The sequence below is a fragment of the Citrobacter sp. Colony219 genome (genome assembly GCF_019382635.1).
GTDB classification, from domain to species: domain Bacteria; phylum Pseudomonadota; class Gammaproteobacteria; order Enterobacterales; family Enterobacteriaceae; genus Citrobacter; species Citrobacter youngae.
The window spans coordinates 1,607,791-1,661,263 of the sequence record NZ_CP080033.1 but is presented as its reverse complement, the minus strand read 5'-3'; the positions used below and the strand labels follow the sequence as shown (position 1 = coordinate 1,661,263).

Below are 53,473 nucleotides of genomic sequence, written 5' to 3'. Positions count from 1 at the left end.
AAAGCAGCGAGCAGGCGCTGGCAGATAAGCAGCGTGGTGAACTGACCCGTGCGTTTTGCGACGTGGTGGATGCGATCATTGCTGGCGGTGGTATGGTCGGCGGTCTGGGCGAGCGCTACACCCGCGTGGCGGCGGCGCATTCTGTTCACAATGGCCTGACCGTCCTCCCACAAACAGAGAAGTTTTTACATGGCACTAAAGTGGCGTACGGCATCCTGGTGCAGAGTGCGTTGCTGGGACAAGATGCTGTGCTGGCGCAGTTAATTACCGCCTATCAGCGCTTCAACCTGCCAACCCGATTAGCTCAACTGGACGTGGATATCAATAATCGCGCAGAAATCGACAAAGTGATTGCGCACACCCTGCGCCCGGTGGAGTCCATTCACGCCCTGCCGGTAACGTTAACGTCGGAGACACTGCGCGCAGCATTCGAAAAGGTAGAGTCGTTTACGGTATGACTATGGTGCAGGTTGCCTGATGGCGGCTTCGCCTTTTCAGGCCTACGGTCAAAGCATTGTTGTAGGCCGGATAAGCGTTAACGCCATCCGGCAAAAAATCAACAGCACTTCGCGCCACCTTTGCCCCCATAGCGCGCATCCTGGCGCTCGCGGAAAAATTCTTCGTAGGTCATCGGCGTCTGATCCGGGTGTGTGACTCGCATATGCTCAACATAGTTGTCGTAATCCGGCACACCGATCATTAACCGGGCGGTTTGGCCTAAATACTTTCCGGCTTTAGAGAGCGTTTCAAACATAGTGGTTTCCTGTCGTACAAACGCCCTCCCCGTTCAGGAGAGGGCTCATTGGTTAAGAGAATATTAGTGCGCGCCTTTCGCCTGCGCCACGATCTCTTCGACATTCTCAGGCATCGGTTCGTACGGCGTTTCTTTCGACGTAGGTTTATCTTCTTTCAACGCTGCCAGTGCAGTTTTGATAGAGAACAGACCCAGCACCACCACGACCACCATGAAGAAAATGGTAAGCCCCGCATCAAGGCGGTTGTTAAATACCAGTTGCGTCAGCTGCGACTGGGTGTACTGCGCCGGAATGTTACCGCTGTCGATCATCGCTTGGAATTTGTTGGCGATAGCCAGGAAGCCGATTTTTGCATCCGGGCTAAACGCTTTCTGCCAGCCAGCGGTCAGGGTACAAATCAGCAGCCAGGCGGTTGGCACCAGCGCCACCCATGCGTAGCGCTGGCGTTTCATCTTGAATAGCACCACCGCACAGAGCATCAACGCCATACCGGCCAGCATCTGGTTGGCGATACCAAACAGCGGCCACAGGGTGTTAATACCGCCCAGTGGATCCACCACGCCCTGGTGCAGGAAGTAACCCCAGGCCAGTACGCACAGCGCCGTCGCCAACAGGTTCGCTGGCAGCGAATCGGTACGTTTCAGCCCTGGTGACACCACGCCCAGCAGATCCTGCAGCATAAAGCGCGCGGCGCGCGTACCGGCGTCTACTGCCGTCAGAATAAACAGGGCTTCAAACAGAATGGCGAAGTGATACCAGAATGCCACATCCATCATGCCACCCAGCGCACCGTGCAGAATATACGCCATGCCCACCGCCAGCGTCGGCGCGCCGCCTGCGCGGGAGATAATGGATTGTTCGCCGACATCGTTCGCGATCTGATGCAGCGTATCAGGCGTGATAACAAAGCCCCAGCTGCTCACGACCTGTGCCGCTGACGCAACCACATCGGTGGTTCCGGCAGGTGCCAGTACCGCCATCGGGCTGTTCATCGCAAAGTAGACGCCCGGATCGATAACACAGGCCGCTACCAGCGCCATAATGGCGACAAAGGATTCCATCAGCATCCCGCCATAGCCGATAAAACAGGCCTGACCTTCATTCGCCAGCATCTTCGGCGTGGTGCCGGAGGCAATCAGCGCGTGGAAACCAGAGACTGCGCCGCAGGCGATGGTAATAAACAGGAACGGGAACAGGTTACCGCTCCAGACCGGGCCGGTACCGTCAACAAACTTGGTCAACGCAGGCATGGTCAGCGTCGGGCGCATGATCAGGATCCCTACCGCCAGACCCACAATGGTGCCGATTTTCAGGAAGGTAGAAAGGTAATCGCGCGGTGCCAGCAGCAGCCAGACCGGCAGCACGGCAGCCACGAAACCGTAGCCCACCAGCATCCAGGTCAGCTGTACACCGGTAAAGTCAAAATAAGGGGCCCAGGTAGGACTCTCCGCCACCCAGCCACCGGAAATAATGGCAAATACCAGGAACACCAGACCGATGACCGACACTTCGCCAATGCGACCCGGGCGCAGATAGCGCAGGTAAATCCCCATAAAAATCGCCAGCGGGATAGTGAACGCTACGGTGTAAGTTCCCCACGGGCTGTGGGTTAGCGCTTTCACGACAATCATCGCCAGTACCGCGAGGATAATCACCATGATCATAAAACAGGCCACCAGCGCAATGACGCCTGCCGTTGGGCCCATCTCTTCTTTCACCAGTTCGCCAAGGGAACGACCATCGCGACGGGTAGAAACAAACAGCACCATAAAGTCCTGCACCGCGCCGGCCAGCACTACCCCGGCGAGCAGCCAGATCATCCCTGGCAGATAGCCCATTTGCGCCGCCAGCACCGGTCCAACTAACGGACCCGCTCCGGCAATCGCTGCAAAATGGTGACCAAACAGTACTTTTTTATCGGTGGGAACATAGTCCAGACCGTCGTTATGACGCACGGCTGGCGTCATACGCGTCGGGTCCAGCGCCAGTACATTTTTCGCGATGTACAGGCCATAGAAACGGTAAGCGATAAGGTAGACACAGACCGACGCCACGACTATCCACAACGCGTTGATCTGTTCACCACGGTTTAATGCGATATAGCCGAGGGCAAATGCTCCCATTACGGAGAGCACTGTCCAGACGAGGTACTTCCCTGATTTGTTCATAGTTGTTATCCGTTGTCCGATCCAGAGAGATGTTACATTTTGTTTCTATAACATCTTTTCTGAATTTAACAACCTGACAACCATACAAACCCGAAGTATCACTGAGTATTTACATTGCATTGTTAACTGGATCACTTCATTTACCTGTTAACCCTGCAATTTCATTTTACTTTGCCGGGTGACTTCACCCCATCACCGCCGTGCCTAAACGGCAGGTGCAGCAGCGCCGCCCCTGTTCATCAAAGATGACGATTTCCCAGCTTTGATTCTGTCGCCCAAGATACAACGGCTGGCACACACCGCGCACTTTCCCCTGCGATACTGCGCGGTGATGCGTGGCGTTCAACTCAGTTCCCACCACACACTGCCCGTCTCGAGTCATCAGATAACCCGCCATTGACCCCAACGTTTCCGCCAGAGCCGCCGACGCGCCGCCGTGCAGCAAACCAAACGGCTGATGCGTACGCTCATCCACCGGCATTTCGGCTTCCAGCACATCATCACTCAGTCGGGTATAAACCATACCCAGAAGCGCCACCATGGTGTTCTGACTGGTGGCATTCAGTTCATCCAACGTTAAATGACGTTTCCAGATCATCGTCATGCCCCCAGCGTGGAGCCGCCGTCCACCACAATATCCTGCAACGTAATGTGGCTGGCCAGATCGGAGGCGAGGAATAAAATCGTGTTGGCGATCTCCTGCGGCCGGGCGATTTTCCCCAACGGAATGCCGAGCTTAAACTGCTCGCCAAACCCTCGAATACGCTGCTGTTCCGCATCATCACTGACCCACAACGTACGCTGCATGTCGGTATCGGTCGAGCCTGGCGAAACCACATTGCAGCGCACGCCGCTGCCCGCCAGTTCAAGTCCCACGGTTAGCGCCAGGCTTTTCAGCGCGGCTTTTGACGCCCCATAAGCACTCATGCCGATACGCGGCGTGTGCGCCGCATCCGATGCGACGGTGACAATTGCCCCGCCCCGCTGGCGACGAAACTGCGCCATCGTCTGCTGAAACAAATTGAATGCTCCGCCCACGTTGACGGCAAAGGTTTGCTGCCAGTCCTCCACGCTCAGCGCGTCGGTTGGTCCCATACGCAGGATCCCTGCGGCGTTCACCAGTATGTCGAGACGCCCAGTATTCGCCAGCAAACGCTCGCATACCTGCGCCACCTGCTGCGCGTTCGCCACGTCCATCACCTCAGTGGCAAAGGGATACTCTGCCAGCGCGAACTCGCGGTCGAAGCCCGTAACCTGTGCCCCGGCGTCAACAAACGCCAGCGCCGTGGTGTAGCCAATGCCTTTTCCCGCGCCGGTTATCCAGACGGTTTTCCCTGTGAAGTCAAATCCGGCCATCACTTCACCTCGCGGGAGAGCAGCGTCCACCAGGCGTCAATGGTCGGTTTTTTCGCCAGCATCACAAAGTCGATATCGCCATGCACTTTCCGCCAACGGGCCGCCAGCGCCATCATACGTACTGAGTCCAGACCGTAATCGATTAAGTTTTCGTCATCCATTGGCTCTTCAAACTCATCGAGTAACGGCAGAATCACGCTGCGCAGCGCATCTTTACTGTCCGGAACAGACGTCGGCAGTAACTCCTGGGTCATCACCACGCGACCGGAACGCCCCGCCACGTATTTCAGCGACATCAGGTGTTCATCACGGCTAAAGTCCGCCAGCGCATCTGCGACCATAAACGGCTTAATATCACGCATGAAGGCATCAGTCGCGGTGGTCATGCAGCCAATATGCGCATACACGCCGGTGATGATCAGCTGGTTACGTCCAGTGTCTCTTAGCATCTGCTCCAGCGGTGAACGATGAAACGCGCTGTAACGCCATTTAACCAGAATGGTATCCGCTTCGTCCGGTGCCAGCGCATCGACGATTTTTTGCTGTTCAGGCGAGCGCGTCAGGCCGGGTCCCCACATATCGTTCAACAACGCACGGTCTTCATCGCTTTGTTCTTTCGGCTGCGCAGTGTAATAGACCGGAATATTATGTGCTTTACAGTACTGACGCAGCGCGGCGATGTTGGCCACTACCTGTTCCATCATCGGGCAGTTCTCGCCCCAAAAGCCGATAAAATAGTCCTGCATGTCGTGGATTAGCAGCGCGGCGCGTTCTGGTTCAAATGCCCAGTCAACTTTATTTGCCGGAACATCAAGCGCCGTTGGCAGCGCATAAGCCTGCAGTTTAGGGATTGCCATTTCTTCTTCTCCTTCAGGCCGGTGAACGTGATGCCAGCCACTGACGTAATTGTTTTTTATCCACTTTGCCTACCGGGGTCAGCGGCAATGACTCAACGCACTCGACACGGTCCGGCAATTTGAATTCCGCCACGCCCTGTTCGCGCAGAAAACGACGCACCTGTACCGCGCGCAGCGGCTCTTTCACCACCAGGCAGGCGCAGCTTTTCTCGCCCATCAGTTCGTCATCCACACTGACCAATGCCGCATGAATCACCGCCGGATGGCGCAGTAACAAGTTTTCGATTTCTTCGGCAGCGATCTTCTCCCCGCCGCGGTTAATCTGATCTTTCTCGCGCCCCTGCACGGTGATGTAACCATCCCGATCGATGGCGATCAGATCACCAGAGCAATAGAATCCGTTAGCATCAAACGCGCTGGCATTGTGTTCAGGGCTATTGAAGTAACCCCGGAAGGTGTACGGGCCACGCGTCATCAGGCGTCCGGTCTCGCCCTGTGGTAAAGGATTACCGTCAGCGTCTGCCACCCAAACCTCATCGTCAGGGCACATCGGACGGCCCTGGGTATTGATGATGCGCTCGGGACTGTCGTCCAGACGGGTGTAGTTCACCAGCCCTTCCGCCATACCGAAGACCTGCTGCAACTGGCAGCCTATTTCCGCCGGAATGCGAGCGGCAAGCGAAGCCGAAAGCCGCGCGCCTCCCACCTGCAACAGTTTCAGCGAAGCCAGTTGTGCGTTACTGCCCCACTCCTGAATTGCCTGCAGCCACAGACTCACCGCTGGCGGTACCAACGCCGTAACGTTTACCTGATGCTGTTCAATCAACGGAAAGCACAACGTCGCGCTCGGGTCTGCCGCCAGCACCACTGTTCCACCCGCGAGGAAAACGCCCAGCGCGCCAGGCGAACTCATGGCGTAGTTATGCGCCGCTGGAATAGCGCACAGATAGCGCGTTTCTCCAGTGAAATGGCAAATCTCGTTGCTGCGGCGCACGCTGTAGTAGTAATCATTGTGGGTACGCGGGATCAGCTTTGGCGTCCCGGTCGTGCCGCCGGAAAGCTGGAAATACGCCACTTCATCGGCAGGCGATGGCGTGGCGGTAAACGCCGTTGCGGGTTGGCTTATAGCCGTTTGCAGATTGTGTTCGCCGTCATCATTGAGCAACTGGACCACGCGCACTGAATTGTGTTCGGCAACAAAGGTATTCAGAAACTCGTCGTCACTGAATAACGCATGCTGGCGATCGGCAATCAGTAACGCCGGTTTAATTTGCGCTGCGTAGGCGTTGAGTTCGTTACGCTGATGGCTAAACAGTGCCAATACGGGAGCCACGCCCAGTTTGAGCAGTGCGAAGAAAGTGATATACAGCTCAGCCACGTTGCCTAACTGCACCAGTGCGGTCTCGCCGGATTTGATCCCCTGACAACGCAGGCTACAGGCAAGATTATCCGTCGCCTGATTTAACTGGCGGTAGCTAAGATGGCGTTCCCCGTCAATCACCGCCGTCTGGTCGCAATCGGCGTGGCGGGTCAGAATGTCGGTCAGCGGCAAATCCTGCCAGTAGCCTTTTTCACGGTAGCGGCGGGCAAACTCTTCCGGCCAACGGGTGAAAGGAATACTCATTATTGCTCCTTAGAGCCTGTCGATAAGGCCTGAATAGCCTGGTAGACCAGGCGCTTAATGCAGTCCAAAAACATTCAACATGGTGGATAGCTTGGCACCTGTTTCACGCCACTCCGCAATCGGTGACGAGGCGGGCACAATGCCGGCTCCGGCGAAAAAACATACCTGATTACGCAGCAGTTTCGCACAGCGGATCGTCACGACCCATTCGCCGTTGCCCTGCGAATCACACCAGCCAACAATGCCGCCGAAAAGTTCGCGATCGAACGGCTCCAGTTCGGCGATAAGTTTACGTGCGACCTGATGCGGGAAGCCACTTAGCGCCGGTGTTGGATGCAGCAGACAAGCCAGCGTCAGTGCGTTTTCCTGGGCATTGGCTTTACCTTCAAACGGGGTACCGAGATGCCAGAGCGTGGGCGTGGTGACCAGTTGCGGAGACGAAGGAAGTTGCAACTCACTGCTGCGATCACGCAGAACCGCTTTCATCGCCTGGGTGACCAGTTCGTGTTCATGGCGATCTTTCTCGGAAGCTAACAGACGGATCCCAGCCTCCCGGTCCAGAACATCGTCCGGTTGGCGACGCGCAGATCCCGCCAACGGCAGCGAACTGAAATGGTCGCCTTCTTTGCGTAACAGCAATTCCGGGCTGGCGCCGATCAGTACACCGCCATCGTCGATGGGCACATGGAAGTTGTAGCTTGCCGGGTTTTGCGCTACCAGCCGCTCCAGCAGCGCACCACTGTCGATATTGGCGTCGGCGGTCACATCAATCAGGCGAGACAGCACCACTTTGTCGACTTCCGGGGTTGCCGTCAGCGCCGCTGCTCTGGCGACCATATCTTCGAAAAAATCCTGCTCAGGAATCGATTTACGCTCAACGACATTCAGCGACTGATGGGCAGTAAAGTAACGTGCTGATTGCTGCTTTGCCGTGCGTGAGAAGCTTTGCCATGATTTAGGAATAAACAGCGACGAGGGCTGGCGGGTGTCAAAGGGAATGGCCCCTACCATAATGGGGTTTGCGATGCCCTGCGATTTGGCCTGCGCAAACAGTGCGTGCATTTTCTGTTGGAAAGGGCTGTCTGGTGAATCACCATCAATTGCCGGTTCCGCATAGCGGGCGAAGCATCCTGACGTCGTAAAACTACGATACGGCGACATAAAGAAAAAACTGTCGGGAGCGAGAGTTGCCATAGTCTGCGTTTTTTCCTCGGCCAGTGACGTGTCCATATCATCCTCCATAAAATGATAAAGGCTTTAATAATGATTATCATTTATATTTTCGGTCGCTAACCTAAAAGCAAAGCGTCAGTATGTCAACTCTTGTGGTAACACAATGTGCGACTTAGGCTTGCATCCCTGACGCGTAACAATGAAAATGAGAAGCATTAACCACATTGATAACAGGAAGCTTATTTGTGAGATTTTCCGCGTTTTACCGCACTGCGCTGTTACTGGTTGGACTCGTTATTTCAGGAATTTCTTTAAGCCATGCCGCTGACTGGCCACGCCAGGTTACCGACAGCCGCGGCACGCACACGCTGGAACATAAGCCACTGCGCATTGTGTCCACCAGCGTCACGCTCACCGGTTCTCTGCTCGCTATTGATGCGCCTATCATTGCCAGCGGTGCCACGACACCGAATAACCGTATTGGTGATGCTCAGGGCTTTTTACGCCAGTGGAGCGACGTCGCCAAAGAACGCAAACTGAGCCGCCTGTATATTGGCGAGCCGAGCGCCGAAGCCGTTGCAGCACAAATGCCGGATCTGATTCTGGTCAGCGCCACCGGGGGAGATTCCGCGCTTGCACTGTACGATCAACTGTCCACCATAGCCCCTACGCTTATCATTAATTACGACGACAAAAGCTGGCAGTCACTGCTGACACAATTAGGTGAAATCACCGGGCAGGAGCAACAGGCAGCGGCGCGTATTGCTGAGTTTGATAAGCAACTGCTCGCGGTAAAGCAACGTATCACCCTGCCGCCACAGCCAGTCAGTGCGCTGGTGTATACCGCAGCCGCACACAGCGCCAACCTGTGGACGCCGGAGTCCGCGCAAGGCAAGCTGATGGAACAGCTCGGTTTCACGCTGGCACCACTACCTGCCGGACTACATACCAGCCAGAGCCAGGGTAAACGTCACGATATTATCCAGCTTGGTGGTGAAAACCTGGCGGCGGGTCTGAATGGCGAAGCGCTGTTCCTGTTTGCAGGCGACAGCAAAGATGCCGATGCGATTTACGCTAATCCACTGCTGGCGCATCTGCCTGCTGTGCAAAACAGACGCGTCTATGCGCTGGGCACGGAAACCTTCCGTCTCGACTACTACAGCGCAACGCTGCTGCTGCAACGTCTGTCGGCTCTGTTTTAATGGTCAGTGCCGGATGCGGCTAACGCCTTATCCGGCCTACAATCCGTAGAGCATAACGCGATCAGACATTCACGGGAACTTGCCGGAATCGGCGCACTTCTCCCAACAACAGCAGCAGTAAAAGACCGACAATCACCAACCCAAACCCACTGACGCTTGCCGAGGCCGCAGGCGTCATCATCGCCCCCAGCCCCCCTAACAGCGCCGCGCCAATCGCATCGCCGGTGACGTTCTGTGCGGTCCACAAACCGTTAATTCGCCCGAGCATCGCTTCCGGCGTCTGCGTCTGTAACAGGGTGTACTGCAACAAAGAACTGACCGCACTCAGCCAGCCAAACAGCGCCAGACAAACCACACCAAGCTGCCAGACCGGCATCAAGCCAAACAGACCGATAGCCAGGAAAGAGGCCACAGTTGATGCCAGCATAATCAGACCCGGACGCACGCTGTGTGCCAGTTGCCCACTGGTTAAAGCCCCGATGGCCGCGCCCAGTGGAATAGCCGCATACAGTAACCCAATCTGTGCGCTCGACATCTGCCAGTTTATCGCCAGTGCCGGATACAGCACGCGCACGGCGCTCGCCATGGTTAACAGACCGCCAAGCAGCGCAATGCCGCCAATCAGCGGGCTGGCAAGCAGAAAGCGAAATGCTGCCAGCAGCGATTTCAGAGGATGCTCGCGCGGCTGCGGCGGAGGCGGTAACGCGGGAAGGCTCAACAACGGCAACAAGGTAATAAATGTACCCGCCGCCGCCAGGCCGTAGTTCCAGGCCACGCCACCGGTCGCCAGCAACACCCCACCAAGCATTGGCGAAATCACCGATCCCAGACGCACAGTCAGCATGGTAATCGCCCCGGCCTGCATCAGATTTTCACGCCCGACCAGCGCCGGCGTCGCCGCCAGCAACGCAGTGACACCCAGCGAGGCGAAAAAGCCATCCCATAAACCAAGAACATAGATAGCCAGCAACGACGGTTCGGGCAGCAGCGCGTTCAGACACAGGCCAATAAAACCGATCCCACAGGTTCCGCGAGCCAGCAGGATCACCTTTTTGCGCTCATAGCGATCGGCCAGTACGCCGCCCACCATCAGACCAATAAACATGGCGCTCCCGGTCAGCGTAACCGACAAACCGACCTGCCAGGTCGACTGCGTCATCATCTGGATCTGTACCGGGACCGCAACCCCCAATAGCCCCAGAGAGACAATGGAAATAAAACGGGCGAGGAAGACGGCGCGAAATGCAGGATGGGTCTTTAACAGGCTGAGATTAAGCAGCCAGGATTGTCGATTCATTACAGAGCCTTACCAGGTACTTTTTCAATATCCATTCAATGGCTGCACATGCTAACATATCCAAATAAGATCGATAACGATAATTACTATCATTATCAGGGAAGTTGATATGTCATGCTCTATTTCCGTGACACGCGCCTTCGCCGTGCCCGGACTGTTGTTACTACTTGTTCTCACCACGGCATTAAGTCTGGTTATTGGCGCAAAGTCGCTGCCCACCTCCGTGGTATTTGATGCGCTCACCGGCAGTTGTCAAAGCGCCGATTGCACCATCGTGCTGGACGCGCGACTCCCGCGTACGCTGGCAGGGCTCCTCGCAGGTGGTGCACTGGGCCTGGCGGGTGCGCTGATGCAAACGCTCACGCGAAACCCTCTCGCCGATCCCGGTATTCTGGGCGTCAACTCTGGTGCCAGCTTTGCTATTGTGCTGGGGGCCGCACTGTTCGGCTTCTCCTCTGCGCAAGAACAACTGCTGATGGCTTTTGCCGGTGCGCTGGTCGCATCGCTGATCGTGGCATTTACCGGCAGTCAGGGCGGCGGGCAGCTCAGCCCGGTACGTCTGACATTGGCCGGTGTTGCGCTGGGTGCTGTTCTGGAAGGATTATCCACAGGCATCGCCCTGCTCAACCCGGACGTCTACGACCAGTTGCGTTTCTGGCAAGCTGGTTCACTGGATATCCGCAGCCTGCAGACGCTGAAAGTCGTGCTGGTGCCGGTCCTGATTGCCGGTGCTGTCGCGCTGTTCCTCAGCCGTGCTCTGAATAGCCTCAGTCTGGGAAGCGACACCGCAACGGCGTTGGGGAGCAAAGTTGCGCGTACCCAGTTTATTGGCCTGTTGGTGATTACCGTACTGTGCGGAAGTGCGACCGCCATCGTCGGCCCTATCGCCTTTATCGGCCTGATGATGCCGCATATGGCACGCTGGCTGGTGGGCGCAGATCATCGCTGGTCGCTGCCCGTCACTCTGCTGGCCACCCCTTCTCTGCTGTTGATTGCCGATATCATCGGTCGTCTGATTGTGCCCGGCGAGCTGCGCGTCTCGGTCGTCAGCGCGTTTATCGGCGCGCCGGTGCTTATCTTTCTGGTACGCCGTAAATCGCGCGGGGGTGGCGCATGATGCATCTCTCCCGTCGCCTGATTGTCAGTTGTCTGCTGCTGGTCGTCGGTTGCCTGGCCGTTGGATTGTGGAGCCTGCGTAGCGGTGCCGTTATGCTCGAGACCCCGCAAATTATTGCCGCCCTGTTCGGTGATGCACCGCGTAGCATTACGCTGGTGGTGACCGAGTGGCGATTACCACGCGTGTTGATGGCGCTGCTGATTGGCGCGGCGCTGGGCGTTAGCGGCGCGATATTCCAGTCATTGATGCGTAACCCGCTGGGTAGCCCGGACGTGATGGGCTTCAATACCGGTGCCTGGAGCGGCGTACTGGTGGCAATGGTGCTGTTTGGTCAGCATCTTACCGCCATCGCGCTGGCGGCAATGCTCGGTGGGATCCTGACTTCTCTGGTGGTCTGGGCGCTGGCCTGGCGCAACGGCATCGACACCTTCCGGCTGATCATCATCGGGATCGGCATTCGCGCTATGCTGGTAGCCTTCAACACCTGGCTGCTGCTGAAGGCGTCCTTAGAAACCGCGCTGACCGCCGGGCTGTGGAACGCCGGATCGCTCAACGGTCTGACCTGGGCGAAGACCTGGCCTTCTGCGCCGCTAATTATCGTGATGCTGGGGTGCGCCGCGCTGTTGGTACGCCGCCTGCGTTTACTGGAAATGGGTGATGACAGCGCCTGTGCGCTTGGAGTCAGCGTAGAGCGTTCACGTTTAATGATGATGCTGGTCGCCGTTGTGCTGACCGCCGCCGCCACCGCACTGGCAGGACCTATCTCGTTTATTGCCCTGGTTGCCCCACACATCGCGCGTCGGCTTAGCGGCACGGCACGTTGGGGATTAACGCAGTCGGCGCTGTGCGGCGCCCTGCTACTGCTGATGGCGGATTTATGCGCTCAGCAGCTATTTATGCCTTATCAGCTTCCGGTTGGCGTTGTCACCGTAAGCCTCGGCGGTATTTACCTTATCGTCTTGTTAATTCAGGAGTCCCGCAAAAAATGACCGAATCAGTAGCCCGTTTGCGTGGCGACCAGTTAACGCTGGGTTATGGCAAGTTTACCGTGGCAGAAAACCTTAATGTCTCGATCCCCGATGGTCACTTCACTGCCATTATTGGCCCCAACGGTTGTGGAAAATCCACGCTGCTACGTACATTGAGTCGTCTGATGACGCCCGCGCACGGCAAAGTCTGGCTCGATGGCGAACATATTCAACATTACCCCAGTAAAGAGGTCGCACGCAGAATTGGTCTGCTGGCGCAAAATGCCACCACGCCGGGCGATATTACCGTGCAGGAGCTGGTTGCTCGTGGGCGTTATCCACATCAACCTTTATTTACCCGCTGGCGTAAAGAAGATGAAATCGCGGTAACCCACGCGATGCAGGCCACGGGGATCACGCATCTGGCGGCGCAAAGTGTGGATACCCTCTCCGGCGGTCAACGCCAACGCGCGTGGATAGCGATGGTACTGGCACAAGAAACGTCGATTATGCTGCTCGACGAACCGACCACCTGGCTGGATATCAGCCATCAGATTGATCTGCTGGAGCTGTTGAGTGAGCTAAACCGGGAGAAAGGTTACACGCTGGCCGCCGTTCTGCACGACCTGAATCAGGCGTGTCGCTATGCCACCCATCTGATTGCACTTCGTGATGGAAAGATCGTCGCCGAGGGTGCGCCGAAAGAGATTGTCACGGCAGAGCTCATTGAAAAAATCTATGGGCTACGGTGTATGATTATCGACGATCCGGTTGCCGGAACGCCGTTAGTGGTTCCGTTAGGACGCACTGCAAACAGGTAAATCGCGCCACCTCCGCAGAGGTGGCGAGTCTATTTATTGGATATCGTTGAGCAAGTCACGCATGACTGGCCCAATCTTCTCGAAAGCCATTGGCGTAATGATATCAACGTGCGCGCAGTCCTGGCGATAAATATCCAGACTGGAAATCCACGGCGACCAACTGCGTTCCGGGCTGACTCCTGGCGGTAACATGCGTTCAGCAACAAACAGCGTCGCGTGTCCCGCAAAAGGTACGCTATGTGCCGTACTCAGCAGTCGAACCGCATCGGCGTAGTTACCTTCAATGGCGCTAAACAATGCGTCGGATGCATTGCCCTGCTGAGCAGTCAGAAACGCCTCCCGCTCACGATCAATTTCCGCCAACACTTCCGGGTCGAGTCCATTGGCCTCTTTTTCCGACCAATTTTGCGTTTCCGGCGGCCAGGTATCCAGCAGGCCGAGAAACGCGACCGTTTCTCCACGCGAGTGTAATCGGGCAGCAATGCCCTGCGCCAGCGTACCGCCCAACGAGTACCCAATCAGATAATAAGGTCCATGAGGTTGCTGACGAAGTAACGTTGCCAGGTGCTGTTCGCACACCGCATCCAGGTTTTCTGCTGTCTGCATCGGGCCATCCGGTCGCGGTGACTGGATACCCATAATCGACCACTGTGGAGGAAGATAGCGTGACAACACGCTAAACTGCCAGGCGAAACCCGATGCCGGATGGAAGCAGAACAACACAGGACCATCGCTTTCACGCAGCGGCAGCAGCGTTTCAAATCCCAGCCGTTGCGACTGCTCGTCATCATTGCTATCCAGCAATGCGCTGAGCTGTTCGACGGTCGAGGCCACCATAATCTGCCCAGGCGTTACCTGGCGCGCAAAAATGCGGCTCAACTGCGCGGCCAGCTTCATCGCCAGCAGCGAATGCCCGCCAAGCGCAAAGAAATCCGCTTCAACATCATTGACCTCGCAGCCCAGCAAGGCCGTGAACGCCTGAGCAATAGTGGTTTCAGTCCCTGCTCGCGGCGCCCGCCCTTCCTGACGTGACGTCAGTTGTGGCATTGGTAACGCTTTACGATCCAGCTTGCCGTTGGCGCTGAGCGGGAGCTCCGCCAGTTGCAGCAGCACTGTCGGTACCATATGTGCAGGCAGGGTTGCGCGCAGACTCTCGCGCAATGCCGAAATATCCAGCGGTAAACCCGATTGTGACACCAGATAGCCCACTAACTGGCGCGCATCGCCGCCTGTCGCTACCGCCTGATTGAATACGCAGGCATGGGCAACAGCATGCTCCACATCTGGTAGTTGCTGCATCACCCGATCAATCTCGCCCAGTTCAATACGCTGCCCACGAATTTTTAGCTGGTCATCACTGCGCCCAAGATATTCCACCGCACCATTTTCCAGCCAGCGCGCCACGTCTCCGGTACGATACATACGTTCGCCTGGGCTAAAGGGATCGGCAACAAAACGGCTCGCCGTCAGATCCGGACGCCCCAGATAACCTTGCGCCAGTTGGATCCCCGTCAGGTACAGGTCACCGGCGACACCAATGGGCACTGGACGCATCATGGCATCGAGGATCCGCAAACCGGTGTTCCAGACCGGATAGCCGATGGGTACGCTGTTGCCGGTTACGGCAGCGAGCTCCTCACCCCAGGCTGGATACCAGCTTACATCTACCGCCGCCTCGGTTGGCCCATACAAATTGTGCAGCGGCGCGTGGGTCAGTTGCTCCCATTCGCGGCACAATTCTGCCGGCAGCGCTTCACCGCTACAAAACACCTGTTTCAACGTGGAGCAGCTTTCCCGCGCCGTTTCTGGCGTCAGTGAGCTCACAAATGCCGCCAGCATCGACGGTACAAAGTGCGTTGTCGTCACCCCAAACGTCGCGAAGAACTGTTGCATCGCCAGCGGGTCACGATGTGCCTCTGGTTCAGCCATCACCAGTTTTGCGCCGGCAATGAAAGGCCAGAAAAATTCCCAGACCGAAACATCAAAACTGCATGGCGTTTTTTGCGCCACCACATCGTCGGCCGTCAGCGGATAGTGATTCTGCATCCATAGCAGACGGTTAACGATTGCGGTTTGCCCCACCATCACTCCTTTTGGTCTGCCCGTCGATCCGGAGGTGAAGATGATATAGGCCGTATGATTTGGTCGTGATAAAGCGAATGGTGTGTCATCTTGCTCTGGCAGCGGAGCGGTGTAGCACAGGCTTTCCAGCCCAGGGATACCGCTAAAACGAATCCGTTGTTCATCAGTGGTGATAAGCAACGTAGGTTTGGCGTCTTCCAGCATCATCCGCAGACGATCGTCCGGATATCCGGTATCCAGCGGTAACCAGGCTGCCCCCGCTTCGACAATGCCGTGCAGCGCCAGCGTCAGGAAAACGGAGCGCGGTAAGGCAACCGCCACGCTGTCCCCCGGGCGCACACCGCGTTCGCGCAGTAGTTTTGCCAGTGCCACCACCTGCTGACGCATTTCGCGATAGCTAAACTGATAGCGGGCATCGGCCAGCGCCGGGGCATCCGGTGTTTTATCGGCCTGTTGCGCCACCAGCGCGCTCAGCGTAGTGGACGGGATCTCCACGCTCGTGTCGTTAATCTTCGCCAGCCGCTTATGTTCTGTCGGCAACAACATTTCGGCGTCGCCGCAGCATAGCGACGGATTGTCGGCAAACTGCTCGATAAGCGCGATTAAACGCGAGGCATGCTGCGCCAACGTAGCGGCGTCATATCGCTGCTTATTCGCCAGAATTTCAATGCTCAGCCCACCGTTTTCATCCGGGAACAGCGCCAGCTCCAGATCGTTCACCGGTCCTGTCGCCAGCGTATGGGTGTGCGCCTGTACGCCGGGAATATTCAGCTGATAATCGAATATTTTCACGTTCAGTACCGGGCCAAACAGTGGCTCAGCCCCGGCCGCACGCCCGCTGTCACGGACAATTTGTTCGGCATCATAGCGCTGATGTCGGCGCATTTTCTTCATCTGCCCGGCCAGCCGTTGCGCAAGCGCAGGGAGACTTTCTGCTGCATCAAGTCTCACGCCAAAGGGCAGGACATTTAACACCGGTCCGGTAGCGGTAAGCGCAGCTGATCCCATACGGCGCATAAAGATAAACCCGGCAGCATAGTCCATTCGGCTGCATAAACGACCGAGCCACAATGCAACCAGCGCCAGCGCCAGATCCGCACGCTGAACATCTGGCATACGTGACGCAAGCTGGCGGAATGAACCTTCAGGTGCAGTTAACTTCATGCGAATAATATCCGCGCTGGCTGAGCGACCTGGCAGCGGTTTGTTCGACAATGAAGCCGGCGGCGGCAGTTGTTGGCGTTGCTCAGCCCAGAATGCGCTATCACGTTGCCAGGCATCGCTTTGACGATACTGCTGATACTCTTCCACGACCTCGGCAAACGGCGTAAATGGCGAGGCTGGCGTGGATTCACCGCGCAGCCACGCTGTGTAAATTGCAGCAATCTGGCGGGTAATAGCCGGGAAACTAAAGCCATCAACCAGTAAGTGATGATAGCGCTGATACCAGTACCAGCGTTTATCTCCCACCTGAATGAGCAGATGGAAGACCAGCGGCTTGCCACCGTCAGCGCGCAGATCCTGTTGCAGATCCGCCCGCATCAACGCACGTGCCGCCTCGTGCGGACTGGATTCATTGCGTAAATCGAGAATGTCAGGTTCAGCAAAGGTGAGCGTAGGATCAACCCATTGCCAGATTTCACCGTTATCCTCAGTGAACTGCATCCGCAGGGTATCCGCATGCTCCAGACCGGCCACGACTGCCTTTGCCAGCAGTGGTGCATTCAGTTCACCGGTTAATTCGACATAGTGTGCAACGCTCCACGCCGAGGGCAATGTGGAGAGCTTTTCTGCCATCCAGATCCCCGGCTGGGCCGCAACTAAAGGTAAGCGCTGAGTCATTGCGCCTCCTGTACATCGACATAGTTCGCTGGCGTCAGCGTGGTCCAGTTCGCATCCAGCCATTGCTGGCAGACTTCCTGCGACTGCGGTTCGCACACAACCGTCCAGCCAGCAGGAAGTGAGCACTGCTGAGGCCAAAGGCTGAATTGACGTTGTGGGTTTTGCAGAATGTAAAACTGTCCCTGCGGGTTATCGAAGGGGTTACTGAATTCCATACTCAACTCCTGTCGTGGAACATCGTCCGGTTAAAGCGTGTCGGTGAGCGGTTGCCAGAGCGTCATCAGCCCTTGCATTAAGCCGCCGCGCCAGCAAAGCGCATCATGACCACCCTCAACCTGACGCCAGAAAATAGACTGTGGTGCAGAGGGAAATTGGGCGAATAGCGCCTGATTAGCACGAAAAATAATCGGCTCGCGGGTCCCGGCTTCCAGCACAATACGTAGACCCTGAACGCTTACCGTTCCGGCCTTCAGTTGTTCAATAATCACGCCATCCTGATGACCACCGCGATGCGGCCACCAATAAGATCCGGACTGACTGAGTACGCAGCCAAACCGTTCCGGCCAGTTCAGGCCAGCATACAGCGAAGCCAAACCGCCAAAACTTTGCCCGGCAACCACCGTACGCTGCGGGTCATCGGTGAATGGCGTCGTGGTTTTGACCAGCGGCAATAATTCCTGCTGAACTGCCAGCCAAAAATCAGCGTTACACGGCAACTCATGGCTGCGATGCGGCGTATCAATGGCATCAATCAGGAGATATACCGCGGGAGGAAGCTGGCCACGATGAGTGAGTGAGGTCAGCGCCGGCCAGACAGGCAGACTGTGTGCCCAAAATTGTCCGTCCAGCAGAATAGCCAGGGGACGTTCTTGCGGGTTGGCTTCACCGGTGGTGAAAACCCACACCCGGCGCGTATTACCCAACCGATCGCTGTGCCATTGCAGGCATACTGCGGGCGAGTCGGGATTTTCAGGGCGATCCCATCCTGGCTGTACGGGAGCATCTGGCATCTCCAGCGCGGACACCGCGTGACCACGACCGCCCTGCCAGCTCTGTGGATTAAGAGGATCGGCAATGGCCTGCGGCAGCAGTTGTCGCCAGCCTTCGCGTAGCACAGTGCGATCGGGTGTTTCACCCGGTGCCAGTGAGGCAAAAATATCGTTTCGATCGGAGGGGATAAAACAGTAACTGCCGCGCCAGTTAGCGCTCAGGGAAATGCTCCAGCACCAAACATTTGTTCCATCAATGCGTTGCATCGACTGAGGTACGGCATTTTGATGATGATCGGTAACGCCGGTAATGTAGACCCACACGCGGCGAATGGCTGACTCTTTTTCCGTTCCCTGCGGGTCACGCCACCAGAACGTTACCCGATAATTTCCGTTGTCTTCACGCTCCCACTCCGGGCCTTTTTTCGACTGCCACCACGCCTCGCTTCCCATCATTAACGTCGTCACCGCCATAACCCCATGTTTATTGTGAAATTTTATATCTGAGCGTGAAATATATTGATAATATTATTGATAACTATTTGCATTTGCAATAGCGTATTGACGCGCTGTGGGAAGCGCGCACAGTTTTTCACCACTTATAAACCGACCTGGCGCTGCGTACTTTTTCTGGAACGGAGGGGTTTACGCAGATGCGGGCGACATCAGGCCTGGTGCCCAAAACGGCACACGGGTACTCGTGGCTAAAAGAAAGCAGGACATACAATGAACAACAAGATTCATTCACTGGCCTTATTGGTCAATTTAGGGATTTACGGGGTAGCCCTGCCCGCGATGGCAGAAGATAAAACCGATAGCGCCGCCGTCTCTCATGAAGACACCATCGTCGTCACCGCCGCTCAGCAGAACCTGCAGGCTCCAGGCGTTTCGACCATCACCGCAGATGAAATCCGTAAGAACCCTCCGGCTCGCGACGTGTCGGAAATCATCCGTACCATGCCAGGCGTTAACCTGACCGGTAACTCAACCAGCGGTCAACGTGGCAACAACCGTCAGATAGACATTCGCGGCATGGGCCCGGAAAACACCCTGATTCTGATCGACGGCAAGCCGGTCACCAGCCGCAACTCTGTGCGTCAGGGCTGGCGCGGCGAGCGTGATACCCGTGGTGATACCGCCTGGGTGCCGCCGGAAATGATCGAGCGTATTGAAGTGCTGCGCGGCCCAGCCGCGGCACGCTACGGTAACGGTGCTGCGGGTGGCGTGGTGAATATCATCACCAAAAAAGGCAGCAGTGAATGGCACGGCTCCTGGGATACCTATTTCAATGCCCCGGAACACAAAGACGAAGGTTCGACCAAACGCACCAACTTTAGCCTGAACGGCCCAATGGGCGGAGATTTCAGCTTCCGTCTGTACGGTAATCTCGATAAAACCCAGGCCGACGCATGGGACATCAACCAGGGTCATCAGTCAGAACGTACCGGCACATATTCAAATACCTTACCCGCCGGTCGTGAAGGGGTGATCAACAAAGACATCAACGGTATTGTGCGTTGGGATTTTGCCCCACTTCAGTCACTTGAACTGGAAGCGGGTTATAGCCGCCAGGGCAACCTGTACGCGGGCGACACGCAAAATACCAACACTAACCAGTTGGTGAAAGATAACTACGGTAAAGAAACTAACCGTCTGTACCGTCAGAACTACTCGCTGACCTGGAACGGCGGCTGGGATAATGGTGTCACCACCAGCAACTGGGTGCAGTACGAACATACGCGGAACTCTCGCACACCGGAAGGTCTGGCCGGTGGAACAGAGGGGATCTTCGACCCGACTGCTTCACAAAAATATGTCGATGCCGACCTGAATGACGTCATGCTGCACAGTGAGATCAGCATTCCGTTGGATCTACTGGTCAATCAAAACCTGACGCTGGGTACTGAATGGAACCAGCAGCGCATGAAGGACATGTTGTCTAACTCGCAGACCTTTATGGGCGGTAATATTCCAGGCTACAGCAGCACCGATCGCAGCCCATATTCGAAAGCCGAGATCTTCTCTTTGTTTGCCGAAAACAACATGGAGCTGACCGACAGCACCATGCTGACACCGGGTCTGCGTTTCGACCACCACAGCATTGTGGGCGACAACTGGAGCCCGTCGTTGAACCTGTCTCAAGGTTTGGGCGACGACTTTACGCTGAAAATGGGTATCGCGCGCGCCTATAAAGCACCAAGCCTGTACCAACTCAACCCGAATTACATTCTGTACAGTAAAGGCCAGGGCTGCTATGCCACCGGTTCTGCCAGCGGTATTGGCTGCTACATGATGGGTAACGATGACCTGAAAGCTGAAACCAGCATCAACAAAGAGATTGGTCTCGAGTTCAAACGTGATGGTTGGCTGGCTGGCGTCACCTGGTTCCGCAACGATTACCGAAACAAGATTGAAGCGGGTACGGTACCGTTTGACAGAACCTCTATCAGCAAGAAAAACGCAACAACGGGCAAGACTACAACAACCTACACCGATATCTATCAGTGGGAAAACATTCCTAAAGCGGTGGTAGAAGGCCTGGAAGGAACGTTGAACGTGCCGGTTAGCGAAACCGTTACCTGGACCAACAACATCACCTACATGCTGCAAAGCAAGAATAAAGAGACTGGCGAACGTCTGTCGATTATTCCTGAGTACACGCTGAACTCAACATTGAGCTGGCAGGCGCGTGAAGATCTGTCACTGCAATCCACCTTTACCTGGTACGGCAAACAGCAGCCGAAGAAATACGATTACCAGGGTAAACCGGTAACCGGCAGCTCGGCACAAGAAGTGAGTCCTTACAGCATCGTCGGCCTGAGCGCGACCTGGGACGTGACCAAAAACGTCAGCCTGACCGGCGGCGTGGATAACGTCTTTGACAAACGTCTGTGGCGTGAAGGCAATGCCCAGACCACTGGCGATATCGTTACCGGTAATTATATGGCGGGCGCTGGCGCGTACACCTATAACGAACCGGGTCGTACGTGGTTCATGAGCGTGAATACACACTTCTGATAGCGTTGTTCCCTCTCCTCCCGGTGGGGAGAGGGAAACGATACAAAATCATGCGTACAACACACACATCGTTGCCTTTCGCAGACTATTCGCTGCAGATCATCGAATTTGATCCCAACAGCTTTCACGAGCACGATCTGCTCTGGCTCCCTCACCATGCCCAGCTAACCGCTGGCGCACGTAAACGTAAAGCAGAGCACCTGGCAGGGCGTATCGCCGCAATACATGCTTTACGTGAATACGGTATCAAAACGGTGCCCGGCATCGGCGAGCAGCGACAACCGCTGTGGCCACATGGCCTCTTTGGCAGTATCAGTCATAGCGCGACAACGGCACTGGCTGTCGTCTCACGCCACCCCGTCGGACTGGATATTGAGGCTATTTTTTCGCCGCAGGTCGCAGCTGAGCTGGCTGACAGCATTATAGACAACACTGAGAGAAAGGTTTTGCTTCATGCGTCACTCCCCTTTCCACTTGCCTTAACCCTGGCCTTCAGCGCCAAAGAGAGTCTGTATAAGGCATTCTCCACCCAGGCAAGCGGGTTACCTGGTTTCGCCAGCGCAAAAATTACCGCCCTCACGACTCAGCATATAACCCTGCAAATTATGCCATCATTTTCGGCAAACCTCGGCAATCAGGACGTCAACGTGCGTTGGTTTCAGCGTGGTAACAACATCATTACGCTGTGCCCGGCCTCGCCATCAGGATCGTGATCCTTTTCTCCTTTTAAGAAATTAGCTGCGCAAATCGTAGACAGTTCGATTATCTCGATTTATCGTTAACTTGAATAATAAATCATATTTGAATAAATATTCAAAGTGGAGAAAAAGATGAACAAGACCCTGGTTAAATCCGTATTACTGGCCTCGATCCTGACCGCCTCGGGTTCGCTGTATGCTGCTGACAACGGATTGATTGCGATTATTACCCCTTCCCACGACAACCCGTTCTTTAAAGCCGAGGCCGACGGCGCGGTTGCCAAAGCAAAAGCGCTGGGATACACGACGCTGGTTGCCTCTCATGATGATGACGTCAATAAACAAAACCAGCTGATTGAAACCGCCATTGCCCGTAAAGCGAAAGCAATCATTCTCGATAATGCGGGTGCGGATGCCACCGTGGGTCCGCTGGAAAAAGCCAAAGCAGCAGGCGTGCCTGCCTTTCTGATCGATCGCGAAATCAATAAAACCGGCATCGCCGTCGCACAAATCGTGTCGAATAATTATCAAGGCGCACAGCTCGGTGCGGAGACGTTCGCCAAACTGCTGGACGGAAAAGGGAAGTACGTTGAACTATTGGGGCGTCAGTCCGACACCAACGCTCATGTACGCTCGCAGGGATATCACGATGTACTCGACGATTACCCGGACATGAAAATGGTGGCCCAACAAACAGCAAACTGGAGCCAAACCGAAGCCTTTACCCGCATGGAATCCATTCTGCAAACCAACCCGGATATCGTAGGGGTGATCTCAGGGAATGACACTATGGCGCTGGGTGCCGAGGCCGCACTGAAGGCTGCCGGGAAAAATAATGTCATCGTGGTCGGTTTTGATGGTAGCGACTACACCCGCGATTCAATCATCAATAAAAGCAATATCAAAGCGACCGTGCTGCAACCCGGCTGGCAACAGGCACAAATGGCGGTTGAGCAGGCAGATTATTACCTGAAAAACGGCAAAGCCCAGAAAGAGGAAAAACAGCTTATGGATTGCGTGCTGATTGATGAAACCAATGCCAGCAAGCTGAACTCGTTTAATTTGAGCCACTAAACGGAGGCACTATGTCGTTAACACAATGGGGTGCCGCACTGGTTGGGTGCGCCGCCCTGTTGCTGACGGCCTGCACGGTAGTTGACCTCGACGAAAACGGCAAACCCATCATCCCGGCCGATCCACAGGCCAAAGCCAGTTTCGACAACCAAACTCCCGATCAGATCGCGCAACAAACCTGGCAATCCCGTGTTCTGGAGGCGGCGCAGCAACATGCTCTGGATGCTTCAGCGCTGACCACTCGCCTGAAGGCCCCCTCACCCGCTCCCGAAAGCGTGTTTGTACGCCTGACCAGCACGATTGATAGCATCGACACCACCAATGGGCGTGAACGCACCATCGTGGTGAAGGTCAATGACATGCCCGTCACAGTCCAGATTGGTCCGGTAATGCGCGGCAATGCTATTCGTGATGCCAGCGGTTTCAAGTTCGAAGATTTTACTAATCAGGTTCAGTTTGCCCAACTTTCACGGGCCTATAACCGCGAAGCGGCAAAACACTTATCCGCTGTAGACACGAGTTGGCAAGGGAAGACTGCGACAGTGCTGTTCGCCGTGACGTTGAATGCTGGAAAAGCGGAAAACGCGGCAGCGCTGACGCTTGAACAGGAGACTCATTAATGCGCAATACCTCAGCTGATGACATCATCCTGCGCACCCATGCTATTTCCATGTTGTTTCCTGGCACGATTGCGCTGGACAGCGTGGATTATCAGGTCTGGCGCGGCAAAGTGAACGTGATTATTGGTGAAAACGGCGCGGGAAAATCCACACTGATGAAGATCCTCGCGGGTGTTCAGCAGCCCAGCAGCGGCGAGATGTCGCTTAATGGAAATCCCGTGCGCTTCGCCAATACCCGGGACGCAGCGGCACACGGAATTGGCATGGTGCATCAGGAACTAAACCTGTTTGAGAACCTCACCGTCGCGGAAAATATTTTCCTCGGTCGGGAAATTCAAACGGGCATGGCTCCCATTGATGAGGCCGAACAGGAAAAACGTACCGCCGAACTGTTAACCCGACTCGATCAGCCAATATCACCACGCGATCTGGTTGGCAATCTCAAAGTGGGACAGCAACAACTGGTCGAAATCGCGAAGGCCCTGGCTGAAGATGCGGATATCCTGATCCTTGACGAACCCACCTCAGCGCTCAGTAAAACTGAAGTCGAGATCCTGTTCCGTGTCATTCGTGAACTGACCCGCCAGGGGGTGTCAATTATCTACATTTCCCATCGTCTCGAAGAATTGATGTCGATTGGCGATGTGATCACCATTTTACGCGATGGTAAATTTCAGGCCGAAGCCAGGGTGAGCGAGATCGATGTGCCATGGATTGTGCGCGAGATGTTGGGCAGCGATCCGGTGAGCAACTTTCTCGAACCTGGCCGCACGTTTGGCGCCCCGGTTCTGGAAGCGGAACATATTACCTGCGTCAATACTGCGGGCAACGCGGTCGTCAATGATGTCACCTTTAACGTTCACGCGGGTGAAATTGTCGGTATCTATGGGCTGATGGGAGCCGGACGAACTGAATTGTTCGAGTGCTTGTTAGGGACTGAGCGCAACTATCTCGGCAAACTGTGGCTCGACAGCAAACCGGTCCCGCAACGCTTAACGACCGCCGATCGCATCCGTATGGGGATGAGTCTGGTGCCAGAGGACCGCAAACGCACGGGGATTTTCCCTATTTCATCCGTTGCCACCAATCTGACCATTGCCAGCCTGTGGCGCCGTTTGCAGCGCGGCTTTGCCATTGCCCGTAAAGATGAAGAGGCGGTAGTCGCCAGCACAATTGGTAATCTGTCGATAAAAGTCTCCTCACCCGATGTGGAAATTCAGGCGCTGAGCGGCGGTAATCAGCAAAAAGTGGTGATTGGTCGCTCTCTGCTCACCAATCCCAAAATTCTATTTCTTGACGAACCGACACGTGGCATCGACGTCGGGGCAAAAGCCGATGTGTTCCGCATGATGGTCCAACTTTCACAGCAGGGGATTGCTGTGGTCTTCTCCACCTCGGATTTAAAAGAAATTATGGCGGTTTCTGACCGCATTCTGGTGATGTCCGGCGGCAAGCTAACGGCCGATATCGCCCGCGATCGTGCCGAAGAGTCGGCGCTGGTAACCGCAAGTGCTCAGGGGTTCTGACATGAAAACACTACAATCTGCTGTCGTCGCGCCTCGCTCCACAGTCGCTTTCTCACGGGAAAATATCCTGCTGTTGATCCTAAAATTACGCACCTTTATTGCACTGTTTTTGATAGTCGGCTTTTTTGCTTTTACCGTACCGGGATTCCTTTCTGGCGGCAGTATGGTCATTATGATCAAGCACATTGCCATTAACGCATTTCTGGCACTGGGGATCACGTTTGTCATTATTACCGCCGGGATTGATCTCTCGATTGGCGCGACGCTGGGGCTGTGCGGCATGATTGCCGGATGGCTTATCACCAAAGGTATTGTATTACCGATGTTCGGCATAGCAATTTTTCCCAGTGTCTGGGTAATTGTACCTGTCGTTCTGTTGATTGGTGGACTGATTGGCGCGACGAATGGCTGGATCATCACCCGGTATAACGTTGCGCCGTTTATTTGTACGCTTGGCACCATGTACGTTTTGCGCGGTGCGGCAATGCTGACCTCCGATGGGCAAACCTTCCCAGGGCTTTCCGGTAATCCTCAGCTCGGTAATACCGGTTTTGATGAGATTGGTGCTGGAACGTTGTTTGGCATTCCGTGGGCCATCTGGATGATGATAGCGCTGGCCCTGGTCATTGCTTACGTCGCCCGTCGCCTGCCTTTTGGTCGCCACGTGTACGCCATCGGCGATAACGAACGCGCTGCTGAGCTGTCAGGAGTAAAAGTAAAACAGGTGAAAATCTGGGTCTATACCCTGTCAGGACTGTGTGCCGCCATTGCCGGTATTGTGGTCTCAGCGCAACTTTCCGCCAGCCATCCGGCGAACGGTACGGCATTTGAGATGAACGCCATTGCCGCCGTTGTACTTGGTGGTACGTCGCTGGCGGGTGGGCGGGGCACGATTTTAGGGACATTAATTGGTGCCTTCGTCATCGGTTTTTTGGCCGATGGTCTGGTCATGATGGGGGTCAGCGAATTCTGGCAGATGGTGATTAAGGGCATCGTGATTATTGTCGCAGTCATCATCGACCAGATGCAAAATCGCATGCAGCAAAAAGCCGCCGTGGTCGCGCAAAAAGCAGCGATGGAAACGCAGTAGCCCTCAAGGTGCTGTGCTTATCAGGCCTACGTCGCGTATGACAGTAGGCCTGATAAACTACGCTTAACAAAACGCTGATGACTATAACCAGCCCCTGGGGCTGGTTATAACTGAACTCGCCGCGACATCACCCTTTTACCAGACTACGCGCTGTCGGGTAGTCTGTGATCAGTACGTCAATATAATTTCCCTGCAGTGCGCCGCGAATCGCATTCTGTTTTTCCACTCCGCCCGCCAGCGCAATCACATGGTTGCAGTCGCGGATCTGCGAAAGCTCCATGCCGATGACCGGATCTTCCTCATGGTTAAGTACCGGATTTCCCGCTGCATCGTAATAATGCAGACAAATATCCCCGACCGCGCCGCGTTCGGCCAGCAGCCGCAACATTTCTTCGTTGTAGTAGTTGCCTGAGTTTTTCAGCAGTTGAGAAGGCTCGAGTTCACCAATGCCGACAATGGCCACATCCACTTCGGCAAACTTTTCAACCACAGCAGCAACGTCCGGGCTGTTAACCAACCGCGTACGTTCCTCCACCGAATGTTCAATGCTTTGTGAAGGCAGTAGCCAGGCCGGACAGCCAAGGTGCGCCGCCAACTGCTGGGTAAGAATCGTGGCCTGCACGTTGCCGTTCGGCCCTACGCCCCCCAGCAACTGAATGACGCCCGCTGCACGGATATTTTGCGGGTGCATCTCATCAACCATGCAACGAATGGTGCTACTCCAGGAGGAAATCCCAACCAGGTCCTCGGCACGCAGGCGGGTTTCAACATAGTGTGCCGCCGCGCTACCAATAGCATGTTTGATTTGCGTACTGCTGGGGTTATCTCCAACATCAACGACAATCGCCTGGCGAATACCAAACTGCTCTTCAATGGCTTTTTCCAGCTCCACAAAGATATTGGTCGGCTGTACGACGGTGATTTTCACCAGCCCTTCTTTCTGGCAACGCGTCAACGCACGGGAGACAAAGGACTGCGACAAGTGCAGCAGCGTAGCGATCTCAGACTGTTTTTTATTTTCGGCATAGTAGAGTGTGGCTATCTTAACCAGCAACCGCTGTTCATCCTGCTTTGACATGGCATTCCCCCTGGTAAACTACCTGTTATTTTTATTCATACCTGAATAGATAACAAGCCATCTGCACCTTTCCTGTTAACTCGTTAGTGTGATCCTTTTCTCTTTTCTCCAAAATTTGGTGGCACAAGCCGTAGACAAACTGCCAGACAAGGCATATCTTCAATAATGAATAATAAATCAGTAGTGAATATTTATTCTAACCAATAACGACAGACTGTTTTATCTGCAGATTACGCAGTGAATAGAGAGACAGTTGCACTACTGCACCCGTACGGAATATTTATTCAACCAAGATTAAACATTCAAGAGGTGTCTTATGAATCCGTTTTTGCTCTCAATACCAGAGCTAGAAAAGAAAGCACGTGCCGTGCGTCGCCGCATAATCGTGTTGAATGCTGAAAGTCCGGCTGGCGGGCACACTGGCGCTGACCTGTCGCAGGTTGAACTGCTGACAGCACTCTATTTTCGCATCCTGAACTGCTCTGTGGCGCTTAAAGAGAGCGACGAGCGCGATATCTACATCCAGTCGAAAGGTCATGCCGTGGGGGGGTACTACTGTGTACTGGCAGAAGCGGGGTTTATTCCGGTGGACTGGCTGGCGACCTACCAACACGCCGATTCGCATCTACCAGGCCATCCGGTAAAACATAAAACACCAGGAATCGAACTGAACACAGGGGCTCTTGGCCACGGCCTACCGGTTGCAGTAGGGATTGCGTTGGCAGCTAAACGTAGCAATAGCAAGCGCCGGGTATTTGTCGTCACCGGTGACGGTGAACTGGCCGAAGGCAGTAACTGGGAAGCGGCCCTGGTCGCCGCCCACTATAAACTCGATAACCTCATTATTATCAACGATAAAAATAACCTCCAACTCGCCGGAGCAACCAAAGAGATCATGAACACCGATCCGCTGGATGAAAAATGGCGTGCCTTCGGCATGCAGGTTACAGAGTGCCGTGGGAACGATATGAATGATGTGGTGCGCACGCTGGAAGGATTAACACCCGAAGGCAAACCGCACGTTGTCATTGCACACACCACCAAAGGGGCCGGGATCTCCTTTATTCAGGGCCGCCCGGAATGGCATCACCGTGTGCCAAAAGGAGAAGAAATTGAACTGGCGCTGGAGGAACTGAAAGATGCGTAATAGCGAACACCTCGCCACCGTGATGGTGAACACGTTAATTGCCGCAGTCAAACGCGGGATGGATGTTGTGCCCGTCGTGGCCGACTCAACATCAACAGCTAAAATCGCCCCATTTATGCAGGAATTTCCCGGCCGTCTGGTCAACGTAGGTATTGCCGAACAGACGCTGGTCGGCGCCGCTGCTGGTCTGGCGTTGGGCGGTAAAATCGCCGTCACCTGTAACGCCGCGCCCTTCCTGATTTCACGGGCTAATGAGCAAATTAAAGTCGACATTTGCTACAACAATACCAACGTGAAGTTGATTGGTCTGAACGCGGGGGCCAGCTACGGCCCGCTCGCCAGTACGCACCACAGCATTGATGACATTTCCGTGCTGCGAGGCTTTGGCAATATTGAGATTTACGCCCCATCCTGTCCAGTGGAATGCCGACAAATTATCGACTATGCCTTAAGCCACGTTGGTCCGGTTTATATTCGCCTTGATGGCAAAGCCTTGCCCGAATTGCACGACGAAAACTACCGCTTCGCCCCGGGGAATATCGATATTCTGCGGGAAGGAAAAGATGTTGCGCTGGTCGCGATGGGCTCAACCGTGCATGAAATTGTCGAGGCTGCCACACAGCTGGAACAGGCTGGTATTGATGCCAGCGTAATCAGTGTACCGTCAATTCGCCCCTGCAATACCCAACAGTTGCTGGCGGCATTAGCCCACTGCAAGGCTGTGGTCAGCGTAGAAGAACATAACGTGAATGGTGGCGTGGGTAGTCTGGTGGCTGAAGTGCTGGCAGAAGCAGGCAGTGCGATTCCACTGCGTAGATTAGGCATTGGCGATGGCCAATATGCCATCGCCGCCGATCGTGCGGCAACACGCGCGCGCCACGAAATTGACGCAGCGGGCGTCGTGAAAAACGCCACCGCGCTGTTACAGGCAACACGATAAAACAATAATAACAGAACACTTACTGGAGAAAGCTATGTCCCGAATTCCTCAACAACTGACCATGGCTGTCATCATTGGCAATCGGGGATTTTTCCCGAGCTATCTGGTTGCTGAAGCCCGCGAACAGGCCAGCGCACTCTTTGACCGGCTGGGCATTAAAACCATTATGCTCGACGATACGCAGACCGAGCTCGGTGGGGTTGAAACCCGTCAGGATGCGAAAATTTGTGCTGAATTATTCCGCACACACCGCGATGACATTCACGGTGTGGTGGTACTGTTGCCTAACTTTGGCGACGAAAAAGCGATAGCGGAAACGCTGCGTCTTTCTGGTTTAAATGTGCCGGTGCTGGTACAGGCGCAGGAGGACAATCTTGATAAAATGGGACTGGCCACCCGCCGTGACAGCTTCTGCGGCAAGATATCCCTGTGCAATAACCTGCGCCAGTACGGTATACCGTTTACGCTGACCACTCAGCATGTCTGCGATCTGTCAGGCGAAGTGTTTGAACAGGATCTGAAACGCTTCGAACAAATCTGCCGGGTTGTTACCAGCATGCGCGGTGTACGCGTCGGCGCAATCGGTGCACGTCCGGCCGGGTTTAATACCGTCCGCTACAGCGAAAAATTACTCGAAAGGCTGGGGATCGCCGTGGAAACACTGGACCTGTCTGAAGTCTTTACCCGCATCAAACGACTGCACGACGACGATATTCGCGTGGATGAGAAGCGACGTCTGTTGCTGGATAACGCCGACGCCAGCACCATTCCAACTGACAAACTGGTCACAATGGCAAAACTGTTTGTCGTTATCAGCGAATGGGTTGTTGCCAACGATATTGATACGACAGCCATCCAGTGCTGGACCTCGCTGCAGGAAAATTTGGGTATCAATGTTTGTTCGATCATGAGCGTAATGTCCGGGCAGTTAATGCCCAGCGCCTGCGAAGTGGACGTGATGGGTGCATTGTCAATGTACGCGCTCGCCAGCAGTAATTTAAGCCCTGCATCGATTGCTGACTGGAATAATAATTTCGGCGACGATCGTGACAAATGTGTCCTGTTTCACTGCGGTAACTTCGCATCAGCCAGTCTGGATAACCCGAAGATGGGCACGGCAGATATCATCGGCACCACGGTGGGAAAAGAGAACACCTGTGGTGCGGTACATGGACGCATGAAAAGCGGTGCGCTGACCTACTTCCGCCTGAGTACCGACGATTTAACCGGTGAAATCAAAGCCTACGTCGGGGAAGGGCAATCGGTTGACGATCCACTGGATACGGTTGGCTGTCGCGCGGTAATTCAGGTGCCTCATCTGGAGGATCTACTGTCCTGGATCTGTCGCAACGGCTTTGAGCATCACGTGGCCATGAACCATTCTGCCAGTGCCGAGGTGCTGCATGAAGCTTTCACCCGCTATCTCGGGGTGGACACCTTTTTCCATCGCTAATGCTCAGGGAATCAGAGGGGCTGGAGAAAACAATGTCAGCACAAAAAGACATTATTGTTGCGCTCGATGAAGGCACCACCAATGCCAAAGCCGTCGCGCTGGATAGCCAGGGAAATGTGGTCGCGAAATTCTCCCAGGCGTTGGCGATCCACACGCCCCGCGAAGGCTGGGTTGAACAGTCGGGCGATGCGCTGCTGGAAGCATCGCTGGCTGTGGTGGCACAAGCCATTGCTGCCGTTGGCGCACATCGCGTCGCCGCGCTGGCGATCAGCAATCAACGTGAAACGGCGATCGGCTGGTATCGTACCAGCGGACGCCCCATCGGCCCTGCCATCACCTGGCAGTGTTCGCGGACGGCCGATTTTTGTCGTGCATTACGTGAACAGGGCCGCGAGGCACACATAAAATCCGCCACCGGATTACCCGTCGCCCCGCTCTTTTCTGCCTCTAAAATGCGCTGGCTACTGGAGTCTGTTCCCAACGGTATGGCGCTCGCACAGCAAGCCGAAATATGTCTCGGAACCATCGATAGCTGGTTATTGTGGAACCTGACACACGGCCAGTCATTTCGTTGCGACATCTCGAACGCTTCGCGTACGCAATTGCTCAATCTGAACAGTGGCCAATGGGATAGCGAGATGCTGGCGCTGTTTGGTATCCCACGACAGGCACTGCCTGAAATTTGCCCTTCCAGCTACCCTTTTGGCGTCACACAAGGCCTGGCGACGATACCTGATGGCATCCCTATTCTGGCGATGATCGGCGACTCTCATGCCGCGCTGTTTGCTCATGGACTGGGGACCGAAGGCTGTGTCAAAGCCACCTATGGCACCGGATCTTCCGTTATGGCTCCTGTATTCACGACACAGTCTGCGGTGAACGCGTTGGCAACGACCATCGCCTGGCATGATGGTGATTCCCTGGTCTACGGTCTGGAGGGCAATATTCCGCATACCGGGGACGCCGTCGCATGGATGGCCGATAGCACAGGTCTTAGCGAATTACCGGACGCGCAATTGCTGCACGAGCTCAATACACTGCCTGCCACGGTTGACTCGACACTGGGCGTCTATTTTGTTCCGGCACTGACCGGACTGGGCGCCCCCTGGTGGGATGAAGATGCCAGAGGATTGATTCACGGTCTTAGCCGCGGAGTAAAGCGCGCACATCTGGTACGTGCAGCACTGGAGTCCATTACCTATCAGATTGCCGATGTTGTATCCGCGATGCGCCAGCACAAAGGCTTTCAACTCAGTGCGTTAATGGTTGACGGTGGACCAACAAAAAATGACTGGCTGATGCAGTATCAGGCTGATTTGCTGGGCTGTCCGGTCATGCGCAGCGATATCCCTGAACTTTCCGCGATAGGTGCAGGACTGCTGGCACGCAAGAACCTGCTGGGTATAGCAACCAGCCAGTTACACGACTACCTGCCCGATCACGTGTCGTTCCAGCCCGATATGGTACGCCATGGAAGACTGCAAAAACGCTGGCATGAATGGCAAAGCGCCGTCGAACGTACCCGCTGGCAAACCCGTTAGTGAATCAGCACCCATAATAAATGCGCCCATGCCATGACTGTACTGACTGCGGGCGCATCGTTAATTTTTCTGAAGCGTACTATTGCTGCCGACATGCCGCCAGTGACTGGCGCTGCAGCCCTTTTTCATCAAAGTTATCCGCTGCCAGCCAACGCTGCAAAACAGCGTCACACTGTGACCACTCATCGTCAATCATTGATAGCCAGTCGCTGTCGCGATTACGGCCCTTGCGCACCATCTTTTGGCGAAAGCGCCCTTCATGGATAAACCCTAAACGCTCCGCCGCACGTCGGGATGCGATGTTCAGGGAATCACATTTCCACTCCACGCGGCGATAGCCCAGCGCAAACGCCTGGCGCAGCAACAGCCAGACGGTTTCAGTACCCAGCACCGTATTCTTCATTCGTGGCGACCAGGTCACATGGCCTATCTCGACCGAGCCATTTACAAGGTCGATCGCCATAAATGAGACTAACCCCACGGCGCGCCCGGATTGTAAATCAATCACCGCATAGGGAACCAAAGTGGCATCCGTTGATTTACCCGTGACCCAGCGCACGGCCTCCTCTACGCTCGCCGGACGCGTGCTGGCAAGCCAGGTCCAGTCACGTTCGTCAGGTGCCTGCGCGTAGGCGTCAAACAAATCGGCGGCATGGCGGTCAGCATTCAGGGGCTCCAGACGGCAATATTGTCCGATAAGCACACTCCGTGGCAGCGCAGTTGCGCCATTCCAGTCCGGTAGGGCATCACCCACCGTCTGCCCATACAGATTTATCTCTGGCACTGTTCACCCCCTGCTATGCAAGCAAAAACCACGTTATAGCACCCGCCATTTCACCTTCAAAGCGCTGGCCAGGGATTTTTCACGCAGCACAGAAAATCGCCGCCCTTCTATACTGATTAGAGATCAACGCTCAGGAGAACACGATGTCACTACCCGATTTTCATGTCTCAGACCCCTTTACGTTAGGTATTGAACTGGAAATGCAGGTAATCAATCCTCCGGGCTACGATCTGAGTCAGGACGCGTCCAGGTTGATTGACGCCGTGAAGTCAGAACTCACTGTCGGCGAGGTGAAGCACGATATCACCGAAAGTATGCTGGAAATGGCGACCGGGGTGTGTTGCGATGTTGACCAGGCGGCCGCGCAGTTTTCCACCATACAACACCTTGTTTTGCGCGCAGCCCAAACGCTTCACCTCGAAATCTGCGGTGGTGGTACGCACCCATTTCAGACATGGCAGCGTCAGGAAGTGTGTGATGACGAACGCTATCGGCGGAACCTGGAGAACTTCGGCTACCTTATTCAGCAGGCAACGGTTTTCGGTCAGCATGTTCATATCGGTTGTGCCAACGGTGACGATGCGATTTACCTGCTGCACGGCCTGTCGCGATTTGTCCCCCACTTTATTGCGCTCTCTGCGGCCTCCCCCTATATGCAGGCTGCCGATACACGCTTTGCCTGCGCACGGCTGAACATTTTCTCCGGATTTCCCGATAATGGCCCGATGCCGTGGGTAAGCAACTGGCAGGAATTTACCAGGCTCTTTCGCCGACTGGCGTATACCAGCATGATTGATAGCATTAAAGATTTGCACTGGGACATCCGCCCCAGTCCGCATTTTGGCACGGTAGAGGTACGGGTGATGGATACCCCGCTGACCCTTGAGCATGCTCTCAACATAGCCGGTCTAATTCAGGCTACCGCCCACTGGCTACTCACCGAACGGCCATTCAGGCATCAGGAAAATGATTATCTGTTGTACAAGTTCAACCGTTTTCAGGCCTGTCGTTTTGGTATGGAAGGAATACTCACCGACGTGAATACCGGGGATCGCCACTGCCTGGCGGATGACACGCTACGCTTACTGAACACTGTCGCTGCGTCGGCGGAAAAAGTGGGGGCAGCGAGTGCCGTTCACACCTTACATCAGCAGGTGAAAAAGGGTCACAATGAGGTACGGCACATGCGTGATTTTGTGGCAAACGGTGGCTCGCTGAGTGGACTGGTGAAAAAACACTGTGAGATCTGGGCGGGGCATTAAGCGCGACGTTTGCGTTAACCAACGAGATCCCGGACAATGGCTTTTTAACTCAAGTTTAACAATGCCATGAAACACCCGCTTGAATCACTGATGACCGCCGCCGGGATACTGCTGTTGGCTCTGCTTTCCTGCCTGCTGCTGCCCGCCCCTTCGCTTGGCCTGGTGTTGGCGCAAAAGTTAGTCACAACCTTTCATTTAATGGATCTTAATCAGTTTTATACTTTGTTGTTTTGTCTGTGGTTCTTGCTTCTCGGGGTGATTGAATATTTTGTACTGCGCTTCATCTGGCGGCGTTGGTTCTCGCTGGCAGAATAGACCCGCGAGAACCCGTATACCGTTAATGTGTGCGGCTGTGATTTTCTTTACGATACGCCCCAGGCGGCTGGCTAAACGTACGGGTAAAAATACGCGTGAAAGTCTGCTGCGAATCGAAGCCATACTTCAGACAGATATCGTAAACTTTTTGGTCGGTATCGCGCAGATCGCGTGCCGCTAATAATAGCTTACGTTCACGGATATAACGCCCGAGGCTCTCGCCTTTGTACTGCAGAAAAAGGCGTTGCAGATGCCATTTTGAATACCCCGCATGGCGCGCAATATCATCAATGCGCAAGGGTTGGTTCAAATTATCATCAATCCATTCAACAATCGTATCAATTACCTGAGCAGAAATCGTCATCATGCTCTCCCCTCTGTTCATTGCGTTGCCTGCTGCCACCAGGCCGTAAACTGTTGGTCCGGTTCGGACAGTGCTACCGGCTCACCCAGCATCGGCGTCAGCAATCGGTAATGTTGGCGGCGACTGGCAAGTGCCAGTCTTTTGTAGGGATCATCCCAGGTGTGTTTTGCCAGAACGAAGCGACCCGCATGTCCGGGTAATACCGCTTTCGCGTGGAGGTCGGCCGCGGCCTGGGCGGTTTCTTCCGGCATCATATGAATGAACTTCCAGTCCTGGTCATACTGACCATTTTCCATGATTGCCAAATCGACCTTGCCAAACTGCTCGCCAATCGCTTTAAAATGCGGCCCGTAGCCGGAGTCACCGCTGTAGTAAACGTTCTGTTCCGGCGTTTCAAACATGAAACTGGCCCACAGCGTTTGGTTACGTTTAATCCCCCGGCCAGAAAAATGGCGGGCCGGCAGGACATGGACGATCAGCGAGTCCGTCACTTTGACGGATTGATTCCAGTCACGTTCCTCAATAATCTCGCTGTTCATTCCCCAGTAACGCAGGTGCGATCCCATGCCAAGTGGCGTAATCACGCGCTTAATCTTCGGCATCAGGGCCTTGATGGTGGCGAGATCCAGATGGTCATAATGATCATGCGAGATAATAAGAAGATCGATCTCCGGCATCGTCTGCGCGGTCCACGGATACTCACCAGCAAAAGCTTTATTCAGGAATGAAAACGGTGCGGCATAATTGCTCAACACCGGATCAATAAGAATACGCTGGCCCGCCAACTGTAAATACCACGAGGAATGTCCCAGCCAGACAAGGGTATCCTGCTCTGGCGATAAACTGGCGAGATCGGTCGCAACCAGTGGTAACGGCTGCGCGGGTCGCGCGTTTTCTCGCTTCGCGATCAGAAAATCCCACCAGGCCGCCAGCATACCTTTGTTGCCGGTATAGCCCGGGGTCGGGACCTGATTATGAAACTGTCCATCACGATAGTGTGGCGACTGTTCAACCTGACTCAGTTGTGCTCCTTGCGGCGCCTGACCAAATCCGGCATTGAGGACAAACGGTAAACTTGCTGCTGCGGCAATGAGCATAATAACAACCACACAAACTGTGAGACGCTTCATATCCTGACCTTAAACGCGCACCCTTTCCGCTGGGTTGCGCGACTGACTCTTGATTATGAGTGAGTAAGCACTCATTATAGAAATCGAAAGTTTGTCGTCAAGATGATTTTCAATCTTTGACATTCGCCGTTGCGGTGCTGCAAAGGCCGTGATTCAATCCTATTTTTTTACAGACTTAGGGGTAAAGTGTAGTGGCTCGTCCGAAGAGTGAAGACAAAAAACAGGCATTACTGGAAGCTGCAACCGCAGCATTTGCACAATCAGGCATTGCGGCCTCTACCGCCGTAATTGCCCGCAATGCAGGTGTCGCAGAAGGAACATTGTTTCGCTATTTCGCAACAAAAGATGATCTGATCAACGAGCTTTACCTCCATTTAAAGCAAGACCTCTGCCAGTCAATGATGGCAAATCTGGATCGCTCAGTGACCGATGCCAAAACCATGACTCACTACATCTGGAACAGCTACATCAGTTGGGGTCTGGACCATACTTGTGGACATCGCACTATCCGCCAACTGGCCGTCAGCGAAAAGATCAGCAAAGAAACCGAACAGCAGGCTGATGATATGTTCCCGGAACTGCGCGATTTATGTCATCGTTCCGTTCGCCCTGAATTTATGTCTGACGAATATCGTGCCTTCGGTGATGGGCTTTTTCTTTCACTGGCAGAAACAACCATGGAATTTGCCGCCCGCGATCCTGCCCGCGCGAATGAATATATTTCGATGGGGTTTGAGGCCATGTGGCGCGCGCTGACCCGCGAGGAAAAATAATGGACGGCCAAACGCTGCATGCTTGTGCTAAACGTATTGCGCTCGAACTGCCTTTTACTGAGCAATGCTGGCCGTTCGGCCCGGAATACGATGTCTTCAAAGTCGGCGGTAAGATTTTTATGATTGTCTCAGAGCAGCGCGGTCGTCCGTTGGTTAATTTGAAATCAGACCCACAAAAATCACTGCTGAATCAGCAGATTTACCGCAGTATCGAACCGGGCTATCACATGAATAAAAAGCACTGGATATCCGTCTACCCCGGCGATGATATTAGCGAGTCATTACTGACTGACCTGGTGAACGACTCATGGCATCGGGTGGTAGACGGCCTGCCTAAGCGGGATCAAAAACGCCTGCGGCCTGGCTGATTTATCGTTAGCGTCGATAAGTGTTTTTGCATTTTTCGGTCTTATCATTTTCCCGCTAACCCTGTACCCTGCTGAAACAAAACGTACCCGCAGGGTATAAAAAACCACCAGGAGTAGTTATGGATATTGTTTCTGTCGCCTTAAAACGTTACTCCACTAAGGCATTCGATCCGACTAAAAAACTGACCGCTGAGCAGGCCGAAAAATTAAAAACACTGCTGCAGTTTAGTCCGTCCAGTACCAACTCTCAGCCATGGCACTTTATCGTTGCCAGCACTGATGAAGGTAAAGCGCGGGTGGCCAAGTCCGCAGCCGGCGGCTTTGTGTTCAACGAACGTAAAATGCTGGATGCTTCCCACGTCGTGGTGTTCTGCGCCAAAACGGCGATGGACGATGCGTGGCTGGAGCGCGTGGTGGATCAAGAAGAGCGCGATGGACGCTTCGCCACCCCTGAAGCCAAAGCCGCAAACCACAAAGGTCGTACCTTCTTTGCTGATATGCATCGCAAAGAACTGAAAGATGACAACCACTGGATGGCAAAACAGGTGTACCTGAACGTCGGTAACTTCCTGCTGGGCGTTGCAGCAATGGGTCTGGATGCAGTGCCGATTGAAGGCTTTGATGCGGCAGTGATGGATGCAGAGTTTGGTCTGAAAGAAAAAGGTTACACCAGCGTTGTCGTGGTCCCGGTGGGTCATCACAGCGTAGAAGACTTCAACGCCGCCCTGCCAAAATCACGTCTGCCGCAAGAAACGACGCTGACAGAAGTCTGATCCCCACATTTGCATAAGCTCCACACAGCGGTCATCATAGACCGCTGTTTATTAAGGAGACATTATGCAGGAATTGATATCTCAGGTAGAAGAACTCGGCATTGAAATAAATCACACCACCTCGCTGGTGATGATTTTTGGCATTATTTTTATCACCGCCATTATTGTTCACGTTATTTTGCACTGGGTGGTATTACGCGCATTTGAAAAACGTGCCAGCACCAGTTCCCGTCTGTGGTTGCAAATTATCACGCAGAACAAATTATTCCACCGTCTGGCGTTTACGCTACAAGGTATCATCGTCAATATACAGGCCACACTCTGGCTACAAAAAGGCAGTGAAGCGGCAGATATATTAGTGACTTGCGCACAGCTGTGGATCATGATGTACGCCCTGCTGTCCCTGTTTTCTCTGCTGGACGTTATTCTCAACCTGTCGCAAAAACTCCCTGCCGCATCCCAGTTACCCTTGAAAGGTATATTTCAGGGTATCAAACTGATTGCCGCCATCCTCGTCGGGATCCTGATGATTTCCCTGCTGATAGGCCAATCGCCGGCAATACTGATAAGCGGTCTGGGTGCCATGGCAGCCGTATTAATGCTGGTGTTTAAAGACCCGATTCTCGGTCTGGTGGCCGGAATACAGCTTTCAGCCAACGATATGCTCAAGCTTGGTGACTGGCTGGAAATGCCGAAATACGGCGCAGATGGTGCGGTTATTGATATTGGCTTAACCACCGTAAAAGTGCGCAACTGGGATAATACCATCACCACGATCCCCACCTGGTCGCTGGTATCAGACTCGTTTAAAAACTGGAGCGGGATGTCGGCTTCCGGTGGTCGGAGGATTAAACGCAGCATCAGCATCGATGCCACCAGCATTCATTTTCTTGATGAAGATGAACGCCAGCGATTGCATAAAGCGCATCTGCTGAAACCGTATTTAACCACGCGCCACCAGGAAATCGACGCGTGGAATCAGCAATTAGATGCGCCTGAGTCCGTATTGAATCATCGCCAGATGACCAATATCGGCACCTTCCGGGCTTATCTGAACGAATATTTACGCCACCACCCGCGTATTCGCAAAGATATGACATTAATGGTGCGCCAACTTGCACCAGATGACCACGGTTTACCGATTGAAATTTATGCGTTTACCAATACGGTGGTGTGGCTGGAATATGAAAGTATTCAGGCTGATATCTTCGACCATATTTTTGCCGTCGTCGAAGAGTTTGGTTTACGCATTCATCAATCCCCTACCGGAAATGATATTCGCGCCCTGGCAGGTGTCTTTCAGCGTTAATCGGTAGCATGAAGAAAGGACCGATCTCATCACCAGGATGAGATCGGTTAGATATTAGCGGGACTTGCGACGCAGCAGTTTGAAGGCCACGAACAGGAACAGGATCCACACCGGCAGCAGGATAGCGGACAGGCGCATATCATCCATGGTGCACATCAGCACCAGAATCATACCAAGGAAGGCGATGCACACGTAGTTACCCGCCGGATACAACAACGCTTTAAACTGAGTATCACGCCCCTTACGACGCATTGCCGCCCGGAAACGCAGGTGTGCCAGACAGATCATAATCCAGTTCAATAGCAGCGTCGCAACCACCAGCGCCATCAACAGGCTGAAGGCTTTTTGCGGCAACACATAGTTGATCAGCACCACCAGCGACGTAATCGCGCCGGACAGAATCAATGAGTTTACCGGTACGCCACGACGGCTGACTCGGGTTAAGAACTTCGGTGCATTTCCCTGTACCGACAGACCAAACAGCATACGGCTGTTAGAGTAAACGCCACTGTTATACACCGACAGCGAAGCCACCAGGATGACAAAGTTCAGCGCAGAAGCCACCACGTTGCTGTCAAGATTATGGAAAATCATCACAAACGGGCTGCTGTTGGATTTCACTTCCACCCACGGATACAGCGCCAACAGCACCACCAATGAGCCAATGTAAAACAGCAAAATACGATACACCACCTGGTTTACCGCTTTCGGGATACTTTTTTGCGGGTCCTGCGCTTCGGCAGCGGTAATTCCGATCAGTTCCAGCCCCCCAAACGAGAACATAATCACCGCCAACGACAGGATCAGTCCATTCCAGCCAGTCGCGAAAAAGCCGTTATAACGCCAGAGGTTATCGATGCTTGCATGTTCGCCACCGTTGCCGGAAACCAGCATCCAGATACCAAAGCCAATCATGCCGATAATCGCCAGGACTTTGATCAGCGCAAACCAAAATTCCGTTTCACCATACAGACGCACGTTGACCAGGTTGACCGCATTGATAATCACGAAGAAAGCCGCGGCCCAAATCCAGGTTGGGACATCAGGCAGCCAGTACTGCATATAAATTCCGGCTGCGGTGAGTTCTGCCATGCCAACCAGCACAAACATCACCCAGTAGTTCCAGCCAGACAAGAAACCCGCGAACGGACCCCAGTATTTATAGGCAAAGTGGGCAAACGATCCGGAAACGGGTTCTTCAACCACCATTTCGCCCAGCTGACGCATGATCAGAAACGCGATAATCCCGGCAACACCGTAACCGAGTAATACAGCAGGTCCCGCCATCTGAATAGCCGGGCCGATTCCCAGAAACAAGCCTGTACCAATTGCGCCGCCCAGCGCAATTAACTGAATATGGCGGTTTTGCAACCCCCGCTGAAGCGTCGGTTCATTCGTCGACGCGGCATCAGACACGCTGGTGTCAGATGCAGTTGACGCGTTTTTCACGCCCTACCCCTGTGTGGTTTTTATTGAAGGGGCTTCTTTTAACATTTCAACCTAGTTGTCGCAAGGCGCAATCGTTTGGATACGCCGGGCATCCTTGCCCAACGCACCGAGGCCCAGGAAAAAAATCAGAAGTCGTAACTGACGGAAACCTTCAGCGTGCGTGGCTCGCCCTGGAACAGATAAGTCCCGGTATCATCAATACCTGACCAGTAATTCTCGTTGGTGACGTTATCGACCCCTGCACGCAAAATCATCTGGTTCTGATTTTGATTGAGTGACATACGGTAACGCACACCTAAATCCAGTGTGGTAAAACTGTCGAGTTTCTTGGTATTTGCCGCGTTGGCATACTGAGCGCCAGAATGGTTCAGCCGTGCCGTCGCGGTGAGTCCTTCAACAGGTTTAATATCATATTCAGCCCCCAGCACCGCATAGAAGTCCGGTACGCCGATTGCCGTCTTACCGTTGTTGACACCGTTTTGATTTTTACTGAGCGTCGCATCCAGCCACGTTGCACTGGCGTTCAGCCGCAGTCCTAACACCGGTTCACCAAATACATTCAGCTCCACGCCACGATTACGCTGCTCACCGTTGATTGCGTAATACCGGGTCTGGCTATCCAACTGCGCAACCGGCATTTTGATTTCAAACAGCGCCAGTGAACCGCCTACACGCCCAAAGTCTGTTTTGACCCCAACCTCATTCTGTTTTGCATGGATGATTCCGGTGCTTTGACCGTAGTTCACCGCACTGCTTGGCGCGGTGCTGCCAGGCTGTAGCGATTCGGTATGATTCGCATAAAGAGAAAGTTCCTGCCACGGCTTATATACGACACCGTACGTCGGCATCCAGCGGCTGTCATCAAAACTGTTCTTAACGTTTTCAGCGCCTGTTTCTTTGTTGTAATCACGTACCACGACCTTTTGGTGGCGGGCACCGACGGTAAACAGAAGCTGATCATCAAGCACGCCCAACGTATCGCTGAGTAACCACCCCTGGCTACGCGTACGTCCACTGGTTAACGGATCGCTATAGTTACCTCCCGTCGCCGTCACCGCTGGTTTTGCTACAGCTTGCGTATCGTAGATATTGACGTCCGGACGTGCGGCACGTGACCCCATGCGCCAGGCGATTTTGTCTTCTTTAGTGACGGCGGAATAACCTACATTAACCTTATGTGACACAAAACCCGTATCAAAATTCCCGCGCAGCCCTGCCATCCCGCTGAACGCATCAATAATACGATTGGTATCAAGGCGTCCGGCTTTGGCGTCACCGGCCTGGTTGTATATTTCCGGGGCACTGTACAAACCAATTTCATGCGCGTGCTGCGCACCTAAACCAGCATAAGCGGTCCAGTTATCGGTCAGATCATATTCCGTGCGCGCCATTCCGAACTCATTTTCAATATCGCTATAACCCCATCTCTGGCTATAGTTGTGCGTATTTTTCGGCAGATCGGGGACAAATGGCACATAGTAGACATTGATCCCCATGTTACCGCCGTGAAACGTCTTTTTTTGATACCCGACGTCTAATGAACTGCGGAAACGGTCGCCACGGTAATCCAGTCCCAGCGATGCCAGCGTGGTACGACGTTTATCGTCGTCAACCGCCCCCTCCCCTTCACGATGCAACAGATTCACACGGGCGCCGGCCTGGTTATTGTCACCAAAACGACGTCCGGCATCGAGCGACGTTCCCACCTGTGAGTCACTGGTGTAGTCCATACCAAGGCGTGTGATCGGCGTATCGTCTGCATGCTTGGGTTCAAGATTAATCATCCCGCCAACGCCGCTACCGGCCGCGCCATTGAGCAATCCATTCGCGCCTTTAAAGATTTCAACGCGATCGATCATCTGCGTATCCACCACCTGGCGCGGCAGCACACCGGATAATCCACCAAAGGTCATATCATCGCCGTCAAGTTTCAGACCGCGAATACGGTATGTCTCTGCGTAGTTACCGTAGCCTTGCACCGCCTGCACGCTCGCGTCATTGGCGACAACATCGGCTACGGTCTTAGCTTGCTGATCTTCGACCAGTTTTGAGGTGTAGCTTATAACGTTAAATGGCACATCCATGGCATTTTGCTGACCAAGCATCCCCAGCCTGCCGCCATTGGCGACCTGGCCGTCGAGGAAAGCAGGCAGTAACGTATCGCCACCGGGTTTAAAATCACGTCCCTCTGCAGCCTGTACGACAATGGTATCTTCCGCTTCTGTCGGGGTTTCAGCAGCATTCACCGTGCCGGAAAGCGCGCCAATAGTAGCGGCCAGCACAGTTTTTCTCATTAATTGTGCGTATGTTTTAGTCTTGTCCATAGCCATGCCATTAAAAGTCTGACGACGTTGCCGGAGAGCGCCCCGGCAACATGTTGTTATTATTTATTCAGATCAATACGCACCACGTTATCTGGCGCGGAGGTGGAGTGGTCTTTATTGAATTTCTGTTTCACGGTGACAAACAAGGTTTGGCCATCAGCAGAGAGCAACAGGCTGTTTGGATTGGGGAGGAGCTCCCAGCTTTTCTTCACGCTGTAATCCGTTGCGTTCAGGCTAAGCAATTTTCCGGAATCACGCTGGGTAATATAGATTTCATTACGCTTCGCATTGAATTTCACCGCCAGAGAATCCCCGATATCCAGTTGTTTGAGCAGCTTGCCCGTATGAATATCCAACACCAATGTCGTTTTCGCTTTGGAATTGTCGGTGACAAACAGGCGACCGGTTTGCGGGTCTTCCGCCATATTCAACAGCAACGCGGGTTTATCGCCCAGCGGCTGCCAGCGTTTTTCAACGCGCTGAGTACGCGGGTTGATAACCAGGATTTCACCGCCGCCATTTGCCGCATAAATACGCTGCGTCATTTCTGAGTAATGCAGTCCGGTCATCCATTTACCGGTATTTTTAATCCGGGTTTTTAGTTTCAGCGTTTCGGCATCAACCACCCAGATCACCGCCGGATCGGCAACGGCGCCAATATAGAGCAGACCGTTATGCAGCAGTACCTGACGCGCACCGTATGGGAAACCTTGCGGGTTACGTTCCGGGAACAGCACGCGATTCTTCACTTTGCCGTCTGCGGCATTCAGCGCGCTTAGACCACCATCCAGAGAGTTGGTGACATACACCGTTTTACCGTCTGGCGAGATAGCCATACCAAAGTTTTTCAGATCGGTGTGGCTCAGACCGATGGTCTTCAGCGTTTGCGGATCCAGCTTGTAAACCACCCCACCCTGAACATCTTTGAACCCTTCCGCGCTGGCGACGTACAGCGCATCACCCGCAGGACTCAGCGCCATTTCATACAAGCCGTCAGCCAGTGCGCGTTGCTGAATATCCGTTGCTGCCGGTGCGATTGCTTTTTCCTGTGCCAGCGGGTTACTGGCTGGCGTGGCGTTAGCTGTGCAGCCGCTCAATGCAACGGCAGCCAACAATGCCAGAGCGGATGTTGTTTTTTTCATTGTCAGGATCCTTACCAGAATTCACGCAGATTGTTAATATCAAAAGAGAATGAGAACTATACGCATCATCTTTATCAGATCAAGAATAATTAGCCGGTGAATAAAAAAGATGAAACGAGGGTTTAAAGACATGAAGAAGTGCGCGCCAGTACCGCTTTTTCATAATTACAGTTAATTATTCTGGACGAAAAGGCATCGCAGGCCACAGAATGCACTTTACTGTTTTTCCAACATTTTCAAACGGGTGAACCTGTCGTGGTTCAGTCACTCGTTTTTGAACCACGCCAGGCAACGACTGTCATGAATAAGATCATTAAACGACTTGAGATCGTCAAAAGCGCCATCGAACTGGAAGATGAAGAGATTATTTTCCAGCAGCTGGCGCATCTGAAAAATGAACCTTTGCCAGTCATTCCCGGCGTCATCGTGCAGGCGATTGAAGAACGGCGTTTCGGCGATGCCCTGCGTGAAATTACGCACTGGCTACAATCCCAGCGCGCAGTATCAACGTGGCAGGACCCCGGCATTGCCGCCAGTAAGCTCGAACTGAAAGCGCTTGAAACCCAACTGCGTGATCTGATTGATAAGCGCAACACGCGCATTCAAATCCTCGATGATTTCAATGACCTGTATCATCTTCGCCTCGGACCGTTAATGAGCCGAATTCTCGAACTGCGTAAGCAGTTGGCCGCCAGCGCACAACGTAAGCAAGAAGCAGAACGAAAACGTCGCGAAAAAGATTATCAGTCCTGTCTGCACTATATTTCACAGGCCGTTGATCAACTGGCGAAACTCAAGCAGCACTGGGTAAATCTGAGTTCGGACTCCCGCGAATCCGTGGAAACTCGCCAGCGCATTCAGCAACAGACTGAGCTTATCACCGCCCTGCTGGCGGAAATTCGTGAACTGGAAAACGACTTTTCTCGCCAGGACGACAGCGCGACCCGTCAGGCACAGGAGGAAGCCAGCCACGAATATGATGAATATCAGGAACAACAGCAGGATGCGCAGCACCGCTACACCCGCGACCAGCGGCTTTCAGCGGATGAACGTAATGAGTTAAAACGCCTGTGGCGTCAGGCCAGTCGCCTTTGCCACCCGGACGTGGTAGCGGATGACCTGAAAGAGAAAGCCCATCAGATGATGGTGCAGCTTAATCAGGCACGACAAAATGCCGATCTGGCCGCAGTTCGGGCATTGCTGACCCAGTTACAAAGCGGACTCGAACCGATGATGGCAAGTGACCGATTAAACGATCTACAGCATTTACGTAGCAAGATTCAGCAGCTCAGGGAGCAAATTAATGCGCTGCTCAAAGAGATTAGCGATCTGGAAGCGGAAAACGCCTGGCGTCTTGCTACTTCAGTAACAGACAAAGAAGCCTACTTCTCCGATCAGCAACGGGCACTGACCGAAATCCGCACTACGCTGGAAATGCAGGTACAACAAGTGGAGCAAGAGCTATTGGCTGGCTGAGAAAATGCGCGTACAAAAAGCAGACAAAAAAGCGGCTGCAAGACTGATTTTCAGATTAAGCACAAAAAGCTTACTTCAGATTAAACACCTTAAAATATTAACAAAACAAGAATATAAATCTAAATTATTTTCATTTTCAGCCCATTAATTCAAATTAAACACTATTTTCTCCTTCCAAACATTTAGTTCCTTCCCTGCCCGGCCTTTGATTAAGAATTCTCCTGGTTGTTTCCTACCCCGTTAAGAAAATCACATATCTGTTTGAAATTAATAACAATTAACAGTATTCCCCTTCTAAACCTATAGGAATCCCCTGTCATTATCGAATCGACGGACACAAAACTTCGCAGATCAATAAGCGAAATCTATCAATCATCTTCACAGAGGTGATATAAACGATTTATCTTAAATTTTAACAAAGTGTAATATCCACTTTAAGAATAGTTAATGATTTAAATAAAGACAGATATTATCTGTTGATATCCGAATAAATAAGGATACGTTCAAAGCAAAGAGCGAAATATACCCGTCATACTTCAAGTTACATATGCGTTGGCTGCGTTAGTTCACCTCAGCCACATAGTATCTGTACGCCAGGGAATTCTCTCCCCGGACTTCCTGTAACTTGAATTATTTAGGGCATACGAGAATTAATTAACATTTCATGCATCGCGAGAAACTCTTTTTTAACCAAAAAAAGAGGCGACTGCTTGCACCAAAATTTCAAGGAGATCGTTATGTCTAAAGCTATTTTTTTGGGTGACTCAATTTACCCCTGGCTAGGCATGCGAGAAATCCTACGTGGCTCATCATTATATATTGATATCGCGTACCATTCCTCCCAGACGCTTTCTGCCGTCCAAACGCTATCTTATGAAACGGATTGCATCATTATTAATCCTGACAAGTCAGATTTTTTAAAATATGCCAGGATTATCCGCAACATGGCTATACGACCATCCACCACGATCATCGTGTTAGCCGATGAAGCCACTTTTTCTATTTTTCAAACAGTGTGCGGAATGGCCCTGCAGTTCCTCGATCAGGACACCAGTCTTGATCAGCTATTGCAAACAATCACTCGTATCATCGACAGAAAAAATCCACGCAATATCAAAGAACTACAAACAAAAATAACGACCAACGAATTCAATGTGATGATGATGCTAGCCCGCGGGTGGTCACTGGCACAAATCGCCGGAGTATCGCAAAAAAGCGAAAAAACAATCGGGGCGTACAAAAGCAACATTGCCAGAAAGCTGGGTAAAAGTAATACCCGGCTCAAGTACACCATTTCTCACTATAGCCAGCCGTAACTGACTTATTTAAGGATAGTAATCACAGTTAATTATTAACAGATTTTCTTTCGGCTCATTTTTTAATTCCGCCTGGCCCGGAAGGGATCGCTATTTTCGAAAATCGACATACCGGGTAGCACATCCGCGTGCCAACCATCGCCAACAACTCAACGCATTAACACATACATAACAGGAATGTAAACGAGGGTTATATATGAATAAGGTTTACAGCATTATTTGGAACGCGGCACTCGGCATCTGGGTTGTCGTCTCTGAATTAACCAGAGGTAAGAAAAAAAGCAGTTCACGTAAAACTGTTGCGGTACTGGCCGCCAGCGCATTAAGTGGCGCTACGATGATGGCCTCAGCTGCGCAGATTACCACTACGGGCGATCGAAATATTTCTGACGACTTCCAGAACGGTATTTCTGCGGGCGTTTATCAGGTTCCCCACGACTACGGCTTCTTATATGAAAATAATACTGCCAGTCAGACACTCAATATCAGCGGCGCAATCCCGACGATTAATCCGGGTCAAAGCGGCGTTGTAGAATCAACCACCATCAGTGAGTTACTGCGAACAGGAAAAATCACGCTGCAGGCTACCAGCCCAGGCCAGGGTGCAAAAACAATCACCACAGCAGAAGAGCTGGCGGAATACTTGACGTATAACCAATCGGCTACGCCTTCTCAAAGCGAAAACTTCGAGGTGGTTGACCCGGCATTCCCGGACGGCACAGAAACCATTAAGGTCTATGATACCAATGTGTTAAGTAGCTTTCTTACTAAATCGCAAATCGGCGATTCCGTATTAAATACTTATGATGCAACCAGGTCTGAAATCTATAAGCAGTTTGGTATCGCGCTGGCAACCAATGGTGCTACGGCCAACCTGAACATAGGTAATGACACGCTCAATGTACGCGACAAAGCCAATACCATCGAGTTACTGGCCAAAGACTCCTCCTTACTGGAAGCACAAGGCGCCAACAGCCAGGCAAACTGGCAGTCTGACAACTATATAAAATTTAACGCAGCACCCGTGATCCCCACACAAACGTTCACCGGCTCAGCGCAAACCTCTGTCTTTGGCGATGATGTGTCGCTGATGACTTATGGCTATGATGCAGATGGCAAGGTTATCGAAACCGGGGTGCGCACATTCACCATTACCAGTACGCAGGAGTTGGCTGATTTTAACGACTTCCTGTTGGGCAGAAGTGCCGACGCCGCAGAAAATGCCAATGGCGATAAGGTCAGCCAAATCCAATTGTGGCTGGAGGCTGAAGAGGTCACCACCGTCACAGCAGCACAAGCAAAGTATGCCGGGTATATCGATAGCTTAATTAATTCCAGTCAGCCGTCTGATGAACTCACCTGGGACTACAAAGTCTGGACCGATGGAGAGTCACATATCAACAACGCCACTGCCGCCCGCGGTGAGTTGCATGCCATTTATGCCAACGGCGCTGGCACCACCGGTACTCTGAACAAAGAGGCGATAATTGCCGTTGACGGCAGTATCAATGGCGTCATGAAAGCCATTGATGGTGGGGTTATCAACAACCTCGGCGAGCTGAACACGCTACGCAGTTCTGGCGGGCAAAGCCTGGCGATTGGCATGTTGGCGCAAAACGCCGAGGCAACCAACCGCGGGACTATCAACTCAGGTCTGTTCATTGATAAAGATGGTAATCAGAACGTTAACAGCTACGGCGCATTCGGTATGCAGGGACAAGGTACCAGCGTTATCACCAACGAAGGCACCATCAACCAGGCGATCACCACCGATAACTTCGGCACCGCATCTGCCGCCGATCCCTGGAGCAAGGATAAACCTGATACTTCGCTGACGTTGGCTATTGGTATGCAGTTGTCCGGCGAGGCAAAAGGTGTCAATAACGGCAATATTAACGTCGTCGACGGACGTAAAAACGGTGCATCTTACAGTGACGGCACCGCCTTTGGCGTGGAAGTCGCCGGAAATGCGACCTTTACCAACAGTGCTGATGCCGCTATTTACCTTGGTCGTGACGCAAGTAACCTGACCCAGGATGTCATCATGCCAGGTGGTGCCAGCCTGAGCGCCGGAATTATGACCAAAAGCGCCAAAGAGGTTATTAACAACGGTCTCATCACGTTGGGCACCGGTGTCCGTAACGCGGCAGGAATTTTGATCGGCAACGCAACAGGCAACGTACTGAATACGGGCAACATCGTCATCAATGGTAATGGGGATGCGGGGAACAACAAGAACTACGGCATCTCCGTGCGTGACAGCGGCACGGAAAATAATCAGGAAATCCGCAACGACGGCAAGATTAACGTCAACGGCACGAATAACGTGGGGATCCACGTCAGCGCCAATAACAAAAATGCCGAAGTAACCACCAGTGCCACAGGCTCTATTATCGTGGGCGGTACGGGTGGCATCAACGATCGTAACTACGCCATCTGGGCTGAAGGAGGCGCCAAAGGTCAGGCCGTGGTCAACGTCTACTCCAACATTACGCTGGACAAGGCCGGGAACATCGGCGTACACGTGCGTGATAACGCCATTGCTAACGTTGATAGCCTGAGTAGCCCGGTGTTCAACAACACCGATCAGATTGGCTATTATCTGTATGGGAAAGACGCGATCGCCAATATTGGTCAGGCGGTGATGAATGACAACGGTCAGGATCGCACCACCATTTTCCGTATCGCCAATGGCGCATTGCTGGCCGGTAACACCACCCCTCCTGGCGGCCAGGCCAGCTCCAACCTTGACCTTACCCTCAGCGGTAAGAACTCCGTTGGCGTTCTCGCTACCGGTGCAGGCAGTCAAGTCGATACTGGTGAAGCCACATTTACCGTGCAGGGTAGCGATTCCGCAGCACTGGTCATCGAAGGCGGCGCCAGCGGTAATATCAGCGACAAAACCACCATTAATTTAACAGGTGAACGTACCGTTGCCGGGGTGGTTGATGGCCAGGCGCATCGGTTGAATGGCAGCGCAGAGGGTAATGCCACCAGCACTACGCTTACTTCAAACGCGAAGATCACCTCTGAAGCCAGTGGCAATGAAGTGATCGCCTATATAGCGAGAAATCTGGGTAACCTGATCCTCGATACCAAATCAATTATCGATCTGGCCAGCATCGACAGTATCGGCGTGGACGTTCAACAAGGCGGTAGCTTAACCAACAACTCCTCCAGCGCCCTGCATGTCAGCAACGGCATCGGCGTTCGCGCGTCGGGTGCCAGTGCGCAAATTAATCAACTGGGCCAGGTTAAGGTTGATGATGGCACCGCTGGCGTATTACTGACGGAAGGGGCCAGCCTGCAGATTAACGGCATTAGTGGCGACAGCATTACCACCAACGGTACTGCTGATGGCATTCGCCTGGCAGATAAAGCCGGCGACCTGTCAGCGCAGCATGTGAAGATCCGTGCTGATGGCACGGGCGCAGGCATTCAAAACGATGCTAACAACACCAATATCACACTGCAAAATGTGACCATCGATTCCAACGATGGCGCGGGGATCCGCACCAGCGTAGCCCTGAACATGAAAAATGGGCTTAACAACATCCTTAACGTCAATGGTAAAGGTACCGGCTTCGCTTTTGAGCAGCACGACGGGAGCGCGACAACGGGTAACCTGGACATCGGCACAGGCTATACCATTGAGGTACTGAACAGTGAAGGCAGCGGTATCCGCGCCAATACTGATGGCCGCATCGACACCAAGGCCGACATTAACGTACACGACAGCGCTGGCGGTTCGGCAATCATCGCGAAAAACGTCAGCGCGTTAACCAACCGTGGCAAGATTATCTCTGCCAGCACCACCTCCCCGGTAATCGACGCCAGCGGTGACAGCAGTAAAGCCATTACCAACACCGGCACCCTGCAGGCCATCACCGACACTGCGGTGGCCATTCAGTCTGGTAAAGGCAATGACACCATTGATATCAGCGGCGGTGTCACCAGCGGCGTAATCAATACCGGTGAAGGTATGGACACCTTCAACTGGCGTAGCGGCACCTATGCCGGTGAAGTGAATTTCGCCGGTACTGGCGGTAACAATAAAGCCAACATCGGCAATGTGACGCTGGAGAACACGCGCCACATCATTACCGCTGCCGGTACGGGCAACGCCCTCACCTTCACCGATACAAAAGATGCGAAGATTGGAACGCTGGTCAGCGACAACCTGACTACCGGCACGAATATTGGCACCGGCTGGGATTCGCTGACACTCAGCGGGTCAAACGCGGATGTCCGCATCGTTGAAAACCTGAGTCTGGCAAGCAAAACTATTGCTGTAAACAATGGTGCAACGCTGCGCACCGGCGACCATGTCGAGCCAACCAGTACTGCCGCCAGTATTGGCGACTACAATGTCACAACCCAGGGCGCAGGCAGCAGGGTTATCTTCGATACCCTGGGTGATAACACCGCGGCGCAAATCTATAACGGTACCATCAGCGGTGACGGGAAGTTTGAACGTGCGGCGGGCGGCACCACGGTCTTTACCGCCAACAACAGCTACACAGGCTCTACCACGATTGATCAAACCGGTACGCTGCAGTTAGGTGACGGCGGAAATGAAGGTGAAGTCAGCAAAGTGTCTGACATCATCGACAACGGCGTGCTGGCGATTAACCGCGCTAACACCGTGCTGCTCAATGGCGTGATCTCCGGCATTGGGGCACTGCAGCAAATAGGTGGCGGCATTACCCGTCTGACCGGCAACAATACCTATACCGGTGATACCACCGTCACCAACGGCACGCTGCTGGTAAATGGCGATCAAAGCGCGGCGAGCGGCGCGACCACCGTCAGCGGCACCTCCACACTGGGTGGGAATGGCATTATCGGCGGCAACGTGTTGATGAACGACGCCACAACGATTAGCGCTGGTGACGGCGGTGCGGGTACGTTATCCATTAACGGCAATCTGCAGCTTGGCAGCAAAACGACCTCCGCTTTCGAACTGGGCCAGGCCTATACGCCGGGCGGTAAGCTGAATGACCTGATTAACGTCGCAGGCAATTTGCAACTGGATGGAACTCTGGATGTCACCACGTCATCGGGCGGGAATTTCGGGCCTGGTGTGTACCGTATTTATAACTACGGCGGTACGCTGAATAACCAGACGCTGGAGTTAGGTGCTGTACCGGACACTCAGGATAAGAGCAACATCTTTGTCCAGACCTCTATCGACAAACAGGTCAACCTGGTGAACGCCAACGGCGTTACCCTACAATTCTGGGATGGCGCAACCGTCAATCAGAGTCACGGCGCATCCGGCATCGAAGGCAACAGCAAGATTGACGGCGGCGACGGTAAATGGATGGCGATCGGTGCTCAGGGCGACAACAACTGGACAACATCCACCGGTGAGGGCAACGCCCCGTGGGCGCAGAAGTCATTTGCCGTCTTCACCACCAAAGGCGGTACCGTTACCGTGGATAACGCTGCAGGTGAAGTTAACTTCTCCGGGGCGCAGTTTGATGCCGATGGTTACGTCGTAAAAGGCGATGCACTTAACGCCTGGGCCACCACAGAAAATGCCACCCATGCGGGGCAGACGCCGGGGACCGGTGAACTGTTGCTGCGCGTAGGCGCCGGCGGTGCGGGACAAAACTTTACGGCAACCATTGAGTCAATCCTTCGTGAAGCCAGCACCAACGACAAACTGACACTGGTGAAAACCGACCTCGGTCGTCTGATCCTCAGTGGTGATAACGCGTATCGCGGCGGTACGCGCATTGATGGCGGTACGTTGCAGATCTCCTCCGATAATAACCTCGGACAGAGCGGAACCGATTTGGCGATTAACAACGCCTCAACATTGCAATTAGGTGCGGATTTGACCAGCAATCGCACCATTGAACTGGGCGCGAATGATAAAGCCGCGGTGTTTGACCTTAATTCGCACCACTTCACGCCAACCGGTGAGATTACCGGCGACGGTAAACTGAAAGTCACCAGCAGCTCAAGCGATGCGGGCAGTACCTTAACGCTCGACCGCGCGAACAGCTACAAAGGCGACACCGAAATTGCCGGCACCGGCAATGCCAACAATGTGACGGTCAATGCCAGCAAAACCGGCGTGTTCGGCAGCAACGAGAGCAGCACCATCACGGTTAATAATGGGGCAACGCTCAACGTCAGCGGCGCAGACACCCGTCTGCAATCACTGACCATGAACATTGCCGACAGCCTGTTAACGCTGGCCGATACCGTCACAGCAGCCAGTGCCAAACTGAATCTGACGGG

42 protein-coding genes are annotated in these 53,473 nt (G+C 53.7%); 24 read left to right on the top strand and 18 right to left on the bottom strand.

Annotated elements, in window-relative coordinates; all coding sequences use genetic code 11:
• A partial coding sequence (locus tag JTI85_RS21335) for an iron-containing alcohol dehydrogenase (protein WP_255575482.1) occupies positions 1–458 on the top strand: 458 nt, incomplete at its 5' end.
• 98 nt (positions 459–556) lie between these two features.
• Here the strand turns inward: JTI85_RS21335 and JTI85_RS07125 are convergent.
• The 7 genes from JTI85_RS07125 to entC form a co-directional block, all read right to left on the bottom strand.
• Positions 557–754 carry a YbdD/YjiX family protein gene (locus JTI85_RS07125; RefSeq protein ID WP_006685574.1) on the bottom strand — a complete coding sequence of 66 codons (198 nt, stop codon included), beginning with the start codon at positions 752–754 and terminating at the stop codon, positions 557–559.
• Positions 755–817: 63 nt separating this feature from the next.
• Positions 818–2,923, bottom strand: coding sequence for a pyruvate/proton symporter CstA (gene cstA, locus JTI85_RS07120; protein WP_016152202.1), 2,106 nt, complete (start codon positions 2,921–2,923; stop codon positions 818–820).
• A 184-nt stretch (positions 2,924–3,107) separates the two neighbouring features.
• Positions 3,108–3,521: a proofreading thioesterase EntH gene (gene entH, locus JTI85_RS07115; protein ID WP_219352343.1), complete on the bottom strand. Its 414-nt coding sequence runs from the start codon at positions 3,519–3,521 to the stop codon at positions 3,108–3,110.
• A gap of 2 nt (positions 3,522–3,523) precedes the next feature.
• On the bottom strand, positions 3,524–4,279 hold the full coding sequence (gene entA, locus JTI85_RS07110) for a 2,3-dihydro-2,3-dihydroxybenzoate dehydrogenase EntA (RefSeq protein ID WP_048212325.1): 756 nt from the start codon (positions 4,277–4,279) through the stop codon (positions 3,524–3,526).
• On the bottom strand, positions 4,279–5,136 hold the full coding sequence (locus JTI85_RS07105; RefSeq protein ID WP_219352341.1) for an isochorismatase: 858 nt from the start codon (positions 5,134–5,136) through the stop codon (positions 4,279–4,281). Before JTI85_RS07105 ends, entA begins: the two co-directional genes overlap by 1 nt.
• Positions 5,137–5,149: 13 nt before the next feature.
• Complete coding sequence (gene entE / locus JTI85_RS07100) at positions 5,150–6,760, bottom strand: (2,3-dihydroxybenzoyl)adenylate synthase EntE (RefSeq protein ID WP_061067494.1); 1,611 nt, start codon at positions 6,758–6,760, stop codon at positions 5,150–5,152.
• 54 nt (positions 6,761–6,814) lie between these two features.
• Positions 6,815–7,990 (bottom strand): isochorismate synthase EntC, encoded by a 1,176-nt coding sequence (entC, locus tag JTI85_RS07095; protein WP_219352339.1) that lies wholly within the window; start codon positions 7,988–7,990, stop codon positions 6,815–6,817.
• A 188-nt stretch (positions 7,991–8,178) separates the two neighbouring features.
• Between entC and fepB the strand changes: the two genes are divergently transcribed.
• Entirely contained in the window at positions 8,179–9,135 is a 957-nt protein-coding gene (gene fepB / locus JTI85_RS07090) for a Fe2+-enterobactin ABC transporter substrate-binding protein (RefSeq protein ID WP_061067492.1), read from the top strand.
• Between the two features lie 61 nt (positions 9,136–9,196).
• Here the strand turns inward: fepB and entS are convergent, their stop codons facing one another.
• Positions 9,197–10,432, bottom strand: a complete 1,236-nt coding sequence (gene entS / locus JTI85_RS07085) for an enterobactin transporter EntS (RefSeq protein WP_061067491.1) — start codon at positions 10,430–10,432, stop codon at positions 9,197–9,199.
• Positions 10,433–10,541: 109 nt separating this feature from the next.
• Between entS and fepD the strand changes: the two genes are divergently transcribed.
• From fepD to fepC, 3 genes are read left to right on the top strand one after another with little or no spacing between them, the layout of a single operon-like run.
• The gene (gene fepD / locus JTI85_RS07080) at positions 10,542–11,549 is read left to right on the top strand and encodes a Fe(3+)-siderophore ABC transporter permease (RefSeq protein ID WP_219352337.1); all 1,008 of its coding nucleotides are present in this window, start codon (positions 10,542–10,544) and stop codon (positions 11,547–11,549) included.
• Positions 11,546–12,538: an iron-enterobactin ABC transporter permease gene (fepG, locus tag JTI85_RS07075; protein ID WP_048212332.1), complete on the top strand. Its 993-nt coding sequence runs from the start codon at positions 11,546–11,548 to the stop codon at positions 12,536–12,538. The genes fepD and fepG overlap by 4 nt, the downstream gene beginning before the upstream one ends.
• On the top strand, positions 12,535–13,338 hold the full coding sequence (gene fepC, locus JTI85_RS07070; RefSeq protein WP_005123456.1) for an iron-enterobactin ABC transporter ATP-binding protein: 804 nt from the start codon (positions 12,535–12,537) through the stop codon (positions 13,336–13,338). Before fepG ends, fepC begins: the two co-directional genes overlap by 4 nt.
• A 33-nt stretch (positions 13,339–13,371) precedes the next feature.
• On the opposite strand, the gene entF is transcribed toward fepC, so the two are convergent.
• From entF to fes, 3 genes are read right to left on the bottom strand one after another with little or no spacing between them, the layout of a single operon-like run.
• Positions 13,372–17,262: an enterobactin non-ribosomal peptide synthetase EntF gene (entF, locus tag JTI85_RS07065; RefSeq protein WP_219352335.1), complete on the bottom strand. Its 3,891-nt coding sequence runs from the start codon at positions 17,260–17,262 to the stop codon at positions 13,372–13,374.
• Positions 17,259–17,477, bottom strand: coding sequence for an MbtH family protein (locus tag JTI85_RS07060; RefSeq protein WP_061067489.1), 219 nt, complete (start codon positions 17,475–17,477; stop codon positions 17,259–17,261). The genes entF and JTI85_RS07060 overlap by 4 nt, the downstream gene beginning before the upstream one ends.
• A gap of 30 nt (positions 17,478–17,507) precedes the next feature.
• A complete protein-coding gene (gene fes, locus JTI85_RS07055) occupies positions 17,508–18,725 on the bottom strand; it encodes an enterochelin esterase (RefSeq protein WP_199945044.1) in 1,218 nt (405 codons plus the stop codon).
• 252 nt (positions 18,726–18,977) lie between these two features.
• Between fes and JTI85_RS07050 the strand changes: the two genes are divergently transcribed.
• From JTI85_RS07050 to JTI85_RS07025, 6 genes are all read left to right on the top strand, one after another.
• Positions 18,978–21,269: a TonB-dependent siderophore receptor gene (locus JTI85_RS07050; RefSeq protein WP_061067488.1), complete on the top strand. Its 2,292-nt coding sequence runs from the start codon at positions 18,978–18,980 to the stop codon at positions 21,267–21,269.
• Between the two features lie 50 nt (positions 21,270–21,319).
• Positions 21,320–21,982, top strand: coding sequence for an enterobactin synthase subunit EntD (entD, locus tag JTI85_RS07045; protein ID WP_061067487.1), 663 nt, complete (start codon positions 21,320–21,322; stop codon positions 21,980–21,982).
• Between the two features lie 117 nt (positions 21,983–22,099).
• Positions 22,100–23,041: a D-ribose ABC transporter substrate-binding protein gene (locus JTI85_RS07040; protein ID WP_048212337.1), complete on the top strand. Its 942-nt coding sequence runs from the start codon at positions 22,100–22,102 to the stop codon at positions 23,039–23,041.
• 11 nt (positions 23,042–23,052) lie between these two features.
• Positions 23,053–23,661, top strand: a complete 609-nt coding sequence (locus JTI85_RS07035) for a DUF2291 family protein (RefSeq protein ID WP_048212338.1) — start codon at positions 23,053–23,055, stop codon at positions 23,659–23,661.
• Positions 23,661–25,187 (top strand): sugar ABC transporter ATP-binding protein, encoded by a 1,527-nt coding sequence (locus JTI85_RS07030; RefSeq protein ID WP_170971279.1) that lies wholly within the window; start codon positions 23,661–23,663, stop codon positions 25,185–25,187. The genes JTI85_RS07035 and JTI85_RS07030 overlap by 1 nt, the downstream gene beginning before the upstream one ends.
• Position 25,188: 1 nt before the next feature.
• Positions 25,189–26,277 carry an ABC transporter permease gene (locus JTI85_RS07025; RefSeq protein WP_048212339.1) on the top strand — a complete coding sequence of 363 codons (1,089 nt, stop codon included), beginning with the start codon at positions 25,189–25,191 and terminating at the stop codon, positions 26,275–26,277.
• Between the two features lie 127 nt (positions 26,278–26,404).
• On the opposite strand, the gene JTI85_RS07020 is transcribed toward JTI85_RS07025, so the two are convergent.
• A complete protein-coding gene (locus tag JTI85_RS07020; protein WP_048212340.1) occupies positions 26,405–27,355 on the bottom strand; it encodes a sugar-binding transcriptional regulator in 951 nt (316 codons plus the stop codon).
• Positions 27,356–27,671: 316 nt separating this feature from the next.
• On the opposite strand from JTI85_RS07020, the gene JTI85_RS07015 reads away from it, so the two are divergent.
• The 4 genes from JTI85_RS07015 to JTI85_RS07000 are packed head-to-tail and all read left to right on the top strand — an operon-like array spanning position 27,672 to position 32,436.
• The gene (locus JTI85_RS07015) at positions 27,672–28,502 is read left to right on the top strand and encodes a transketolase (RefSeq protein WP_061067485.1); all 831 of its coding nucleotides are present in this window, start codon (positions 27,672–27,674) and stop codon (positions 28,500–28,502) included.
• Complete coding sequence (locus tag JTI85_RS07010; RefSeq protein ID WP_048212342.1) at positions 28,495–29,442, top strand: transketolase family protein; 948 nt, start codon at positions 28,495–28,497, stop codon at positions 29,440–29,442. Before JTI85_RS07015 ends, JTI85_RS07010 begins: the two co-directional genes overlap by 8 nt.
• Before the next feature lie 34 nt (positions 29,443–29,476).
• Positions 29,477–30,895 carry an L-fucose/L-arabinose isomerase family protein gene (locus tag JTI85_RS07005; RefSeq protein ID WP_121584345.1) on the top strand — a complete coding sequence of 473 codons (1,419 nt, stop codon included), beginning with the start codon at positions 29,477–29,479 and terminating at the stop codon, positions 30,893–30,895.
• Between the two features lie 32 nt (positions 30,896–30,927).
• Positions 30,928–32,436 (top strand): FGGY family carbohydrate kinase, encoded by a 1,509-nt coding sequence (locus JTI85_RS07000; protein WP_219352333.1) that lies wholly within the window; start codon positions 30,928–30,930, stop codon positions 32,434–32,436.
• A 79-nt stretch (positions 32,437–32,515) separates the two neighbouring features.
• On the opposite strand, the gene JTI85_RS06995 is transcribed toward JTI85_RS07000, so the two are convergent.
• Positions 32,516–33,220 carry a GNAT family N-acetyltransferase gene (locus tag JTI85_RS06995; RefSeq protein ID WP_115600793.1) on the bottom strand — a complete coding sequence of 235 codons (705 nt, stop codon included), beginning with the start codon at positions 33,218–33,220 and terminating at the stop codon, positions 32,516–32,518.
• Positions 33,221–33,363: 143 nt separating this feature from the next.
• On the opposite strand from JTI85_RS06995, the gene JTI85_RS06990 reads away from it, so the two are divergent.
• Complete coding sequence (locus tag JTI85_RS06990) at positions 33,364–34,482, top strand: YbdK family carboxylate-amine ligase (RefSeq protein WP_219352331.1); 1,119 nt, start codon at positions 33,364–33,366, stop codon at positions 34,480–34,482.
• A gap of 66 nt (positions 34,483–34,548) precedes the next feature.
• Complete coding sequence (locus JTI85_RS06985; protein WP_005122002.1) at positions 34,549–34,797, top strand: DUF1158 family protein; 249 nt, start codon at positions 34,549–34,551, stop codon at positions 34,795–34,797.
• 22 nt (positions 34,798–34,819) lie between these two features.
• On the opposite strand, the gene JTI85_RS06980 is transcribed toward JTI85_RS06985, so the two are convergent.
• Positions 34,820–35,161, bottom strand: coding sequence for a RamA family antibiotic efflux transcriptional regulator (locus JTI85_RS06980; protein ID WP_005122005.1), 342 nt, complete (start codon positions 35,159–35,161; stop codon positions 34,820–34,822).
• Between the two features lie 17 nt (positions 35,162–35,178).
• Positions 35,179–36,291 (bottom strand): MBL fold metallo-hydrolase, encoded by a 1,113-nt coding sequence (locus tag JTI85_RS06975; RefSeq protein ID WP_219352329.1) that lies wholly within the window; start codon positions 36,289–36,291, stop codon positions 35,179–35,181.
• Between the two features lie 191 nt (positions 36,292–36,482).
• Between JTI85_RS06975 and JTI85_RS06970 the strand changes: the two genes are divergently transcribed.
• From JTI85_RS06970 to JTI85_RS06955, 4 genes are all read left to right on the top strand, one after another.
• On the top strand, positions 36,483–37,064 hold the full coding sequence (locus tag JTI85_RS06970) for a TetR/AcrR family transcriptional regulator (protein ID WP_048212348.1): 582 nt from the start codon (positions 36,483–36,485) through the stop codon (positions 37,062–37,064).
• Complete coding sequence (locus JTI85_RS06965) at positions 37,064–37,432, top strand: MmcQ/YjbR family DNA-binding protein (RefSeq protein WP_048212349.1); 369 nt, start codon at positions 37,064–37,066, stop codon at positions 37,430–37,432. Before JTI85_RS06970 ends, JTI85_RS06965 begins: the two co-directional genes overlap by 1 nt.
• A 119-nt stretch (positions 37,433–37,551) precedes the next feature.
• Positions 37,552–38,205 (top strand): oxygen-insensitive NAD(P)H nitroreductase, encoded by a 654-nt coding sequence (nfsB, locus tag JTI85_RS06960; protein WP_061067479.1) that lies wholly within the window; start codon positions 37,552–37,554, stop codon positions 38,203–38,205.
• 64 nt (positions 38,206–38,269) lie between these two features.
• Positions 38,270–39,514, top strand: coding sequence for a mechanosensitive ion channel family protein (locus JTI85_RS06955; RefSeq protein WP_048212351.1), 1,245 nt, complete (start codon positions 38,270–38,272; stop codon positions 39,512–39,514).
• A gap of 54 nt (positions 39,515–39,568) precedes the next feature.
• Here JTI85_RS06955 and pheP read toward each other — a convergent pair whose 3' ends face one another.
• The 3 genes from pheP to JTI85_RS06940 form a co-directional block, all read right to left on the bottom strand.
• A complete protein-coding gene (gene pheP / locus JTI85_RS06950) occupies positions 39,569–40,963 on the bottom strand; it encodes a phenylalanine transporter (protein WP_061067477.1) in 1,395 nt (464 codons plus the stop codon).
• A 125-nt stretch (positions 40,964–41,088) separates the two neighbouring features.
• Entirely contained in the window at positions 41,089–43,287 is a 2,199-nt protein-coding gene (locus JTI85_RS06945) for a TonB-dependent siderophore receptor (protein WP_199982258.1), read from the bottom strand.
• A gap of 59 nt (positions 43,288–43,346) precedes the next feature.
• A complete protein-coding gene (locus JTI85_RS06940; protein WP_061067475.1) occupies positions 43,347–44,429 on the bottom strand; it encodes a YncE family protein in 1,083 nt (360 codons plus the stop codon).
• A gap of 300 nt (positions 44,430–44,729) precedes the next feature.
• Between JTI85_RS06940 and JTI85_RS06935 the strand changes: the two genes are divergently transcribed.
• The 3 genes from JTI85_RS06935 to JTI85_RS21330 all read left to right on the top strand — a co-directional run.
• Positions 44,730–45,905 carry a DnaJ family molecular chaperone gene (locus JTI85_RS06935; protein WP_048212354.1) on the top strand — a complete coding sequence of 392 codons (1,176 nt, stop codon included), beginning with the start codon at positions 44,730–44,732 and terminating at the stop codon, positions 45,903–45,905.
• A gap of 737 nt (positions 45,906–46,642) precedes the next feature.
• Positions 46,643–47,221 carry a LuxR C-terminal-related transcriptional regulator gene (locus JTI85_RS06930; RefSeq protein WP_061067473.1) on the top strand — a complete coding sequence of 193 codons (579 nt, stop codon included), beginning with the start codon at positions 46,643–46,645 and terminating at the stop codon, positions 47,219–47,221.
• A gap of 196 nt (positions 47,222–47,417) precedes the next feature.
• The coding region (locus JTI85_RS21330) for an autotransporter-associated beta strand repeat-containing protein (RefSeq protein WP_255575478.1) at positions 47,418–53,473 on the top strand (6,056 nt) is incomplete at its 3' end.

What these genes read in the sequence shown, in the direction of transcription:
- JTI85_RS06990 (WP_219352331.1), top strand. Translation starts at nt 33,364, where the DNA reads ATGTCACTACCCGATTTTCATGTCTCAGACCCCTTTACGTTAGGTATT.
- JTI85_RS07125 (WP_006685574.1), bottom strand. Translation starts at nt 754, where the DNA reads ATGTTTGAAACGCTCTCTAAAGCCGGAAAGTATTTAGGCCAAACCGCC.
- JTI85_RS06975 (WP_219352329.1), bottom strand. Translation starts at nt 36,291, where the DNA reads ATGAAGCGTCTCACAGTTTGTGTGGTTGTTATTATGCTCATTGCCGCA.
- fepC (WP_005123456.1), top strand. Translation starts at nt 12,535, where the DNA reads ATGACCGAATCAGTAGCCCGTTTGCGTGGCGACCAGTTAACGCTGGGT.
- JTI85_RS06985 (WP_005122002.1), top strand. Translation starts at nt 34,549, where the DNA reads ATGAAACACCCGCTTGAATCACTGATGACCGCCGCCGGGATACTGCTG.
- entE (WP_061067494.1), bottom strand. Translation starts at nt 6,760, where the DNA reads ATGAGTATTCCTTTCACCCGTTGGCCGGAAGAGTTTGCCCGCCGCTAC.
- fes (WP_199945044.1), bottom strand. Translation starts at nt 18,725, where the DNA reads ATGGCGGTGACGACGTTAATGATGGGAAGCGAGGCGTGGTGGCAGTCG.
- JTI85_RS07010 (WP_048212342.1), top strand. Translation starts at nt 28,495, where the DNA reads ATGCGTAATAGCGAACACCTCGCCACCGTGATGGTGAACACGTTAATT.
- JTI85_RS06945 (WP_199982258.1), bottom strand. Translation starts at nt 43,287, where the DNA reads ATGGACAAGACTAAAACATACGCACAATTAATGAGAAAAACTGTGCTG.
- JTI85_RS07060 (WP_061067489.1), bottom strand. Translation starts at nt 17,477, where the DNA reads ATGGAATTCAGTAACCCCTTCGATAACCCGCAGGGACAGTTTTACATT.
- JTI85_RS07015 (WP_061067485.1), top strand. Translation starts at nt 27,672, where the DNA reads ATGAATCCGTTTTTGCTCTCAATACCAGAGCTAGAAAAGAAAGCACGT.
- JTI85_RS06935 (WP_048212354.1), top strand. Translation starts at nt 44,730, where the DNA reads ATGAATAAGATCATTAAACGACTTGAGATCGTCAAAAGCGCCATCGAA.
- cstA (WP_016152202.1), bottom strand. Translation starts at nt 2,923, where the DNA reads ATGAACAAATCAGGGAAGTACCTCGTCTGGACAGTGCTCTCCGTAATG.
- JTI85_RS07030 (WP_170971279.1), top strand. Translation starts at nt 23,661, where the DNA reads ATGCGCAATACCTCAGCTGATGACATCATCCTGCGCACCCATGCTATT.
- entD (WP_061067487.1), top strand. Translation starts at nt 21,320, where the DNA reads ATGCGTACAACACACACATCGTTGCCTTTCGCAGACTATTCGCTGCAG.
- JTI85_RS06940 (WP_061067475.1), bottom strand. Translation starts at nt 44,429, where the DNA reads ATGAAAAAAACAACATCCGCTCTGGCATTGTTGGCTGCCGTTGCATTG.
- JTI85_RS07025 (WP_048212339.1), top strand. Translation starts at nt 25,189, where the DNA reads ATGAAAACACTACAATCTGCTGTCGTCGCGCCTCGCTCCACAGTCGCT.
- JTI85_RS07020 (WP_048212340.1), bottom strand. Translation starts at nt 27,355, where the DNA reads ATGTCAAAGCAGGATGAACAGCGGTTGCTGGTTAAGATAGCCACACTC.
- nfsB (WP_061067479.1), top strand. Translation starts at nt 37,552, where the DNA reads ATGGATATTGTTTCTGTCGCCTTAAAACGTTACTCCACTAAGGCATTC.
- entS (WP_061067491.1), bottom strand. Translation starts at nt 10,432, where the DNA reads ATGAATCGACAATCCTGGCTGCTTAATCTCAGCCTGTTAAAGACCCAT.
- JTI85_RS06965 (WP_048212349.1), top strand. Translation starts at nt 37,064, where the DNA reads ATGGACGGCCAAACGCTGCATGCTTGTGCTAAACGTATTGCGCTCGAA.
- JTI85_RS07000 (WP_219352333.1), top strand. Translation starts at nt 30,928, where the DNA reads ATGTCAGCACAAAAAGACATTATTGTTGCGCTCGATGAAGGCACCACC.
- JTI85_RS07040 (WP_048212337.1), top strand. Translation starts at nt 22,100, where the DNA reads ATGAACAAGACCCTGGTTAAATCCGTATTACTGGCCTCGATCCTGACC.
- JTI85_RS07005 (WP_121584345.1), top strand. Translation starts at nt 29,477, where the DNA reads ATGTCCCGAATTCCTCAACAACTGACCATGGCTGTCATCATTGGCAAT.
- entC (WP_219352339.1), bottom strand. Translation starts at nt 7,990, where the DNA reads ATGGACACGTCACTGGCCGAGGAAAAAACGCAGACTATGGCAACTCTC.
- JTI85_RS06955 (WP_048212351.1), top strand. Translation starts at nt 38,270, where the DNA reads ATGCAGGAATTGATATCTCAGGTAGAAGAACTCGGCATTGAAATAAAT.
- fepD (WP_219352337.1), top strand. Translation starts at nt 10,542, where the DNA reads ATGTCATGCTCTATTTCCGTGACACGCGCCTTCGCCGTGCCCGGACTG.
- fepG (WP_048212332.1), top strand. Translation starts at nt 11,546, where the DNA reads ATGATGCATCTCTCCCGTCGCCTGATTGTCAGTTGTCTGCTGCTGGTC.
- JTI85_RS06980 (WP_005122005.1), bottom strand. Translation starts at nt 35,161, where the DNA reads ATGACGATTTCTGCTCAGGTAATTGATACGATTGTTGAATGGATTGAT.
- entH (WP_219352343.1), bottom strand. Translation starts at nt 3,521, where the DNA reads ATGATCTGGAAACGTCATTTAACGTTGGATGAACTGAATGCCACCAGT.
- JTI85_RS07035 (WP_048212338.1), top strand. Translation starts at nt 23,053, where the DNA reads ATGTCGTTAACACAATGGGGTGCCGCACTGGTTGGGTGCGCCGCCCTG.
- entF (WP_219352335.1), bottom strand. Translation starts at nt 17,262, where the DNA reads ATGACTCAGCGCTTACCTTTAGTTGCGGCCCAGCCGGGGATCTGGATG.
- entA (WP_048212325.1), bottom strand. Translation starts at nt 4,279, where the DNA reads ATGGCCGGATTTGACTTCACAGGGAAAACCGTCTGGATAACCGGCGCG.
- JTI85_RS06930 (WP_061067473.1), top strand. Translation starts at nt 46,643, where the DNA reads ATGTCTAAAGCTATTTTTTTGGGTGACTCAATTTACCCCTGGCTAGGC.
- JTI85_RS07050 (WP_061067488.1), top strand. Translation starts at nt 18,978, where the DNA reads ATGAACAACAAGATTCATTCACTGGCCTTATTGGTCAATTTAGGGATT.
- JTI85_RS07105 (WP_219352341.1), bottom strand. Translation starts at nt 5,136, where the DNA reads ATGGCAATCCCTAAACTGCAGGCTTATGCGCTGCCAACGGCGCTTGAT.